Source organism: Candidatus Poribacteria bacterium (genome assembly GCA_021162805.1).
Lineage (GTDB): Bacteria > Poribacteria > WGA-4E > B28-G17 > B28-G17 > JAGGXZ01.
Genome location: JAGGXZ010000115.1, coordinates 1 through 53,806 on the forward strand (window position 1 = coordinate 1; position 53,806 = coordinate 53,806).

Consider the following 53,806-nt stretch of genomic DNA (forward strand, 5'->3'; position numbering starts at 1 on the left):
AAAACTCGTCTATGAGTTTCTCCTTTCGGGGAATTACAACTTTTATCCGGACCACATAGGCGATGCCGTCTTCAGCTATATGAGACAGGGGGGCAAATCACTTCGGCCTGCCGTGTTGCTCTTTTCATGCGGGGCCGTCGGGGGAGATGAGAGGAGGGCGGTTCCGGCGGCGGCCGCTGTGGAGGTTTTCCACACCTGGACGCTCGTCCACGATGATATCATCGACAGGGATAAAACCAGACGGGGCGGACCGACCGTTCATGAGGAGTTCAGGATAAGGGCGATAGAGGAGATGGGATACAGATCCTCCGAGGCAAAGCACTATGGCATGTCGGTCGCCATGCTGGCCGGGGATATGCAGCAGGGATGGGCGGTTTCAATCCTGGCCGACATGGCCTTAAAAGGAGATATAGATCCGAAGCTGGCTCTCTATCTGATAAGGGATTCCGAGATGAGGGTTCTCAGTATCCTGATAGACGGCGAGCTGAGGGATATACAGTATTCGAAGGTACCTATGGAACTCCTAAATGAAACCCTCATCCTGGACATGCTTTGGAAGAAGACGGGGATTCTATACGAATTTGCCGGAAAGGCCGGGGCGATGATAGGGTTGAACACCACCGATCCGAATCACGAATACGTCAAGGCCATATCCTCCTTCACGAGCAAATGTGGAACCGCATTCCAGCTTCAGGACGACATTCTGGGCGTGGTGGGCGACGAGAAGAAGCTGGGCAAACCGGTCGGCTCTGATATCCGTGAGGGCAAGAGAACCCTGGTGTTATATCACGCCTATCAGAACGCCAATCCATCCCAAAAGGAGTTCCTGATGTCGGTTCTGGGGAACCCGAGAGCCAAACTCTCCCAGATAAAGGAGGCGATAAAACTGCTCAGGGATCTGGGAGGGGTGAGCTATACGGCTCATATGGCAAGGTCATATATCATCGACGCGCTGACATATCTCGAATCCATTCCGCCATCGCCGTATAAAGATCTGCTTGAATCATGGGCGCTATATATGATAGAGAGGAAGTTCTGAAATGGTGCTTGAAAGGGTTAATTCGCCGGCAGATCTTAAGAATCTAACGATAGAGGAGCTCAGGATATTAGCCGAGGAGATAAGACAGTATATCCTCACCGTTATGTCCAGCACGCCCGGACATCTGGCCTCAAACCTCGGCACGGTGGAGCTGACCCTCGCCCTGCACAGGGTCTTCGACGCCCCGTCGGATAAGATCATATGGGATGTGGGACATCAGGCCTATGCCCATAAGATCATCACCGGCAGAAGGGACCTTTTCCCTACCATAAGGAAATACGGCGGGTTGAGCGGTTTCCTGAAGCGGAACGAGAGCGAATATGACGCTTTCGGAGCGGGACATGCCGGCACCTCCATACCGGCAGCCCTTGGGATGGCGGTCGGCAGGGATATAAGAGGTGAGACGTTCAGGGTCATAGCCGTGATAGGCGATGGGGCCATGAGCACCGGAATGGCGTTTGAAGGTCTGAACAACGCCGGCGGCATGAGGCGAAACCTCATCGTGATCCTTAACGACAACAAGATGTCCATCTCACCCAATGTCGGCGCCCTGGCCAAATACATAAACAGGATAGTCACCAATCGGGCATATACCCTTTTCAGGGAGAACACCGAGGAGATAATAAGGAGGATCTCCCCTGGAGCGGCGAGGCTTGCCAGAAGGCTCATATCGTTGATGGGCGAGGGGACCCTCTTTCAGGAGCTGGGGTTCCAGTATTTCGGGCCCGTCGACGGTCACGACATCGAGGAGATGATAGAGGTGTTCGAGGGGATCAAATACATGCATGGCCCCATCCTCGTGCACGTCGTGACGAAGAAGGGAAAGGGATATGAGTTCGCCGAGCGTAACCCCACCCGGTTTCACTCCGTCAGCGGAATCGATCTCGCCACCGGTCAACCCATAAAGCGGAAGGCCCCTCCATCCTACACCAGCATCTTCAGCCAGACGTTAATAGATCTGGCGCGTCAGGATGAGAGGATCATCGCCATAACGGCCGCCATGCCGAGCGGAACGGGGTTGGATAAGTTCATGAAGGCTTTCCCGGATAGATGCTTCGATCTGGGCATCGCAGAACAGTGTGCTGTGACCTTCGCCGCAGGATTGGCGGCTGAGGGGTTCAAACCGGTCGTCGCCATATACTCGACCTTTCTCCAGAGGGCATATGACCAGATAGAACACGACGTCTGTCTACAGAACCTGCCGGTGGTGTTCGCCATGGATAGGGGAGGTTTGGTCGGCGAGGACGGCCCCACCCATCACGGTGTCTTCGACTTCGCCTATCTCAGACATATACCGAACATCGTCGTCATGGCTCCCAGGGATGAGGATGAGTTGAGACATATGCTTAAGACGGCGCTGGAGTATGACGGCCCCATAGCCATGAGATATCCCCGCGGCGCGGGGGTGGGAGTTGAGCTCTCAGAGGAACTTAAAACAATACCGATAGGCAGGGCCGAGCTGATGAGGGAAGGAGGCGATCTCCTGATCCTGGCCATAGGTCGAACTGTCCATCCCGCCCTGAAAGCCGCCGAGAGACTTGAGACCGAGGGGGTAAAGGCTGCGGTGGTCAACTCCAGATTCGTCAAGCCCCTGGATGAGGAGATGATACTGGACATGTGTTCCCGAATCGGCAGGATCATCACCGTGGAGGATCACGTCCTGGCAGGGGGATTTGGCAGCGCCGTCTGCGAGCTCCTGATGGACAGAGGTATCGCCGTTAAGGTCAAACGGCTCGGCATCTCCGATAGGTTCATCGAACACGGAGATCTGAAAACATTACACAGGATATGCGGGATAGATGAGGAGGGGATATATAGGGCCGCCACGCAGATCATGGAATCAGGGTGAAACCGTGAAATTTAGGGAAGGATGGTTCGACTCCGGCGAGGATGTCTTTCTCTCCCGCGCCCCGGGAAGGCTGGACGTCATGGGCGGGATCGCCGACTATAGCGGCTCGAACGTCTTCGAGATGCCCCTGAGGAACGCCGTCACCGTCGGATGCCAGCGCAGGAAGGACGATAAGCTCCGGGTGCTGAGCCTGAACGCCGAGGAAGAGGGGTTCGATCCGAAGGTGGAGCTTTCCATCTACGACCTGTTCAAGTCCTACGATCAACTCCGCTCCCTATTCTCATTTAATCCCAAGAGAAGATGGGCCGGATATGTGCTGGGGGTCTTCCCCGTCCTGATACATGAGGGAATTGTGAGGCGGTTCCCGTGTGGGGCGAACATCCTGATAGACAGCACCGTCCCTATGGGAGCAGGGATAAGCTCGTCGGCGGCGCTGGAAGTCGCATCGATGAGCTCAATACTGGCGTGTTACGGCCTGAAACTCGATCCGATGAGGATAGCAAGCCTCTGTCAAATCGTGGAGAATCGGATCGTCGGGGCGCCGTGTGGGATCATGGATCAGATAACGTCGGTTATGGGACGTAGAAACAGACTCATATCCATCCTCTGCCGCCCCGGCGAGGTTCTGGAACAGGTCGAAATACCCGATTTCATCCGGTTCGTCGGGATAAACTCCCGCGTCAAAAGGAGCACGGCGGGCGAGGCCTATACGAAAACCAGAACGGCGACCTTCATGGGTTTCACGATCATACTGCATGAGCTCAAGCTGGAGGCGAAGTACCTTTGTGAGGTGTCGCCGGAGGAATTTAGGGGGGAGCTCGCCCAGGTCCTCCCGCTGAGAATGAAAGGGGAGGAGTTCCTCAGACGGTACGGAGACACGGTCGACACCGTCACGGAGGTCAACCCCTATGAGATATATCGCGTTCGGAGCTGCACGGAACATCCGATTTACGAAAACAGAAGGGTCGAGAGATTCATCAAGTTGATCAAATCCCTGAGCCGGTTCGACTCCCTTAAAGATGCGATCCCCACGCTCAGGAAAGCAGGTTCGCTCATGTATAGCTCGCATTGGAGCTATAAATACCGGGCAGGGCTGGGGTGCAGGGAGGTGGATATGATCGTCAGGTTCGCCCGCAAGCTGGGAGTTGAGATGGGGATCTTCGGGGCGAAGATAACCGGGGGAGGAGGTGGCGGGACAGTGGCGGTGATGTGCTCAAGCGATTCCGACTGGGCGCTGGAGGAGATATGCAGCCGATATCGCTCGGCCACGGGCCTTAAACCCGATCTGTTCATCGGATCATCCGATGGGGCGGCGTTATATGGGATCGAAGTGCATCGAACGGGGAGATAGAATGAAGGTCAGAAAATGCGTCATCCCTCTTGCCGGGCTCGGCACGAGGATGTATCCCCTCACAAGAGTAGTTCCCAAGGCTTTCCTTCCGGTGATAGACATGGATGGATTTGCCAAGCCCGCCCTCCATCTCATGTTGCTTGAGGCAGCGGAATCGGGGATCGAGGAGATCTGCCTGGTCGTTCGTCCCGGACAGGATGAGATGATAGCGAGATACCTGTTCGACCAACCGCCTCCTCAAATACGTTGTAGGGCAGATCTATTTCACATGGAGGATCAGAGGGAAAAGCTGGGGGATCTCGTCAGATTCGCCTTTCAGGACGAGCCACATGGTTTCGGCCATGCCGTATACTGCGCCAGGAAACTTGTGGGAGATAACCCGTTCGTCGTGAGCTTAGGTGACCATCTCTATCGCTCAGGCTCCAAGAAACGATGTATCGCCCAGGTTATGGAGGTCTTCGAGAGGTTTTCCCTCAACGTCACGGGATTGACGGTCGTCGAGGAGGATCAGGTTCGATCCGTGGGAATTATATCGGGTCAGTTTCTGCCGGGCGAAGATCGCATCCTGAAGCTCGAAAGGTTGGTGGAAAAGCCAGATCCATCCTATGCCAGAGAGAACCTTAAAATCGAAGGGATCAACGGGTATCTCGGCAATTTCGGGATAGACGTGTTGAGACCAAGCGTATTCGATGTGCTCGAGAGGATGATCGCCGAAACGCCCTCTGAACATGAGGTCCAACTGCGCGACGCGATGGATGAGCTTGTAGGATCGGAGGGCATGCTGGGATACATCGTCGAAGGCGAGAGGTTCGACATCGGCACCCCTTTGGAATACCTGAAAAGCCTGATTCGATGGCATCAAGGTGTTTCTTCTTGGCTCATATCATCGCTGGACCGCTACATTCAAGGGGAATTTGAGCGATAGAGCCCTATCTTCTCGAAGGGGATGGGCTTAAATCCGATCTTATATGCCGGTGAATCGGGGCGCAGGCGGAAATCCATCTTCTCGGCATCTACGAAGAGCGGGTTTTGATCGATGAGGTTTTCCTCAAATCGCACATATGGTTTCGCCTTCCCCTCGATCTCCAGCCATTTCCCTCTCCAGCAGACGTTACGGATGATCCTGTTCCCCTTGGGCGCGGCCGGCTCGTCCTCCAGGATGTTCACCAGCTCTGGATACCTCTCGCTCCAGGGCGGCTTCTTATACGGCACCCTGTTCAACCGTTCCACCATCGTCGTGTTCACGTGATAAGATGCCCATCCCATCGCACGAGCATCCACATGCACGGCAGGGTTACATTCCACAAAGATGTTGTTCTCCACGATGTTATCCCTTCCGCCGCCGATGAAAGCGGCGCGGGTCACGCGATAGAAGACGTTGCCGTAGATGATCGTGCCGCACAACATATCATCCAGATAAACGCCCATACATCCCCGATTCTGAAATCCGTTGATGTGATGGAAGAAGTTGTATCGGATGACGGTCCCCCGCCATGTCCAATCCCGTCCGCTGTAGATCGCCCCGGCGTCGTTGGATTCGAGGCAGACGTGGTGGATCTCGTTGAACTCGATCAGATGATCGTTTCCGCTGAAGGCGATCGCCTGGTGCGGCGCATCGTGGATGAGGTTATGTCTCGCCCGGTTGCCGACTCCGCTCAATGAGACGGCGGGGGTGTACATCCTCTTCCACAGGCCGTAATGATGGATGTGGTTGTTCTCGGCGAGATGCCCGGCGGGGATCAATCTCCTCCGATCGCCGCCGCTCAGGGCTATGCCGCCGTGGCCGATGTTGTAGATCTCACATCCCGTCACCTTATCCCCTTTCCCGCCGGAGATCCGCACCGCCCATCCATGGATATTACGGATGGTGCAGTCGATGATTCGATCCTCCTCGCCGTTTGCGATCGTGATGGCGTTGCCCCGCGCCACCTCCAGGGTAAATCCCTGAAGCGTCACATGTGAGACATCCCTCATCTCCACCAACGTGGAGACAGTGGAAACCGTCGGGCATCCGTTTTCGATATCGCCGGGCGGCCAGAAGTAGAGGATGCCGCTCTCCCGGTCGAGATACCACTCGCCGGGGCTGTCCAGCTCGGCGAGGATGTTATATGCGTAAAACCATTGGCCCTTGCGATATCCATAGCTATGATAGGGCGGAGCGACGGAGATAATCCGTCTCTCAGTATCTATCGACTCGATCCTATGTCGCTGATCGGACCAGTCCCAGAACCAGTATCCATGCAACCATGGGTCCTTCTCACCGACCCACCGTTTGGGCCGATCGCCCTCATAATAGAACTTTCCGATCTTGCTGCCCTTGATGCCGTGGATCTGATGTCCATCATGGGCGACCACGTCGGCGATATGCATGAATCCCTCGTTCGGATACCGCGCCAGCGTCATGGGTTTGTCGTTGAAGAAAAGCTCCAGACCACCGCCGCTTGGCCGGCCGTAATCGGTTATCCCGATGGAACGCAGATCGGCCTGCATGACCTTTCCCCTGGCCGATTCATCCAAGCGGCCCAGTATAGAGCGATCGGTGACCGGCTGCCAGTTCGACACCGGTTTGCCGCCGATCAGCCTGACCTCCTCACCCGGATAGGCTCTATAGAGGATAGGCGTGTCGGGCGTGCCGGAGTCCTCAGAGGTCAGCTTGAAGGGTTTATCCAAGTAATATCTTCCTCCGCGCACGAAGACCGTCACGCTGCCCTTCAGTTTCCCCTCGGCCTTCAGCCTTCGGATCTCATCGCGGGCCCGTTCCAGGGTGGCAAACGGCCCGTCGTTCTCCTCAGCGTTCGGCTCAGGAAGCCTTCCGGACCATCCATCATCGCCATCTATGGAGACGTAGAGAACGAGGCCTTTAGGCCCGTTCATCGCCGTGATTATCCCCATCGTTACGGCCATCACCAGCCATTCCATGCCTTCCCTCCTCATACTGTAAGACACCTCTGAAGCTCGAAGGGTTTATCTAACGGTTTCAATCTCCGTGATCTTCCCGATTTCATCTTCATGGATGAAGATAAGCTGACCGTGGATCTCCCTTCCTGCAATTTTGATCTTTTGGGGTGTCTCCGCGCTCACAAGGTAATCCCAATCGCCGTCGGGGTTCTCTCCCTATTCTCCAACGTATCCGATGGAACTTGCGATATTGTAACAGTAGCTCCTTATGTCGTCAAGATCTGGAAGACATAAAAGGTTGAAAGACCCCCTGTTTTATGTTATCGTAACCTCAAACATGATACGGTCGCATCCTCAGGAGGTTGAGATGGAATACAGATGTATGTTCGAGAGGGAGATTGAAATAGTCAAAACCGTTCGGCTGAGATATCTCCTCTTTCTACCCGATGAATACAGCAGGGATCCAAGGAGAAAATGGCCACTGATCCTTTTCCTACACGGAGCGGGGGAGAGGGGAGATGACCTGGATCTGCTTAAAAGACATGGAATACCGAAAATCACCGAAAGATGGAGGGATTTTCCGTTTATAGCCGTCTCGCCTCAATGTCCGAGGTATTCATGGTGGACGGCGGAGATAGAATCACTGAACGCCTTCCTGGATCACATCGTGGAGAGCTATTCCGTCGATGTCAGCAGGGTATATCTGACGGGATTGAGCATGGGGGGATTTGGAACCTGGCGGTTGGCCGCCTCATATCCCGAGAGGTTCGCAGCCATAGCTCCTATCTGCGGCGGTGGTGATCCCGAATGGGCGCCGCGGCTGAAGGATATACCGGTATGGGTCTTCCACGGGGCTAAGGATGAGATCGTTCCCTTAAGCGAGTCCGAGAAGATGGTTGAAGCACTGAAAGCCTGCGGCGGGAATGTTCGATTCACCGTCTATCCCGACGCAGGACATGACTCTTGGACGCAGACATATGAAAATCCGGAGCTCTACGAGTGGCTCCTGCAACACTCCAAAGGTGAAACCGATCAGTAAGCCCAAACGGGGCGTATGGGGCGCTCGATCTGGATCAGCCGCTTTAACATCTCATGCCGAAGCTCAGCCAGGATGTTGTCGTATCTGGCCTTTCCGGCCAGGCCTGATAGCTGATCCGGCGCCACCCGTCTGACCCACGCTCGATAGGCGTCCTCATAACATCCGGGCTCGTCCGAAATCTCCAAGTGATCGAATCCATATGATGGATGAGGTTCCCCGTGATCTCTGTTTGAGCAGGGTAGGAAGTGAAGCTTGCCTATATTGGCGGAGGTATAACCGTAGTTCTTGAGCAGCATAGGCAGCGTGATGGCCTCTCATCGAAGTTCACCCCTTCCTCCGAGATTTTGGGGTTTTGATCTCGCGATTTCCAGAAGAGCTCAATCGAGAAACAGCACAACCAGAGCGATAATTGCCATGATCAGGATCGCTCCCGCGGCCGAGAGGGTCCAGATGATGATCTTCCTCCTATGTTCGGGCGAGGTTTCCCTTCTCTCCCTCCTCCTGGGAGGAGGAACATCCCTATAGGTTGACTCTACCAACCTGATGAATTCGCCCATCATCTTATTCTGTTTCAGCCATCGGTAGAGGTTCGGATACTCGGTTTTGAGCAATATGGAGAATTCATGCCTCTGCGCGCTGAAATCGGTAAACTCCCCCCAGCGTGACTCCTCGACCATGTAGTATGGCTCCGGTCCGACTCTTAGCTCGTATCCGTGATCCATATAATGAACGATCTCGCCCACGCCTTCTCGGGATGCTATAACCATCTTTTCGACGGCCGCTGGCGCAGCTTTGGGGATATAGGTTTCCTCCGGTTCCGGCGATCTGGTGAATCTCGATATCTCCTCCAATCTCCCTGACTCCTCCATCGCTCTTTCAAGGGCGTACTCGGAGATCGCCATCTCGACCCTGCTCACCACCTCAAGCGCCTCGATCTCCCTGATATCCGGAACGGTGACCAGATAATCCCCCCGTTGAGACATGATCAACTTGCATCTTATCCTTTCCCCGGCAAGGGCAGCTTTCATCAGCCTTGCCGTCCACTCATCCCTGGTGGTATAGACGACCATCCAATTCCAGCCGATATCGGCTCTGGTATCTCTCCCCTCCATAGCTTAACAGCCTCATGTTCCCGATTTTTAACGGGAGAAATTCTACCACACATCCCTCCCTTTGTCAAAGTCAAAGGACAAGGAGGTTTTCAACGCTTTTCGCCAGCGCTGTAATTGTAGCGAGTAGCGAGTGGCGAGCAGCGAATAGGGGAGAATCACCATTCGCTACTCGCCATTCGCCGTTCCTCCTTGTGCCTGCCGGATTCAGGGGCATGCGTAGGGAAACGCCCTTACCATGCCTGATTATGCCAAATCATTGAAAAGCCCTTGGCAAGGGAAAAAAGAAACTGTTGGGCATGAAGTTGAACTTCACCAACCTCATAGCCTTCCCGCTCATAATCGGCATAGGCATAGACGACGGCGTTCATCTGATACATCGATATCGAATGGAAGGATGGCAGAGGATCGGGACGGTCTTTGCCAACACCGGCAAGGCGATCCTTCTCACATCTCTGACCACGATGATCGGATTCGGCTCCTTGATGTTTATGACTCACAGGGGCATGGCGAGCATGGGAACGGTTCTGGTCATCGGCATCGGCTCATGTCTCATAACGACGGTGTTGATCCTATCACCGGCCTTTAGGGTGACCAGATTCTCCGGATCTAAGAGCCCTCAATGACCGTCATCCCTTCGTCTCCGCCTTCACCATCCTGATCCCCGTTCTTACTCCGGCCCTTATAACGCAGACGGAGGGAATGGCCAGCAGCATACCCACGGGCCCGATGAGGTCGCTCCCGATGAAAACGGCCACGAGGATTAAAACCGGGTTCAGGTTGAGCGTTCTGCCCATCAATTTCGGAGATATGAAGTTCCCCTCTGTGAACTGGACGACGAAAAACCATCCGATGACCGCCACGAGGAAATACCATCTGTATCCCGGCGATGAGAGGCAGATCAGCACCCCCGGTATAGCCCCCAAGATCGCCCCGATATATGGGATCATGTTGGCTATGCCGGCTATTATCCCAACCAAAAGGGCGTAGTTCCTGAGATCGGTCGGACCCAGGAGCCCTATTATGAAAAGCCCGAAGCTTGTCAACAGCGCCACCAGCGAGGAAACGGCCAACTGTCCCCTGAGGAACTGCGAGAGGCTCTCATCGACATCCCTGAGAAAATCCTTGATCATCCCACTTCTGGGGCTTCTATCCACTACCCTGGCGGCGAAACCCTTCAACGCCTTGATCTCGCTCAGCATGTAGAACGTTATGACGGGAACGACGATAAACCCCAGGATGCTCAGCAATGCGCTTGCGACGTTGCTGAAAAGCTTGAAGGTGTAACCGCCGATCGAGCTTGCGATCTGTGGAACCCTCGATTTGAAGTCCGTCATCACGGCGTCCAGTATCTGCCTCATCGGGCTTTCATCCGCACCTCCACCCCGGCTCAGATAGGGAACGACCTTGCTGGTGTAAAAATCGTAGATCAGGTTGGTCAATCCTATCATCTGTTTGACGGCGGGGAAGGCTATGAAGAAAGCCATACCCAGAACGAATATCACCAAAGCCATCATCACCAGCGCTATCCCCACGGAGCGCGGTATATACCGTTCAAGCTTGACCACAAGCGGATCGAACATATACGCCAGTCCCAACCCGACCAGAAAGGGTGAGAGCGTCCTGCCAAGCTTGTATATCCCCCACACGGCAAGCAGGACGGTCATAATTACTATCAGCCTTCCGCCTATCCCGCTTGAACGGTAGGGCCATAGCAGATAGAGAACGCTCAGATAGAGGACAACGGGGTTAAATATGGCCTTAAGCGAAAAGCCATATGCGATCAGGGCCGAAACCACCACGCATATGGCTATCGCTAACGTCAATATATCCTTCGAATCCAGATCCCTCATCGATCGGCGAAAACCTCATCTATATCGAATTTCAAACCGGACAGCAGGGGGGAGGTGAGGGTTTCGCCTACGCCGAACCTCCCATGTTCGACGAACTTACCCCTCACGAGCCTCAGGACCTGAATCTCCCTCCTCTCAGGTGAAACGAACCATAGCTCTTTGACGCCGTATCTCTCATAAAGCCCTCTCTTGAGAACCCTGTCTATCTTCTCCGTGCCGGGCGAGAGGATCTCCACCACGAGATCGGGCGGTCCAGAGATGTATCTCTCGCCGATGATATGGGCTCTTTGGGATGAGATGAACAAGATATCCGGCTGGACGATGTTCTCCTCAGAGAGAACCACGTCACAGGGGGCGATGAACACCTCGCCTAATCCTTTCTCATTTACAAATGCGCTTAACCTGATAGCCATCTGCAGGGCTATCCTCTGATGATTTGGAGTGGGAGCAGGGACCATGAAAACCTCCCCGTCGATGATCTGATACACCTTGCCGTCATCCGGCAGCTTGAGATAATCCTCATAGGTGAACTTCAATCTCTCCTGCAAGATAACAGGCTGAATTCCACTCACTTTAAATCACCTCGCCTCCTATCTCCTTCGGACATCTCCGACGCTTAGATGAGAACCTCATCTATATCGAATTTCAAACCGGACAGCAGGGGGGAGGTGAGGGTTTCGCCTACGCCGAACCTCCCATGTTCGACGAATTTACCCCTCACGAGTCTCAAGACCTGAATCTCCCTCCTCTCAGGTGAAACAAACCATAGCTCTTTGACGCCGTATCGCTCATAGAGTCCTCTCTTGAGAACCCTATCTATCTTCTCCGTGCCGGGCGAGAGGATCTCCACCACGAGATCGGGCGGGCCGGAGATGTATCTCTCGCCGATGATATGGGCTCTTTGGGATGAGACGAACAGGATATCCGGCTGGACGACGTTCTCCTCCGAAAGCACCACATCGCAGGGGGCAAATATCACCTCTCCGAGTTCTCTGAGGCGTATAAAGTTTGAGAGCACAGACCATATCCTTCCGCATATCACCTGATGTTTGGGGGTGGGAGCAGGGGCCATGAAAACCTCCCCGTCGATGATCTGATACACCTTGCCGTCATCCGGCAGCTTGAGATAATCCTCATAGGTGAACTTCAATCTCTCTTGTGAAACCGCAGCTTGAACGTCGATCACCTCATATCACCTCACACCTCTTCCTCCTGGATATCCTCGACGCTTATACGGAGCTCCTCGAGCTGCTGTGGCGTCACTTTCGACGGAGCGCCCGTCACTAGACATATCCCACGTTGAGTCTTTGGGAACGGGATGACGTCGCGTAGGGATTCCCCTCCGGCCATCATCATCACCAATCTGTCAAACCCCAGGGCGATTCCCGCGTGAGGTGGGGCGCCGTATTTGAGGGCCTCGAGGAAAAAGCCGAATCGCACCTCGATGTCCTCCTCGCCAAGCTGGAGGATCTCGAAGATCTTGCGCTGCAGATTCATATCGTGAATCCTCACGCTGCCGCTTGCGACCTCAGTGCCGTTGACGACGAGGTCATAAGACTGAGATCTGACCCTGCCTGGATCCTCACCCAGCAGATCCAGATCCTCGTAGTTCGGCGCCGTGAAGGGATGATGTTCCGAATCCCATCTGTTCTCCTCCTCGTTCCACTGAAAGAGCGGGAAGTCGGTCACCCAGAGGAAGCTAAACTGGCCTTCATCTATCAGCCCCAACTGATTCCCCAGCCTCAGCCTCAGATTGCCGAGGGCATCGGCGACGATCTTGGGCCTGTCGGCCACGAAGAAAAGCATATCTCCGGCCTGTCCCCTCATCCGCTCCACGAGAGCGCTGAGGCAGCCCTCGGGGAAGAACTTCCTGATCGGCGAGTCTATCCCGTCCGGCGTCACCCTCATCCATGCTAGCCCTTTGGCCTTGTAGATCTTTACGAACTTAGTAAGCTCATCTATCTGGCTTCTGGAGAGCCCCGCACAGCCCGGGGCAACCAATCCCTTCACCTGTCCGCCACCCTTCAGAACCTCGGTGAAGACCCTGAATTCGCTTTCACTCACGATGTCCGAGACGTCCACCAGCTCCATGCCGAATCGGGTGTCGGGCTTGTCCGACCCGTATCGGCTCATAACCTCCTGATAGGTGTATCTCGGGAAGGGGATCTCCAGATCGATCCCGGCCGCCTCCTTGAACATCCTTTTAACCAATCCCTCGGTGACGGCGAACACGTCATCCTGATCGGCGAAGGAGAGCTCGATGTCTATCTGCGTGAACTCAGGCTGTCTGTCGGCGCGGAGGTCCTCGTCACGATAACATTTGACTATCTGGAAGTATTTGTCTATTCCGGCGATCATGAGCATCTGTTTGAAAAGCTGAGGCGACTGGGGCATGGCGTAGAACTTGCCCGGATGAAGACGACTGGGGATCAGGAAATCACGGGCGCCCTCGGGAGTGCTTTTGGTCAGGACGGGCGTCTCCACCTCCAGGAACCCCTGCTCGTCCATGTACTTCCGGACTGAGAGCGCGGCCTTGTGTCGGATGAGGAGGTTGCGGAACATCCTTGGCCTTCGCAGGTCCAGATATCGATATTTGAGCTTTATCTCCTCGGCCACGTTCAGGTTGTCCTCTATCATGAAGGGCGGGGTTTCAGAGGTATTCAATATCTGCAGCTCATATCCCGCCACCTCGACCTCGCCGGTGGGGATGTTGGGGTTGATCGTGTCCTCGGGCCGTCTGCGCAGCTTTCCCGTGACGCATATGACGTATTCGTTCCTGAGCCTGTGGGCGAGCTGATGTGCCTCAGGATCTATATCCTGACTGAAGACGACCTGTATCAGGCCGGTTCTATCTCGGAGATCTATGAATATCAGTCCGCCGTGATCCCTCCTCCGCTGCACCCATCCCATGAGGACGACCTCACTTCCGACGTCCTTCATCCTTAACTCGCCGCAGTAATGGGTTCTCTTTCTCTTCAACATATCGACCTCCAAAGCAGAGAGTTAAATTAACTCGTAGGATTTGTAGATTTTGACGCCCTATCCCCTCGCGAACTCCTCCACCCTTGGATGAACTACATGCTACACCGCCCCTCTAAAACCCTCGCCACCTGGTCGAAGGGGACATCGGTTTGCTCACCCGTCTCCATATTTCTAAGGGCCACCTTTCCTTCCTTCATCTCCTCGCCGCCGACTATGGCGACGAACCTCGCCTTAAGCTTATCGGCCGTTTTCATCTGCGCCCTGAGGCTTCGGCCCCGAAACTCCATCTCGACCGAGAGCCCTTCGCTTCTGAGTTTATCCGTCAGCCTCAGCGCATCCCCGAAAGCTTCATCTATGACGGCCACGAAACAGTCGATTCCCTCGGCGATTGGGAACCTAAACCCCTGGGCGTCGAGCGAGGCGATAATCCTATCCAGTCCGGCGGCGAATCCCAATGCGGGTGTGGGCTTGCCGCCCATCTGCTCCACCAGATAGTCATATCTACCACCGCCTACGACGGCGTTTTGCGCCCCCAACCCTTCGGCGGTGATCTCAAAGACCGTCCTGGTGTAGTAATCCAGCCCTCGCACGATCCTAGGATTCACACTGTACGGGACATCAAGCTCCTCGAGATACCTTTTAAGCCCATCGAAATGCGATCTGCATTCATCGCAGAGATAATCCAGAATGACAGGCGCCTCCTTTGTAGCGATCCTGCACCTTTCCTCCTTACAATCCAATATCCTCAGCGGATTTCGATCAAGCCGATCCGCGCATTTCCCACATAGCCTATCGATATGTCTTCTCCCGAACTCCCTGAGATGCTCGACATATCTCGGCCTACATCTGTTACAGCCGATGCTATTGATATCGAGGGAGAGCCCCTTAAGGCCGACCTCCTTCATGAGCTGGTATGCCAGCTGGGTCACCTCGGCATCGATTGCGGGGTTATCGGATCCGAACGCCTCGACACCTATCTGCCAGAACTCCCTATATCTGCCGGCCTGGGGCCTATCGTATCGAAACATCTGTCCGATGTATGCCAGCTTCAGCACGGGCAGGGAGCTGAGAAGACCGTTTTCCAGACATGCCCTCACTATCGCCGGCGTTCCCTCCGGCCGAAGCGTGATGCTCCTTCCACCCTTATCGGTGAAGGTGTACATCTCCTTTTCGACGATATCCGTCGTCTCGCCCGTCCCCTTTATGAAAAGCTCAGTGTGTTCGAAGGTCGGCGTGCGTATCTCCCTATAGCCGTATCTCCTGAAGATATCCCTGGCGACCTCCTCGACGTATCGCCATTTCGCCATCTCACCCGGAGTGATATCCCTTGTCCCTCTTACCGCCTTTACCCTCATTTCAGTCCCTTCTCCTTTTCACTGAAGACCTGAGCGCTGAAGATATAGATCTCCGTCATCGGATCCTTCCACGCATCCGGTGGAAGCCATGCCTTTTGACAGGTATTCGCCAGGAACTGTTCCCTGTCCCATTCATACTCCACCGCCACCTGTGGCAGAAGCAATCCCGAGTTGATTCCCCTCTTGATGTAAATCCCGTGAGTACCGACCTTGATCTCGTCGATGCCCCTTATCCGTCTGAGCGGCGTAAGGGCTGAGATCTCTATCTCGATCTCCTCCATCTCCTCTAATCTAACGGGGGGAAACCTAGGATCGTCCACAGCGGCGGCGACGGCGACCTCCTGGACGGTCTGATAGAGGGGCTTGATTGGGAAGACATATCCTATGCACCCCCTGAGCCTTCCGTCCTTGTGTAGCGTCACGAAGGCCCCGCGTCTCTCCCGAAGCTTGGGGTCCGTTATCTCATATTGAGGCATGGATTTGCCCGAGAGGTGGCTTTCTATCGAGGATCTTGCGATCCTAAGAAGCAGTATCTGCGACTCCTCGCTCAGAAGCTCCTCCACCTCGGGTGTAACCTTTTTTTGCAAATCCTCCAATGTCTTCACCCCCTTACCATATGGCGGCGGCCATATATCCGACCACCTGGCCTTTATCGCCGAAAGGCACGTCGCCCGAATTGGCATATTTAAGCACCTTCACCCTCTCTGCACCCAGGAGCTTGGCGGCTTCGAGCAGGACGTAAACCGGCCCGGCGCCGCACATCATCGTGTGTAGCTCCGGGACGCCTAGCCTCATATGCTCATCCATCCTGCGGCGCAGCTCCGCCGGATCAAACTTCGAAACCGCCTCGATCACGATCCTATCCGCTCTGACCGCCTCATCATATTCCGGGTAGTGTGAGAGATCCGTGCTCGCCACGATCAAAACGTTCCTGCCTTTGAGACACTCTCCCAAAGTGCTGGCGAGCGAATGACAGGCCGCCTCGGAATAGTCCTGCATGAGTATGGGAACGAGCTTGAACTCACCAAGGCTCTCCTGCAGAAACGGAAGTTGAACCTCGATACTATGTTCATATGCGTGTGCCTGCGGAAGGTGCTTTATCCCGTCGTTGAGGCTCATCAGCTCTGAGGCCAGTCCTTCGTCTATGGGGACGGCGCCGAGGGGGGTCTCGAAACTGCCCTTAGCCCACAGGGCGAACCCCCAAAACGGCATCCGATGGCTCGGCCCTATCACGACGACCGAGTCGTAGCTTTCGCCCTCCACCTGTTTGTAGGCATGTCCCGCCACATGTCCCGAATAGACGTAGCCGGCGTGTGGCGAGATGAGCCCGATTATCCGTCCATCGACATCGACCCTGGGGGCTTTGTCTATGAATTCCCTGACCATCCGACGCAGGGTCGATGGAGAATCGGGATAAAACGCGCCCGCCACGGCGGGCCTTCTGATATCAGACGAAAAAAGCATCTCTTCCCCCCTCCCCGGTTTTATAGAGTCACGTGAAAGTCAGCCCTATACCTTCTCAACCAAAACCTCAACAGGCAAAAGCTTCCTCAAGGATAGCCAGGTAAATCCTTACGAACGGAAGTTCTGCGACATAGAAAGCTGCTAACGATGCACCTACTGCTGCGCAATGCCAAGCCCCCTTGTTGTGCTTGGCATTGCGCTTAACGTTTCGAGCGTATCTGAAGCCCTGCGAAGTAAGATTTGGGCGAAGCGGAGCCAGATACGCTCTGTTAGGCGAAGTCGGTCGGCGGTATTATTATGTGCGATATGCTTCTCTACGATGACGGACATGATAAATGGTCACGATTTTCGTTTTGGTATCCACTTGGTAGATCACTCTGTAATTCCCAACTCGAATCCGATAATCTTGCTCTGAGCCTCGGAGTTTACGGTGTTGTGACGGAAATGGATTATCCACAAGGGATTCGACAGCCTTGATAATTCGAGGAACATGCTGTGGATCGATGTTCCGCAAGTCTCGTTCTGCCGAGCTCTTCCATCGAATCTCATAAGAGTCCATCTTCTTTCAACCGTTTCTTAAGTTCTTCGAAAGGTATTGTAGGCTCATCCCGGCGTTCAGCAATGATCGCAAGATCGTGGAGATCCTCTAAAAGTTCTTCATACTCCTCAACGGGAAGAATTACAGCTGTCTTTTGACCCTTCTCATCTACGATATATTGTTCTTGAAATTTTTTCATACCTATCCTCCTTAAGCTTCTAACAACCGATTTCGCTTAACGTTTTGCGTGTTTGCGAAGCCCCGCCTTGGCGGGATTTAAGTGAGCAAAGCGAACCACAAACACGCTGTTAGGCGATGCCGCCGATATTCCCTTTAACGAGTCTTCCTCAACTCCTTAAGCACAAGAAAGACTGATGTTCGTCTGAATCCCTTCTTCTCCCAGAAACTAACGCTTTGCTCAGTTATGGTAGCACTGACGGTTGGCGCATCACGGCGAGAGAGCTCTGCACAAACAGCTTCGACGAGCGCACTACCAATGCCACGGTTCTGGCAGTCTGGATGTACTGAAAGAAGATGAATAAGCGCCCGAGAGCCATCATAAACTGCTCTGATGAATCCGCAAGGTTGTTTTTCTACTTCGGCAACTAAGAAAACAGCAGCCTCGCAGTTTGCTACTCTTCTCATCGCACTCGGCCCATCAATAATGGGATATTTATATTGATCGTTTAATTTAAGGATTTCAACCAGACAATCTATATCAGATTCTTTGAATTTCCGTATTTGTATTTCCATAAAGCCCCCTTCTGGAGCATGTATCGGCGGTTTCGCCTAACTCTAAGTATATCTGATATAGCCGAAATGGACAAGTAGAACAGTATGGAGGCTCAATCGAGCCTAATAATCTCCCCCTTCACACCCTCCCTGGTGACCTCAAGGATGCCGTAGGATCTGAAGTGGGCGAAGATGGTGTCCGTGGGGCTTCCGGGATTAAAGAGGAGTATCCCCTTCCTCTCCTCACACATCGCCTGATGTGAGTGGCCGAAGATGATACATCTGACGCCGTCATCTTTAAATTGTTCCATCACCCTCTCCGGCAACGTGTGCGGATCGCCCCATCCATGTATGATCCCTATCCTGACGTGCTCGACGTTTAAAACCCTCCTGTTGGGCAGTTGTCTCCTGACGTCGGGGGAATCCATGTTGCCGTGGACGGCAACGAGCCTGTTTATCCTCTCGATTTCTCTAAGCGCCTCCATCGTCTCGAAATCCCCCGCGTGTATTATGAAGTCGAGCTTACGGAGCACATCCACCAGATCATCAGGCAGACTCTGTGCTCTCTTTGGGATGTGCGTGTCCGATATCACCCCTATCCTCATCTTCCCTCTCCTTTTTCTCCTGCTCGGTAGAAATCCTCACGAAGGTCATCTTCAACGTGAAGAGCACGTTCTCCAAAAACTTCTCCTCGTCCTCCGTGAGGTTTCCCTTTGTCTTTTCCTTAAGCATATCGAGTGTGTCTATGGTATGCCTCGCCAGGTTCAGGTCGATAACGGGCTTTTTGGTTTGGGTATCCTCCATCCCGCCCATGTAGGCGAAAGCGGCGTTGGCAAGGGTGGTCACAAATCCGATGAACGTGACCGGCGGTAGCTCAACCTTTTTCCTCTCATCCATAGCCACACCCCCTTATGTCAGTTCCTCGGGGAATCTCCCCGTTTTGTTGACGATCTTCACCTTTCGAATCGTCCTCTCATCCGAGTTCAATATGATAAACCTGAGCGTATCCGTATCGATCACCTCGCCGGGCCTCGGCACCCCATCGCGGAGCGAGATCAAATAGCCGGCCACCGTCTCATAGTTCCCCTCGGGTATCTGGAGGTTAAACCTCATGTTCAGCTCCTCGATCTCCATCCTGCCATCGCATATTATGCTCCGCTCGTCCATGGATATCAGGTGGCTTTGCCCTCCCCTTTCGCTCTGGATGTTGCCTATGATCTCCTCGATCAGATCCTCTATGGTGACGAGCCCCACCACGCCGCCGTATTCGTCCACCACAAAGGCCATCGGGTTTCTTCCCTCCTTCGGCGTATTGAGGAGCTTATGCTGAAACTCCCTCAGGAACGTATCAACCCGTTTGAGCTCCGGCACGAAGGTCAGATCCCTTCGGATAAACCTGTCGATCGTCCCCTCATCATCCCCGGAGTAGATCACATCCAGAACGTGGACGATCCCCACGATATCATCTATCCTCCTCCTGTAGATCGGATATCTGGAATAGGGATATCTGGCGGCCATATCGAGGAAATCGGATATCGACGTGCCCTTTCTCAGGGAGATCATCTCGACCAGGGGCACCATCACCTGGCCGACCGTCTTCCTGTGCAGATCCAATACGCTATGGATCATCTGCCTCTGTCTGGGCAGGATCACCCCCTCCTGTTCCCCCATGCTCGTAAGCAGTCTGAGCTCGCTCCTTCGGGCGTCGCTCTCCTCCTCCCCTTTGACGGCCGAGGCGAGCTTGGAGGAGAGACTCGTGAAGACCTTAACGACGGGATAGAAGGCCAGATGTGAGCCTCTTATCATCAGATAGGCCCTCATCATGATCGAGTTCGCCTTGGCCCTGAAGATGGATTTGGGGATGATCTCACCGAAGAGCAGGATCAGTGGGGTCATCACGGCGGTGGTGATCGAGCTTTGCCATGCTATATCGTGCGGCCTTATCGATTTGGCGGCGAGTACCGCCATCTGGGTGGCCGATATACCCATCAGATTCGTCCCTATGAGCGTCATCGTCAGGATCTCCTCGGGCATGCTGAAAAGGGAGAGAGCCCTAGCGGCTTTGACCTCTCCATCCTCCGCCAAGGCTCTTAATCTCATCCTATTCGCCGATACGAAGGCCGTCTCCGAACCGGCATAAAACGCCCTGAATCCCACGAGGATCAGAGCTATGATGCTAAAAGGTATCGCCTGCCACAAAACGGATTGCGGAGTCGATCCGCTCGTCGCCCATGAGCTCGAAGCCAAGAGAAGCAGAGGCACCAGGAGGGATATAATCCCCTTGGTTTTCCCCCCCTTACCGCCGAGCTTACTCAGGATTACGGTCTCGACCCTCATCCCTTCGATCTTCTCCACTTCGATCCGAAGATCCTCTATCTCTACGACCTCACCCGCCTTCGGTATCCTTCCCAGGAGGTTGATCACATATCCTCCCATGGTGTCGGCCGCTTCCTCATCCAGTTTGAGACTGAGCGTTCTGTTGATAAGCCTGACCGGTGTTCTCCCTGAGACCTCATATCTGTTTCCACCCAGATCCTTTATCATTTCCCTCTGAGGTCTATATTCGTCGTACTCATCGACGATGTCACCCACGATTTCCTCTATCACGTCCTCCAAGGTCACAAGGCCTGAGGTTCCGCCGTATTCGTCGACCAGTATGACCATGTGGGTTTTGAACCTGGAGAAGTCCCTCAGCAGTTCGCTGACCCTTCGGCTTTCAGGCACGAAGTGAGGTCTCCTTATGAGGGTATCGCTCTGGTCGACCAGCAGTTCCTCTCTGACGGTCATAAAGAACTCCGCCGTCATATCCATCACATCGAATCCACGCCATATGGGCAGGTCTTTGGCGTAGAATATTCCGCAGATATCGTCCAGGCTCTTCCTGTATATGGGAACTCTGGAGACGCCATGTTCTTTAGCTTTGTTCAATATATCGCCGATCCTCTCCGTGCTCTGGGCGCAGATCATATCGGTGCGAGGGATCATTATCTCATGCGCCTCGATATCCCTGAGCTCGAATATCAACTGGATGAGCTCCCTCTCCCTCTCCTCAAACTCCCCTTCCTCCGCACCCGCCGAAAGGAGCGCTTTGATCTCATCGGGCGTGACCGTATCGTTAAACTCCATTCCTTTGGGCATGATCAGATCTGTGATCAGCTTCAGGATCCAGTAGGCTGGGAAGAGAAAGATGGAGATCAGCCAGAGCGGCCTGGCGGTTTTAAGGGCGAATCTCTGGGGATGTTTAAGGGCATACACCTTGGGGGTGATCTCTCCGAAGGTTAGAAGCATCAGGAGGTTGAAGATCACGGCTGCTGTGACGCCCTTCGTGCTTCCCATGAGCCCTATGAAGAGCGATCCGGTGATGCTGGAGAAGGCTATGTTGACGAGGTTGTTGCCTATCAGAACGGTCACAAGCAGGCGACGGAGATCCTGATAAAAACGGACCACAGCCCTGCTGGCACCATCCGTCCTTTCCCTCAACCTCTGAACCTGAAGTTTGGTCAGGGAGAACATCGCCGTCTCAGAGCCGGAGAAGAAGGCGGATAGTCCCAGAAGCAGAGCTAATCCGATCAGGTGAGGTAAGAAAGAGCTTATGTCCATCATCCTTGGTCGTCAAGAAGGTTCTAAACGCATTGATATTTTAGCATACCTGAACATGAGGCGCAATAACTTTAAACTTCTGAGATCTGTTGACTTGAAGTTGTGATTATCGTATCATATAAGTGCACGTAAAGGATAGGGTTTCCACTAAAACCGGGGTGCTGTGGAGATGCTTATAAAATCGAAGAGGTTGGACAGGCTTCCGCCTTATATGTTCGGCAAGCTCAAGGAGATGACGCTCGAAAGGCGTCGAAAGGGGATAGACGTCATCGACCTAAGCATGGGCAACCCCGACAGACCCACCCCTCCCCACATCGTCGAAAAGCTCCGTGAGGTGGCGTTGGACCCGAAGGCGCATAGATATTCCGCCTCACGCGGGATATTCAACCTGCGTAAAGAGGTATCGAGGTTCTATGAGCGCCGTTTCAACGTGTCGCTTGACCCTGAGACCGAGGTGATATCGGTCATCGGCACCAAGGAGGGGATCTCACACCTGATGCTCGCCCTTCTCGATGAGGGTGACATCGCCCTCGTCCCCAATCCCTCCTTCCCGATCCACATCTACAGCGTCATAATAGCGGGCGGCAGCTTGATGAAGATCCCCCTCCGGGAGGAGAATCAGTTCGTGCCGGATCTAGCTGAGATAGCGAAGGAGATCGTCCCAAAGCCTAAAGTCCTGATCCTCAGCTTCCCCCACAATCCCACCGGGGCGGTGGTTGATCTGGGTTTCTTCGAGGAGGTGGTGGATTTCGCCCGCAGGAACGAGATCATAGTGGTTCACGATCTCGCCTATGCGGACATCGTCTTCGACGGATATGTGGCCCCCAGCATAATGCAGGTAAAAGGCGCTAAGGAGGTCGCGATCGAGTTCTTCTCGCTCTCCAAGTCCTATAACATGGCGGGATGGAGATGCGGCTTCGCGGTGGGAAATAGGGATATAATCGATGCGCTGGCGAAGATAAAGGGATACTACGACTACGGCATATTCACCCCGATCCAGGTCGCCGCTATAGTGGCGCTGCGCTCAGAGCCCGAGGTGGTCAGACAGACGGCCATGACCTATCAGAGAAGACGTGACGTGCTGGTGGATGGATTGAACAGGATAGGGTGGAAGGTGAACAGTCCGAAAGCGACGATGTTCGTCTGGGCGCCTATACCCGAACCGTACAGGGAGATGGGTTCACTGGGGTTCTCCACGATGCTGCTGGAGGAGGCGAACGTCTGCGTCTCCCCTGGGGCTGGCTTCGGGTCAAACGGAGAGGGATACGTCAGGATAGCCCTCGTTGAGAACGAACATCGGATCCGTCAGGCCATAAGACAGATTAAGAGGGTGCTCAGGTTGGATGAGGTCAACACGGGTAAGATATGACCAAACGCCCCTCATCTTTCATCCGATCCGCGGGAGTTTTCGGCTCCATCACCATGGTCAGCCGCCTCTTCGGGCTGACCAGAGATCTGGTCATAGCCTACTTCTTCGGGGCGGGTCTTCTGACGGATGCCTTCTTCGTCGCCTTCGGAATACCTAACCTGCTGCGACGTCTCTTCGGTGAGGGGGCCCTCAATGCCGCCACCGTCCCCGTAATCTCCGGATACATCGAGAGGGGCGAGCGGAAAGAGGGATGGAGGCTGGTAACGGATCTATTCAATCTCCTTCTCCTTTTGCTCCTTGCCCTGAGCCTGATCGGCATAGCCCTTGCCCCGTATCTGATCAGGCTTATGGCCTGGGGGTTTTCGCGAAATCCCGGTCAGATCTCCATCGCCGCCCACCTTCTAAGGGTGATGTTTCCCTATGCCATCTTCATATGTCTTGCAGCGCTGGAGATGGGCGCATTAAACTCCTTCAACCATTTCGCCACCCCGGCCGCCGCCCCGATCATGTTGAACATATGTATGATCTCGTTCACCCTTCTCCCTTCGCTCCTCCTCGATATCCCCGAACGTGAGAGGATAAATTGGCTGGCATATGGAGTTTTGGTCGGGGGAATGCTGCAGATGGGAATACAGATCCCGCCGATGCGTCGTCGAGGGTGGAGATACGGTTTGAGCTTTAGGCTCACCCCCGACGTCAGACAGGTTCTGCGGCTGATGGCCCCGGCCGCCGTCGGGCAGACGGTGGTTCAGATAAACCTGATGATCGACAGATTGCTCGCCACTTTTCTACCAAAGGGGAGCCTCACATATCTGTACTACGCCAACAGGCTCGTACAACTCCCGCTCGGCGTGTTCGGCATAGCCATATCGACGGCGGTCCTGCCATATCTATCGAGGCAGACCGCTAGAGGGGATCTGGAGGGGATGAAGGGGACGCTGATGAGGGCGTTGAGGCTGGCGTATTTCATCTCCTTTCCGGCGATGGTGGGGATGATCGTGCTGAGGGAATCCATCATAGCCCTGTTATTCGAGCACGGCCTCTTCAACAGGGCGGATACGGCGGGGACAGCCTGGGCCTTGCTCTTTTACTCGTTGGGCCTCTTCTCCTATAGCGGCGCCAAAATAGTCTCTCAGGCCTTCTATTCGCTCAAGGACACCAAAACGCCGGTCATCGTGGGGGCGGTCGCCATGATCTGTAACGCCGCCCTCAACCTGATCCTGATGCGAACCTTCCTTAAACACGGAGGGCTGGCGCTCGCCACGGCGATCTCATCCACGATCAACATGGCGCTGCTGATGTGGATCCTGAGGAGGAGGATCGGCAGGTTGGGCTCCGTCGATCTGATCCGATCGGCTCTCAGGATCACCGCCGCCGGATCGACGATGGGATTGATCTGCTGGACGGTGATGAGGTATTTGGAGCGGACAGGCCCGGTCCTCATAGTGACCGTGAGCGTGCCGGTGGGGATAGCGGTCTACCTTGTGCTATGCTATCTGTTGAGATCAGGCGAGCTGGAGGAGGTGTTGAAGGCGATATGATGGTGGTTTTGAAGAACTCCATCTCCCTCTTTTCAGCCTACACGCTTGCGAGGCTCCTCTCCTTCGCCCTGACCATCCTCCTGCCCAGGTTTTATCCCGACGAGCTCTTCGGCGCATATCTGTTCTCGATCTCTTTTGCCAACATGATGGTGGTCTTCACCGAGCTGGGCATGCAGGCGCCGCTGATAAGGGAGATGAGCGTCAACCGCTCGCGAGCGGGCGAACTGGCCTCCAACGCCCTCGCGATACGGGTCATACTCTGCCTGATCACCTTCGGCGGGATAGCGATATACGTCCATCTGATGGGATACCCCCCCAGAACGATACAGATCGCCTATATCCTGGGCGCCTCGGAGCTCATCAACTCCCTCTCCCAGCTCTTTCGATGCGTTTTCAGGGCCTATGAGAGGATGATCTACGAGTCGATCACGGTCGCAATGGACAGGGTCATCGTGCTTGTGGTCGGGCTCCTGATCGTCGCGAGGGGATATGATATAGAGGCGTTCTGCTGGGTTGTAACCGGATCGAGCCTGTTCATTCTGATCGTCACGGTTATCATAACCGAGACGCTGTTCGTCAGGGTGAAGCTCGGCTTTTCGGCGAAGGTCTGGAGGCGGATAATGGAGTGGTCTCTGCCGTTTGCGCTGGCGAACATATTCAGTATGGTCTATTTTAAGCTCGGGATACTTATGCTCTCAAAGCTCTCAGGCGATGAGGCGGTCTCGTGGTATGGCGTGGGATATACGATCGTCATGGCCCTTTTGGTCCTGCCGGGCGCCTTTTCAGGGGCGATCTTCCCCGAGATATCGAAGATGTTCGCTGCCAAAGATCCCTCCAAGCTCAAACTTGCATACCAGACTTCCCTCAAGCTGATGCTGGCCGCCGGATTGCCGACAGCTATAACCCTCTCCTTTTCGACCAGGGAGTTCGTTCTGTTGTTTTACGATCCACACCGATTCCCGCCCGGCACGATCGACGCCTCGCTCAGGGTGTTGGCATGGTCGGGTTTCCTCTCCTTCCTCAATTTCATCATGATCGCCTTTTACAGGGCGGCCGACAGACGCAAGGCCTTCACCTTTCTGACGGGCGGGACCACCGCCATCAACTTCATCCTCAACGCCGTCATGATTCCCCGATTCAATCACGTCGGTGCCGCCATGGCGATGGCCCTCTCAGAGCTTTTCTTCCTGCTGGTAAGTTTCATCTACATGGGCCGATCGCTTAATCTCAGGGTCAACTGGGGTTCCTTCGCGAGACCCATCCTCTGCAGTCTCATCCTGACCGGTTTTCTCTATCTCGGAGGGGGATGGAACAGGGTTCTGCTGAGCTTGATCGGAGGTTCAGGATATCTGGCACTTCTGGTTCTGACCAGGGGTGTGACGGCGGATGATCTTAGGAGCTTGCAGACATGAGGGTGCTTGTGCTATCCCATCCCTGTGCCATGAAGCCTTACAGACGGAAATTCGAGATACTCGCCGATAGATATCCCCTTGACATCCGCCTGATCGTTCCCCGGAGGTGGGTGGAGAACTTTAGGGAGCTGAGGGTTGAGGAGGATGACTCGAAGGGCTCGAACCTTAAACTCCATCCCAGACCCATCCTCTTTCCCGGGTACACAAGTCGGTTTCTCTACACGCAGGGCCTGATACCTCTCTTCAGGGATTTCCGGCCGGATATCGTACATCTGGAGGAGGAGCCGTGGTCGATGAGCGCCCTTCAGACGGCTGTGCTCAGGAGGATGTACTGCCCCAAGAGCAAATTCATCTTCCGAACATCTCTTTCTATATGGGTGGAGAGGCATTTCTCGAAACTCCCCCATGCCATAGAGAGGCTGGTCTTCAGGGAGGCCGACGCGGCCTTCGCATTGAACGAGGGGGCGGTTGGGATACTGAGGCGTAAGGGATATGCCGGTCCGACCTTTATATTCCCGAATGGGGTGGACACGGAGATATTCAGGCCGATGGACGTGTCCGATCTGAAGAGGTCTCTGGGGCTCAGCTCCGATTTCGTGATCGGATATGTGGGGAGGCTGCTTTGGATGAAAGGGGTGCACGTCCTCATCGAGGCAGCCTCCAAGCTTGACTTCGACTTCCAGATGATGATCCTCGGCAGGGGGGAGTACAGGGATGAGCTCGTGTCCCTCGCTGAGAAGCTTGGGATCTCGGCGAAAGTCCTCTGGGTGGATGCCGTCCCGCCGAATGAGGTTCCCAGATACATGAACTGCCTGGATGTCCTGGTCCTTCCATCGCTTACAGCGCCGGACTGGGTGGAGTTCTTCGGTAGGGTCCTGGCGGAGGCGATGGCGTGCGGGGTGGCCGTGGTGGGATCGAATTCGGGGGATATACCGAACGTTGTGGGAGAGGCGGGGTTGATCTTCGAGGAGGGAAACGCCGATGATCTGGCGCGGAAGCTAAAGGAGCTGCATGACTCCCCATCGCTGGTCCAGAAGCTGCGGCGAAGGGGGCTTTCGAGGGCGTTGAACCTCTATTCATGGGATAAAATCGCCGAGGAGACGTACAAAGCATATCGGTTGATATCAACCGGCGGGAGATGGTAAACTCTAATGCGTAGGGCGTAATGCGTGAGACGTAAAGCGTTCTATCCGGGAGCTTAACGTCTATGTTTTCCCGTCGTTTCACGCAGTCGATTCGGAGGTGAGGCGGTTTGAGGTCAAAGATCGAGGGAGACCTTGAGGGGAAGCTCAAATTCCTTCCCGATTCCCCTGGCGTTTACATAATGCGCGATCTGAAGGGAGATGTCATCTATGTCGGCAAGGCGTCGTCGCTTAGAAACAGGGTCAAATCGTATTTCCAGCCCTCCTCCCTCTCACGTCCTCCGACAAGGCCGATCGAGAGATTTATACACAACGTGGCCGACCTCGAATATATCGCCACGCGCAACGAAGTTGAGGCGTTGATGCTGGAGGCGAACCTCATAAAGAGGTATCAGCCCCGGTATAACGTCAGACTGCGGGATGATAAGAGATATCCCTTCATCGGGATAACCCTCTCCGATCCCTTCCCCGGCATCTACGTGACGAGGGAGACGGGCGAGGAGGGCGTCAGATATTTCGGTCCCTTCATAAACACCGCCGTCGCCAGACAGATCGTCAAGGAGCTGACGAGGATTTTCCCCATAAGAACCTGTGACAGGATATTGAAGCTCAGCGGGAACAGGATGAGGCCGTGTTTGAACTATCACATAGGCCGCTGCTCGGCGCCATGCGCCGGTAAGATATCCCCCGAGGAGTATCGGGATCTCGTCAAATCGGCCTGCACCCTGCTCTCCGGCGGAAAGGGAAGGTTGATCGAGGAGCTTCAGGCCGAGATGAGAAGAGCGGCGGAGGAGCTGAAGTTCGAACGAGCGGCCAAATTGAGGGATAGGATAGAGGCCGTGAGAGAAATGGTCGATCATCAGAGCGTCATATCCCCTTCGGCCGACGATGAAGATGTGGTGGGAATCGCATCGCAGGGCGACGAGGCATGCGTGCAGGTTCTAATGGTTCGGGACGGCAAATTGATCGAGAGGGAGCATTTCTTCCTCTGGGGCGCCGAGGGGGCGAGCCACGGTGAGATGATAGCCGCCTTCCTGAAACAGTTCTACTCCGAGGGCTCCTACGTGCCGGGCCATATCGTGCTGCAGGAAAGGCCGGACGATGAGGCCATAGCCGATTGGCTCTCCGAGCTGCGCGGGGGCAGGGTCTTCATCCACGTGCCGGTCCAGGGCAGAAGGGCCAAGCTGATCGAGATCGCGCGGAAAAACGCAGAGCTGCTGCTGAGTGAGAGGCGCAAGAACATGGCCGCATCGGCCACCGAGAACCCAGCCCTGATCAGGCTCAAGGAGATACTCGATCTTCCGAGGACACCGGCCAGAATAGACGGATTCGATATCTCCAACATCGGCCCGGATCACGCCGTCGGCTCGATGGTGGTCTTCGAAAACGGAGAGCCTTCCAAGAGCTGGTATCGGAGGTTCAAGATCAAAATGGTGGAGGGACAGGACGATTTCGCCATGATATACGAGGTGACGATGAGACATTACCACAGGGTCATGGATGGCGAGGAGCCGATCCCCGATCTGATCCTCATCGACGGCGGGAAAGGCCAGCTCAACGCCGCATGTCAGGCGCTAAAGAAACTGGGGCTCGATCTCCCCGTCATATCGCTGGCCAAGGAGTTCGAACACATATTCCTGCCTCATAGCGTCGATCCGATAGTCCTGGATCGAAGCGATCCGGCGCTCAGGCTGTTACAGAGGATCAGGGATGAGGCACATCGTTTCGCCCTGTCCTATCACCGCAAACTTCGCTCAAGACCTCTCAGCTTCTCCATGCTCGATAGGATCCCCGGCGTCGGCCCCAAGAGGAAGAGAAGGCTTATCAGACATTTCGGATCGCTGGAGCGGATCAGAGAGGCATCCGTCGATGAGATCGCCTCGCTTGAGGGGATGAACAGAACCATAGCGGAGAGGATCAAGGAATTCCTCGGAAAACTTGAGGTGAGGGAGAGTTGAAGCTCGAGGAGGTTCTCGACAGGATCGAAAAACCGCTGAGACTGGAGATGAAATCGGGCTTCAGGGACAGGGCAGCCGTTGGAGGGATCGAGAGATACGTGAGCGAATGGGTGGAAAAGGCGCTGAAGCTGGATCTGGAGGATCAGACGCGGGGCATGCTTGAAGGGCTGCGCAGCTCGGTCGAGGGATACTCCGGGCTCGACGCAAACCGGCGCAAAGCCCATATCAACAGGGCGATCGAGCTGATAGGGAGGATCAGAGAGAGGGAGACGTCGAAGATCCAGCCTCTGCTCTTCGATTGGCAGGCGGCCTCCAGGGATAAGGCTGAAAGCGACGAAGATCGGGTCGAGCTCTCGTTTCCGCCCGCCGATGAGGACCCTTCCGTTCTGGAACACCTCCTGAGACCGCCTCTCGCTGTCAAGGGTATAGGCCCGAAACGATCGGGGCTGCTAACGGCACAGCTCGGTATAACCTCCATCCTCGATATGCTCGAGTACTTCCCCGCCGGTTATCTCGATAGGAGCAGGATCAAACGGATCTACGACGTCGGACGTTCCGGAGAACCTGAAACCGTCCAGGGAAAGGTCGTCAGCGTGACGCAGTTCACCTCCAGAAAAAGCGGTCAGAGGATAGTCAAGGTGGTCATCTTCGATGAGACGGGGCTTGCCTCGCTCGTGGGTTTCGGCAGGTTCGGCGAGTTCCTCGAGAGGGCTCTTAAGGTCGGCGACCATCTCGTCGTCAGCGGCAGGTTTAAGCGGGCGTTCAACGAGATACAGACGTCAGACTTCGAGTTCGAGATGCTCTCAGATGAGGAGGCCGAGCTGATCCACACCGGAAGAATCGTACCCAAGTATCGGTTGGCCGGGCCGATCACGCAGAGGAACATGCGATATATGATGAGGTTGGTTCTCGACCAATTCCTGAATCTCGTTCCGGAGCATCTTCCGATGGAGATGAGGCGAAGGCTGAGACTGATGGACAGGCGATCGGCGATCCGGAACATACATTTCCCCGAATCCCACGGGCATCTGCGACAGGCCAGACGAAGGCTCATATTCGACGAGCTGTTCCTCATACAGCTTGGGCTGGCGCTGAGAAAACGCCGTGTGGAGTCGACGGGCGGGATAAGCTTCAACGTGAACGGGCCGTTGCTTACGCGTTTCCTCGAAAGCCTGCCCTTTAAGCTGACCTCCGCTCAGAGGAGGGTGATAGAGGAGATCAGATCGGACATGTCGAAGCCCCATCCGATGAACAGGCTGATACAAGGGGATGTGGGTTCGGGCAAGACGGTCGTGGCGGCCGCGGCGCTGGTCATAGCGGTCGAAAACGGATATCAGGGGGCCATGATGGCTCCCACCGAGATCCTCGCCACACAGCATTTCAACACCCTCGATCGTCTCCTCCGCCCCCTCGACGTGAAGGTCGCCATGCTCAGGGGTGAGATGAGAGGCTCTGAAAGGAGAGCTGCCCTTGAGGCCATACGATCGGGCGAGGCACAGGTGGTCGTCGGAACGCACGCCCTTATACAGGAGGGTGTGGAGTTCAACCGGCTGGGGCTGGTGATCACCGATGAACAGCACAGGTTCGGCGTGCTGCAGAGGGCCGCTCTGAAGGGAAAGGGTCTCTCCTCGCCGGACGTGCTGGTCATGACGGCGACGCCGATCCCCCGGACGCTCGCGCTGACCGTCTACGGCGACCTGGATCTCTCGCTTATCGATGAGCTCCCGCCGGGCAGGAGGAAGGTTAAGACCTTCTGGGTGTCCGAGGATAAGAGGGAGGAGATGTATGAGTTTATCAGGCGCGAGGTGCTCGCCGGAAGACAGGCATACGTGATCTATCCGCTGGTGGAGGAATCGGAGAAGCTGGAGGACATTAAGGCCGCCACGGAGATGGCGGAGAAGCTGCAAAATGAGGTCTTCCCCGATCTCAGGGTCGGGCTGTTACACGGAAGGCTCCGACCTCAGGAGAAGGATGAGGTGATGAGGGCGTTTAAGGCCGGTGAGATAGATATACTGGTCTCGACGACCGTGGTGGAGGTCGGAGTGGACGTTCCAAACGCGTCGGTCATGGTGATAGAGCATGCCGAGCGGTTCGGATTGGCTCAGCTACATCAGCTCCGGGGCAGGGTCGGCCGCAGCGCACATCAGTCATACTGCTTCCTCATCGCCAACCCCAAAAGCGAGGAGGCCCGCAGGAGGGTGGAGGTGATGGTGAGCTCCAACGACGGGTTTGAGATAGCCGAGGCGGATATGGAGATAAGAGGACCTGGTGAGCTCATGGGCACAAGACAGTCCGGCATGCCGGACCTCAAACTCGCAAACCTGCTGAGAGACGCGGACCTGCTGGCGCTCGCACGTAAGGAGGCACAGAGGCTCGCTGAGGCCGATCCGGAGTTGAAAAAGGCGGAGCACAGGATGTTGGGGGAGATAATAAGAAGGGTCTGGCGTGAAAACCTGGAGATGATGGCGATAGGGTAACCCTCAGATCGAAATTTTCTGTAACATCTCCCCCTAAAACCGTGTCTGCAGTACCATTTAAAAAGCAAAAGGCTTATATCGGCAAAGGAGCTATTCAAATCATCCGCCGGATTTTGGCAATGACGACATTGAGGATCATGGCTCCTCACCGCTTTGCCTCAGAATCCTTTCGTAATCCCTCTCTGATATCCACACCCCTTCTCTGATCATCTTATCGAGAAACGGTTTGACTTCCCCGATCAATCCCTCCTCCTTTGCCAATATCAATAAGGAACCGCTTCGAAGGAGAACTATTTGGGTATCCGTGAGGAAATAAGCGGCTACGTCATGCGCCTTTTTATCGTCGATTAGCAGATAAGCTGCCTCCAGTTCCTTCGCCAAGATTATCGTCTCGGCGTCAGCTTCACTCAATCCGAAGGTTTGAAACCTTGGGAGCTCCTCTAAGTTCCTTATACTCTTGACGAGAAGCCATCCTGATACTTTCCCCCTTTCTACCTCCCTTGCTCCAGCTCTTCCTTTACCCCTGACCACCACTTCCTTGAAAACCCCTTCAGATATCACTGCTGTCTCAAAGAGAGCTCGAACAAGTTCGAAACATCCAGCTTTGCTTAGGGCAATAATAGAACTGCTATCAACAACGATCATCTAATTCCCCTTCTATAGGAGGATCGGAGTTCCCGGTACTCCTCTTCTATCTCACCATCGCCATACTCTGAAAGGGGAATATGATGTTGAGACATCAACTCTATAAAATCCTGCGGGGAAGTTCCCAGAAGTTTAGCCCCCAGAGAGACTGATATCTTTCTCTGCTTCACCATCTCCAGAACAATCCATCTTTTAAGCGACGCCTCAAGCTCGCCGATATCCCATAGATCGAGGATTTCCTCCGGAAGTTCTATCTTGAGACCTCTAGACATAGTCGTCTTCACCTCTTATCCTCGGATATTCCGATTCTTTCCAGCTCCGACATTAAAGTAGCATCTCATCACCTGGAAGTCAAGCTTGACATGCCCTTATCGGTGGGACAAGATATCCCGATGTTGAGATCCAAAGCGGCCAAGCTTGAAGCGAAACTTTTTGTTAAAAATCGCCCGAATTGTTGTCTAAGCAAGAGTCAGAAAACCTTTTGACCTAACCCCCTGTCCCCCTTCCCCGCGGGGAAGGAGGAATCCTTCTTGAACGAAGAGAACGCTTCGGCAAGGGATAGAGTAAACTCCCCTCTCCGTGTCGGAGAGGGGAAGGAGGAGAGGTCAGTCAGAAAAGTAGGGGCTAGGCATTCTTCTTTGAATGCCTAGCCCCTACTACCGGGATGGTTATCTTAAGGGCGCAAGGCCTTGCGCCCCCTACAACGACGGAAATTGTCATCCTAACTGTGAACCATCTCCCTGTTACCGATAAATTTCTTATGCACCCAAGCACAACCCAGCCCTCCAATAAACTGACCACCACCTGGAGGAGGAATTAAGAGGGCATCTTTATGGGCGCCCTCAAATTTAAGGTATCGATATGATCCCGACATTCCCACTGATCCTTACCCTCGTTCCCAGCGATTTACAAAGCGATCCGTATTTGTTCAATGCTTCCTTCGCCTTATCTCCGGAGAGGATCACCGGCTGGCATCTTCTTTTCGGGTTATCCACCAGAATTGGTATAAGCTTTATCCGCTTGGCTTTGTCCTTGGAGAAGGTTATCACAGGCAGGACGGTTGTGGCGTGTAATTTATCGTAGAGGCCGAAGATGAAATCGGCTAGGCTATAGATGACGGGTTTCCCGTTCACCAGCTCTGCCCCGTATAACCTATGTGACTGCTGACCGATTACGATGTCGGCCCCAAGATCTAACATCATCTTCGCCCAGAACCTCTGCTTTTCAGATACACCCTTCGATCGGCCGCCGATTCCCCAATGTACCATAACCACAACCAGATCGGCAGCTTTTTTCGCCTTGGGTATCTCTCGCTCAAGTATCTCCGGAGCGAGGGGACATGGTCCGGGGGTTTCAAGATCCGCATATTTCGAGGTGAATTGATCGCCCCTGAGATAGGCTAGAAAAGCGACTCTGATCCCCTTCACGCTCACGGTCACCGGCTTGCGCGCCTCCTCCAGATTTTTCCCCACGCCAACCGTCTTAACCGTATACCAATCCAGAGCGTCAAGGGTCTCCTTTATCCCCTCCTCCCCATAATCGGTTATATGAGGGGTTGCGAGCGAGACAAGTTTCACTCCTCTCCTTGCCAGACCTCTCGCCACGGATATCGGTGCGCGGAACGGAATTCGGACATCCGGATCGGGCTCGCTGCTAGAAGTGATCGGCGAGTTGAGAAACCCGACGGTTAAATCGGAGCTTTGCAATACCTCACGAACCCCATCAAACGGGAACTCTGCCCCTTTCTCCTCCAAGAGCGGTTCCATCTCCTTGGTAAAGGTCATCTCCCCCAAAAAGGCGAGATTTATCTCAGCATCAGCTTGGACTACCCCGAAGAGGGAGGGCAACATCAGTAGAAAAGCGACCGCCAACATCCTCGGAAAACCTCCGGTCAATTCACCCTTGGTGGTCTCGATCTCCGCGACTTGTTATTTCGGAAAATGCCGATGTCTTGGACTTCCGACGACGATCATCCCGAACCTCTCCATATCCCATCTTGATCCGACAAGCGGAACTAACTCGCAAAACCCGCGCGAATTAAACCAGTTGAAGATCCATATCGCTCTTATGAGCTTCTTCATCTTCCTTTTCTGAGGCGTTTCTTTGCCCACATCGTCACCTCCTGCCGAACGATCACCACGGCAGCACAATTTTATCAAAAACCCGATTTGCTGTCAAGCGACGCTATAGACTAAGAGCTTTCCTGATCGCCACGAGCATCTCCTCCAGCGAAAACGGCTTTTCAATATGGGGGACTCCGACCGATTCGAGAAATTCCTCCGTCTCACGGCTGAGGGTATCACCGGTGATGAATATAATTCTACGAGACATGGCGGGATTTACCCCGGAGAGATATTCATAGAAACTTTGCCCGTTCATCCCAGGCATTTTGATATCGCTTATGATGAGGTCGTATCCGCGGGTTCTGAGCTTCTCCAATGCCACCTGACCGTTGCTTGCCGTATCCACCTTGTGCCCGTCCGCCGAGAGCATATCCACCAGCATGTCCTGAATGGAAAGCTCATCGTCCACGACGAGTATCCTGAGGGAGGGTAAGGAAGCTGTATCAGCGCTTTCTTCCTCTGTCTCAAACTCCATAACAGGCTCCACTACGGGTAGCTCTACGGTCAAAACAGCGCCACCTCCAGATAGGTTAGAGGCGTAAATGTTCCCGTTATGCTCCTTTATGATGCCGTAGCATATACTCAGGCCCAATCCCGTTCCCTCGCCTACATCCTTGGTCGTGAAGAATGGATCGAATATCTTATTGATTATCTCCTCAGGTATCCCCTTGCCGTTATCCGTGAAGCTTATCCTGATAAGAGGTGGATCGGCCATAACCGGCTCAGTTTTTATCGATATCCTGCCCCTTTCCCTTCCGGCTTCCATGATCGCCTGCTGGGCATTTGTGATTATATTTATGAACACCTGTTGGAGTTGGTGGGGATCGGCCATCGTCATGGGCAAGTTCGGAGCCAGATCGAGGGAGAGATGGATGTTATTGACCCTGAGTTCATACTCCTTCAGTTCTATCGTCTTCTCGATCACGGAGTTGATGGAGATATAAGACCTCCGAGGTGGATGTTTACGGGCGAACTGAAGCAGATTCTGTACGATCCTAGCCGCCCTCTGTGCTTCCTCATATATCACCTCCAGCCCTTTTCTCACCAAGGGGTCCAGGTCTTCCTTTTTCCCCAACAGTATCTGAGCGTATCCTACGATCCCCGTCAGAGGGTTGTTTATCTCATGCGCCACGCCGGCCACGAGTTTGCCGATCGCCGATAGCTTCTCCGTCTGTATCAATTTCTCCTGCATCTCCCTAAGTTCCTCAAGGGATTTCCTCAGTTCTCCTTCAAGTCTCTCCTTCTCCTTTCGTATCCTAAACTGTTCTATGACCTTGTTTATGTTCACCGGAAGAGCATGAAGGTAATCACCCGCCTTGACTATGTAATCGAACGCTCCTGCCCTGAGGGCTTTCATCGCTGTTTCAGACTCATTCTCGCCTGTCACGAATATGACGGGCAGATCGGCCTGTGAGAGGATCAAGCTCAAGGCATCCAATCCCGATATATCGGGGAGGTTATAATCCAGGAGAACGATATCGTATGATGAGAGCTTTTTCCCCTCACAATCCTTCCAGGAGAAAGCGACATCCACATCAAACCCTTCCGACTCCTCCGCGAGGAAGTCCGCTATAAGCAAGGCTTGATCCTCATCATCCTCTATGAGCAGTACCTTCACCTGTTTCATTTCTCATCACCGTCCACGTGTGGGCGCTGATGTATGTATATCCAGTAGTTGGTCGCCTCAATGACGGTTTTCATGAACTCGATGGGATCGGCAGGTTTAAGGGTATAGCTATTGGCGCCGTTTCTGGCCGCTTCCAGCTTCTCCTTTTCATCGTTCAGTCCCGTCATCATAACCACAGGTATATCCTTGTATCGGTCGTCCGATTTGATCTTCTTGAGCACCTCCTGGCCGTTTACGCCGGGCATATCGATATCCAGGTAGATCAGACCCGGACGAGGGGCGTTCTCATATCCATCCCGTTTGTAGATGAAGTCGAGGGCCTCCTCGCCGCTTGACACTTCATATACGTTATTTTGAACTCCCGCCTCCTCGATGGCGTCTCTTATCATGAGCCTGCAATCCTCGTCGTCATCGACGAGAAGTATGGTTATCGGTTCACCTCTTCCTTCCATTTCCCATACCTCCCGCGTTTTTAGGCAGGGAGATGAAGAAGGTGCTTCCCCTGCCGTATTTCGACTCGACCCATATATCTCCGCCATATACCTCGATGATTCTTTTAACGGCCGCCAGGCCCACGCCCTTCCCCTCTACTTTGGAGATCTGAGGGCTTTGAACTCTCCTGAATACATGGAAGATCCTTTCCTTATCCTCATCCCTGATCCCTATACCGTTATCCTTGACGTAGAACAGATAATCCTCATCCCTTTCCTGGAACCCTATTTCGATCCGCGGCGGTTCATCCTCTTTGGAGTATTTAAGGGCGTTATCGATGAGGTTCTGGAAAAGCTGCTTGAACCTGCTCCTCTCGCAGTATATCGTAGGTAGTTTATCCTTGATCAGGACGGTACCACCCTTGGCCTCTATATCGTAGGAGAGCTCATCGATCACCTGCTCTACCACCTCGTTGAGATCGACCATGCTGAAGGGCTGCCGTCTTGTTTTGATCCTTGAAAGCTCCAGCAGTTCCGCTATGAGCTCCTGTTCCTTCTCCACATTCCTCATGATCCTGGAAAGCCTATCCTTGCCCTTCTCGTCAAGGGAATCGGAGTATCTTCTCATCAGCATGGATACCATGCCAGCTATATTTCTCAGAGGGGCGTTGAGATCATGTGATACCGCTCTGAGGAAGTCGTCCTTCTCATCCATCTCCCTTCTCAACCTATCGTTCACCTTTTCAAGCTGAGCGATGGTCGATTGAAGCTGATCTACCATATAATTGAGAGATTCAGCCAGAGATGAGATCTCATGACTTCCCTTAACCTTAACCCGTTTCTTTAAATTGCCCATGGCTATCCAATAGGCGGTATCCGCCATCCTGCGTAATGGATTCGCCAGATAGCGCGACAGCAGTGAGAGGCTCAGGATCGACCCGAAGGCTGTTATGACGAGAAAGATCGCTATCGAGCTGAAAAGCGTCTTTTTAACCCTGGCATAGGCATTGGCGAAGGTTACGCCCAGCCTCACACCTCCTATCTTCTCCAGTCGCGTCTCGCCGGGCAGTTCCCCTTTCTCGGTGAAACCATAAAGGGCCTTCTGGACATAAAGGTCGGGATCTTGAGCTTTTGAGGCGACCACAGGCGTAAAAATATCGATGAATTTCATCCCTTTCTTATCCCACAAGACCTGCTCCTTTGCGCTCAGATCACCGGGAGCAGTTTCCATCGGCGGAAGAGGATATGAATCCCATCCTCCTCTGTATCTCTGGATCAAAACCCTGCCTCTGGCGTCTGAGACGAGAACATAGACCACATCTGGATTCCCCATCACCTGTATCACTTCAGACCTCAGGCTCTCCTTATCCCCCAGAAGCACTCCGTATTTAACGTTACGGGCGGCAGATATGGCGGTGTTAAAGGCGTACTTCCCCAGTTCGCCCTCCATCACCTTAAGCGATCGACTGTAGATAAGATACACTCCTGGAATAGCTATTACGGCGACGCTGAAAAGGTATATCGCCGTCAGTCTGGATCTAACGCTTCTCAGTATGTTCATTCTCCCCCACCTTCCGATTTCGGGAAGATCTCCGCATTCTCGATAATACTTTTCGGCAGATCTATGCCCAGAAGTTTAGCTATTTTTACGTTAAGGGCCACTCGACAGGAAATGGGCTGAATGAAACCAAGCTTCGAAGGGGAACATCCCTGAAGGATCTTCCTGGCAAGCCATCCCGCCTGTATCCCCATTCCCCGATAATCGGGAAGGACAGCGGCAAATGCACCTGATTTTACCATCGACCTGGAGAAAGCGAAGATAGGCACTCCTCTGGCCGTCGCCTCGGCGGCCACATACCTGAATGTATCCTCCCAGAGGAGGACAGGATCGGGGAGAAGCCACAAAGCATCTATTTTCCCCCAGAGCTCGCTCAGGCTCGATGCTACATCCCTCCTCGTTTCAACTGGACGCTCGACCAGCGCCAGATGAAGCTTATCGGCAGCATCCTTCGCCTCATCGATCAGATATCCGGTTTTATCGGGATTGTATATCACACCGATCCTCCTCAGGGTTGGGAGCATCTCTTTAAATTTCGCCAATGTCAATTGTGCCGGCAGCCTTGCCGACACCCCCGTCATATGTCCCTTATGTTGAAGCCCGAACCTATCGGGATTGATCACCATACAATATACGCTCGGTATCCCCCGAATCTTAGAGGCCGTTATGGCGGCCAACGTTCCGACGGCAAATATGAGGTCATATCCCCGCACCTGGATTATCTCCTTTATGTACCTCCCGTTCTTCAATTCCCCGCTCATATCGTATTCGCAGATCTCCCCGTCGACGACGCTTTTAAATCCTTCGATCGCTCGGTTGAAAGGGATGATATCCCTACTTTTGATCACAGCTATCCTCGGTTTACGCTCAGGTTGGGCGATCTGAGCGGCGAGCAGGATCAAGGTAAATATAGTTATCCATCGCAATCTGCTCATGCCTGGCGATCCCTCCGTGTCCGATCAGAGGGACTTGACAAGCTTAATGGCTTCATTATCGTATATCGGTTGAACTCCGCCGGAAGTTTAAGGGTCGGGAGGGGCGAACCGAGCCTTTAGGGAGTCCAGATATCTTATCTCCGTCTTTTTATTATGTCTCACAGCCGCTTCATATGAGGATCGTATGTCCTTCAGATAGATCCAGACCCATGTGCCGCCCAAGATGAGGAGATTAAGATCATCTCCCTCCAAAGCGGCTTTGATCGATAGGGATAAAGCGATTAAGTTGCCGGTCATGTATCCGAGGCCTTTGATTCTCTCCCCGCTATAGATAAGTCCCAAACCCGGCATCATAGCGGAAAGGATCTGGGCCAGTCTGGGAGATCTTCGAGGGAGTGAAAGCGCGTGCAGGGATTCGTCCGCCAGCGTGGAACTTTCCCTCGATATCGGATGATCCGGATAAAGCCCGGAGACCTTACGAAATTTTATCGTGGCTTCGCCCCAATCCATCTCGTTCAGCGAACACCACCCGCTTAGATAAAGCGACTGAGCCGCTATGTCACGATAGAGCGGATGGGAGGCGAGACGACGTGTGATGAACTTCGCCAAGTCGTATCTATCATCCCAGAAAAGGGCCTTCGCCCAAGCCAACTCCGCCTCTCTCCGAAGCCGCTCATCCAATGTTCCCTCGGCCACGGATCGGAAAATCCTCTCCGCCTCATCATACCTGCCTGTCCTCAGATAACACAGCCCTATCCTATATTCCAGATAAGGCCGTCTAGGATCGTTTGGATTGTAGTGTAGATAACGCTTATACTCGATCAGAGCGGTCTGAAAATCCCCCTCGTTGAAGATGCGGTTCGGCAACTCCACGGTGATTTGTGGATGCTGAATCGCCGATGGGTTGAGGGGAGGAATTAAGAGAAATAAGGTTAATATAAGTTCGACCATCCTCTACGCTCCGATTTTAACCATGTCATTTGTTGTCATTTGTAGTCATTAGAATGACGGCGAAGCCGAATGACCCAATGACCACAAATGACCTCTACCCGTCGGAGTGTTGAAACGTTCTAACGTGTGAAGCTCCGTGTTGATCCAGAGAAAAACTTTCTGACCACATCCTCCGCAGGCCCATCTTTGGGTGAAAATCCCCGTTCAGCCCAATCCCAAAAATAGGCTCCCATGCCCAGCGGATACACCTCTTCGAAGAAAGCCTCGTAGCATCTAGCCTGTAGATCGGGATTGTCCGATTTACGCAGATACCAGTTTCCCGGATATTTTGCGGCGTAATCCCATCTTCCCCATCCGCCCTCTGTGAAGAGCAGGGGTTTTCCTATCTTATCCCGCCAGGACTTTATCGCCTCGACGTAGTTCAGCATCACACTCGATATGATCGCCGGCACCTTGTATCGGTGCCATGCCCTTTTCAGCGTCTCAAGTGATGGGTTCTTCTCATCGCTGAGGGGAAAGTAGAAATTCAATCCAACCCAATCTAGGGTATCGAGCCAATCAGGATACTCATTAAAGGTATCCTTAGCCACCTCCTTCAACACGCCCGGATCAAATTCCAGTTTGTAATCTCCGGCTAGGATCATACGTTTCATAACGTTGTCCTCGAGATTGAAGAGGGTCAGAAGCGAGATAAGCCTCCTTTTCTGATGATGCACCACCACCCACCAGTCGAAAGCACATGTTATCGGGATATCAGATCGCTTTCGCAGATCGGATATAAGTCTCCTCCAATCTCTGGATCGACTGTACGTGCCACTCAGTTCATCCGCAATACAGATGGCGTCGAAGGGGAAAGTGTTGATGTAATAGATCAATATCTTAGTATAATTTCGGAACCATATCCGCCAATCCCTTTCGTTCCGCATATGAACCCTTCCGGGCCACATCGGATCATTCGCCTTCCCGTCAGGACTCACCACCCGCATCCCCGTTCGTTCAGGATGAATATGCGGCTTGAAGAGAACCTTCAAACCGACCTTGTGAGCGGTCTTAACGAAATGGGCGATATCCTCATCTCTGGGAAAGTGATGCCATAGATCAGGTCTGAAGATGGTTTTCAGAACGGGATGTCGATATCGTCGGCCCATTGGGAGATATATTTGGGGATTATCCCATCTACTTTGCCAGAGAGCCACGTCAAGGCTGACCCAATTGCAGCCAAGGGAGGCTATCCTCCTGAGATCCCGTTCCACCTTAGCCGGATCATAATCTGAAAAGGCGACGAAATAGGCCATACCTTTGTGCTTCTCCGTCGATTCGGCCTGGATCGGGGCGATGAGCATGAGAATCAGCGGGAGAATCGACTTGAATGAGGCTTTTCTCATGTATCACTCCGTCCGTTTGGGTGGCTGAGCGTTGAAGGCGACATATCTTTCTCCAACCGGCTTAACGCTAGCGGGTTTCAATTTGCCCTTAAGGTAGTTAGAGTAAGATTCAAATGCTTCAACAGCCCTGACTGGATCAGGATAGGCGATGGCGAACAGATATACCTCGGTTTTATTGCTGCCTATCTTATATTTGGCAGCGATCCCCTCCGTTTCCCCGCCGAGTTTAAGCACGTTCTCATCGGAGACGTAATGGATATTGTTAAGGGCCAGCTGCTGTCTGAAATACTGCTCGCTACCCTTGATTCTCCCCTCCTCCGGCAGCGATTTGAGGATCCAGGGTAGATTCCCCATCTCAGGTATTCTCCTCTCCATCACCCTTGCGAATCTCTGCATTGCCTCCTTGATCTCGGTCGCTATCTCGAAGGCCTGGATCTTGATAAAGAACCTGTCTTTCCAGAAATCCAGCGTCTCATCCGTGAGAATGGCCTCATTTCCGAATCTAGCGAAGGGGGCATTAGGGTATCTAAGTTGGCTGTAGATACCAAAGGCGTTTTGGGATGTGCCCATGTCGTAGACGTCTATGGTGATCAGCGAGTCGGTGGCGAGCTTGGGTTGGATGTATTCGGCCGTGACGACCTCAACGAAGCCATAAGTGTGGTAAAGCTCCGCCCCACCGTCGATATACTTAAATAGATCCCTCCCGACGTATCTCTTGATCTTGCCCTCATATATCTTCCACCAAGGAACATCCCCGTCCTTCGGTATGATATCCATGGCGCTGACAGTGGGCTTATTCGCCTCCTTCGATCCAGAAGGTGAGATTTGAGCCGATCTAAAAGCGCTGATCACAAATGAAATCTCATTCCTAGCCGGTGAGATGAACCTACAATCCCAGACACCGACGAGAAACCTGCCGCTTTGGGCTAAAACGGTGTATTTCCCCTCAACCTCTCCTTCAGATCCCTTTTGACATCCCTGCAGGATAGCGAGTGATACGAGTATAGCGAGGGTCACTATAAACTTACGTTTCATGCCCTATTACCTCCTCCATCCGTCTGAAGAGCTCCAGGGTTTCCCCTGCGGCTTCTTCATCCAACTTCTCTATGGCGAATCCGGCATGGACTATGACGTAATCGTTCTCCCTTACGTCTTCCAGCAGTTGGAGGCTTACCTCGCGTCTGACGCCTCCGAGCTCGACTATACCGAGATCGCCGTGTATCTCAACAACTCTCATCGGAACAGCCATACACATCCTGACACTCTCCTCTCTCAGAATCCTCAGGAGAATATTTTAACACAGGCCGGGCAAGCTTGCAAAGGTGAAGGAAGTGATAAAACAGTGAGGTAATCAGCCAATAACGTCTTGATCTGTCCTCTCCCTGATGTTATAATTGTCGAGCCACAAGCCGAACGGAGAGAGGAGAGAGAAGATGCACAGGATCGCTGTCATCCCTGGCGACGGCATAGGTCCTGAGGTTACAAGAGAGGCCATGAAGGTCGTCAGAGCTGTCGCCGAGAGGATCGGGTTCGATTATGAGACCGTGGAGTACGATTTCGGTGGGGAGAGATACCTCAGAACCGGTGAGGCGATGCCCGATTCCGCTCTGGACGAGCTCAGGGAGATGGACGCCATCTTTCTGGGAGCGGTGGGTCATCCCGAGGTGAAGCCCGGAATACTGGAACACGGGATAATACTGAAGCTCAGATTCGGACTTGATCTCTACATCAACCTGCGCCCCATCAAGCTTTATCCTGGGGTCTGGACTCCGATCAAGGACAAGGGGCCGGAGGACATCGATTTTGTGGTGGTGAGGGAGAACACCGAGGGGCTGTACATCGGCTCGGGCGGTTTCTTCAAGAAGGGAACCCCCGACGAGGTGGCGATCCAGGAGATGGTCGCAACCAGGAAAGGTGTGGAGAGATGCGTGAGATACGCCTACGAGCTGGCCCGTAAGCGAAATAAAAAGAAGAGGCTGACGCTGTGCGATAAGGCCAACGTCCTCATCTACGCCCATGACCTTTGGAGGAGGGTCTTCGACGAGGTGGGCCAGGAATATCCGGATATCGAGAGGGACTGTGCCTTTGTGGACGCCACCACGATGTGGATGGTCAAAAACCCCGAGTGGTTCGACGTCATCGTCACCTGTAACATGTTCGGCGACATCATAACCGATCTGGGGGCGATGATCCAGGGCGGCATGGGGATAGCGGCCTCAGGGAACATACATCCCGGCAAGGTCTCCATGTTCGAGCCCATACATGGCTCAGCTCCCAAATATGCGGGCAAGAACGTCATAAATCCGCTGGCGGCCATCTGTGCGGCGGGGATGATGCTGGATTACATAGGCGAGGAGAAGGGTGCGAAATTGATCGACGCCGCTGTCGCCGAGCTGCTGGGAAGCGGCAAGATCAAAGATCTATCCGCCGGCAAGATGGGATATACCACCTCCCAGGTCGGTGATATGGTGGTGGAATACGTCAAAAAGCTCCCTATCTGATGGGGTGAGTCATGATGGACGCTAAACCCGGGAGGGAAAGGGTGCCCTCTCGGGTCAAGCTGATCCTTGAGGAGTATAGGCTTCAGACGGAGCTTTTCGTCAGGTATTTCTCCGGACTTAACACGGACTACATCGTCTTGGACGTGGCCTGCGGCGACGGATATCACATGGAGCTATTGCGAAATTTGGGGTTTCGCCGGATCTACGGCGTGGACACCGATGAGGAGATGTTGGAGATCGCCGCCGAGAAGGGGCTTAACGTCAGATATGGCACCCCCTATGAGCTGGATATCCAGGGGGCTTTCGATGTGATCATCATGTGCGATCTGATAGGATACCTGGAGGATCCGGAGCTGGCGTTGAACAAGATCAACACGGCGCTGAAGGAATCGGGGATTCTCTACCTCTCCGTCCCCGTCTACGAGTCCCTCGCCGAAAAATTATCCAGACGCCGTAGGGAAACGCGTCCCGGATCGATGTCCAGCCAGCAGGTCATATACCTCCTCGAAAAAAGCGGTTTCGAGCTGGAGCATAAACTCCACACCGCAAACAGGCTTCCGCTTTCATCGGGGAGGGTACAAAATATCACCTTCGGCGGCAGATTCGGCAATTGGTTTATCGTCATCGCCAGAAAGGTAAAACCTCCACAAATCACCCTCGAAGAGGTGGCAAAAGATGAGGATGTCGAAGCTGTTCGGCAGAACGCTGAGGGAAATACCGTCGGAGGCGGTGATACCGAGCCATCAGCTCCTCCTGAAGGCCGGGATGATCAGGAGACTGGCGGCGGGACTGTACACAGCCATGCCGCTGGCTCAGAGGGCGATCAGGAAGATCGAGTCGATAATCCGTGAGGAGATGGACGGTGTAGGCGGGCAGGAGATAGATATGCCGCTGGTCCACCCGGCGGAGCTTTGGAAGGAGACGGGAAGATGGCAACAACTGGCGGGCAAAGAGCTGCTTACGTTTAAGGACAGGAACGAACGGGAGTTCGTCCTGGCTATGACACATGAGGAGTCGCTCACGGATCTGGTCCGCAACGAGGTGAACTCCTACAAACAGCTCCCCGCTATACTATATCAGATCAAACTGAAGTTTCGAGATGAGCCTCGCCCTAGAGGCGGGTTGATAAGGGTGCGGGAGTTCACGATGAAGGACGCCTACAGCCTGCACACCTCCTATGAGGATCTGGATAGATGTTACGATGAGATCTACCAGGCCTATCTGAGGATATTCAAGCGATGTGGTTTGGATGTGGTCGTCGTTCAATCCGATCCCGGGATGATAGGCGGCAAGGTGGCACACGAGTTTATGCTGGTGACGCCCTCCGGGGAGGACAGGCTGATACTCTGCTCCAACTGCGACTACACAGCGAATGCCGACATAGCGGTTATGCGCAAAATACAGGTGGATAACGGACCGCCGAAACCCATCGAGAGGGTCGCTACGCCGGGGAGGAAAACCATCGAAGCGGTGGCTCAGTTTCTGAACGTTCCCAAGACCCAAACGCTTAAGGCCGTTTTCTACTCGAACGGCCGGGAGGTCTTCTTCGTCGGCATAAGGGGAGATCTGGAGGTGAACGAGACCAAGCTCAAAAACGCCCTTAAGGAGCCGGATCTCTGGATAGCCAGCGAGGAGGAGCTCAAAAGTTACGGGATTGTCCCCGGATATGCCTCGCCGGTGGGAGTAGAAGGCATGAAGGTTATCCTGGATGACTCGGTCGCTCAGACCACCAACCTCGTCGCCGGGGCGAACGAGGAGGGATATCACCTCAAGAACGTCAACTATCCGAGGGATTTCAAGGCCGATATCGTCACGGATATAGCGCTCGCCCGAGAAGGTGACGCATGCGTCAAATGTGGGTCCCCGCTTAAGGAGGTGAACGGCATAGAGGTCGGCAATATCTTCAAGCTCGGGACCAAATACAGCGAGGCCATGAAGGCAACCTTCCTCGATCAGGACGGCAAACGCAAATACATCATAATGGGATGCTATGGGATCGGGGTTGGGAGGCTGCTGGCCTCCATCGTCGAGGCCTGGCACGACGAGAACGGGATTATCTTCCCCATCACTGTGGCGCCGTATCAGTTCCATCTGTTGTTCATAGGAAAGGATGAGGAGGTGATCTCCCAGGCGGAGAGAATTTACGAGGAGATGAGCTCAAAGGGGTATGAGGTGCTCTACGATGACAGAGATGAAAGCCCCGGGGTGAAGTTCAAGGACGCCGATCTTCTAGGGATGCCGATAAGGATAGCGGTCAGCCGAAGGACGCTCAAAGAGGGGGCGATCGAGGTCAAGCTGAGGGCCGAGAGGAAGGCCGAGCTGGTGAAATTGGATCGGTTCGATCCGGACATCTACATAGAGAGGGCTAAGAAGATCATGGAGGAGGGGTATGGACGAAAGAATACCGGTTCTTCTTGACACGGACATCGGGTCGGACATAGACGACGCTGTCTGTCTGGCCTATCTTTTGAAGCAGCCCAGATGTGAGCTTCTGGGCGTGACGACGGTCACCGGCGAGCCGGAGAGGAGGGCGATGCTTGCCAGCGCCATATGTAAGGCCGCCGGCCGGGATGACGTGCCGATACGGAGCGGCTCGGCCGATCCGATCCTGGTGGAGCAGAGGCAAAAGGGGGCGCCGCAGGCCGAGGTGTTGCCCAGATGGCGGCATAGGGAGGATTTCGAGCCGCATGCTGCCGTCGAATTCCTGCGCCAAACCATCCGCAGCCGTCCAGGCGAGATAACCCTCCTGGCGATCGGCCCCCTAACCAACATCGGCCTACTCTTCGCCCTTGATCCTGAGATACCGGGGATGCTCCGTTCGCTCGTCCTGATGAACGGGGCATTTACGGGAAGGCTCCCGTCGCTGGCGCCCCTGGAGTGGAATGCGATAGGAGACCCCCACGCCACAGCCATCGTCTACAGGCGCGCTCCGGCCGGAAGGCACATATCGATCGGGCTCGATGTCACCACCAGATGCGTAATGCCGGCGGAGGAGTGTCGGAGAAGATTTAAGGGCGGGCCGCTCGACGTGGTTGCGGATATGGCCGAGGTCTGGTTCAAAAGGGCAAATAGGATAACCTTTCATGATCCACTAGCGGCCGCTATTATATTCGAGCCCGATATCTGCAGATATCAGGAGGGGAAGGTGGAGGTGGAGATCGAAAGCAAAAGGCTCGCCGGATTGACCATGTGGAACCCGAACGCCTCCGAAAAACCGCACAAAATCGCCGTAGATGTCGATCCGGAGAGGTTCTTCGAGCATTACTTCTCCGTCGTCCTCGGTTAGGGTGAGGACGAGGCATTCAAATTTTGGGAAGAGGTCATTTGTAGTCACTTGTAGTCATTTATAGTCATTTTAAATGACGGCGAAGCCAAATGACCCGATGACTGCAAATGACCGAGCTAAGGCGGACGTTATCTTTGAAGGAGGATAGGGTGTAAATGGAGATATCCGTTATCGAAAGGGCAGAGAGGGAGATAGAGGATCTGATAAACAGGGAGGAAACGTCGCCGGATGTGAGAAGCCTGGCCGGGATAATGAGAGAACTGTTGAAGGAGAGGAGATGGCCCATCTCATATGAAATGGTTCTTCGCGAAATAGAAGTTCGATTTGAGGCTACAGACGAGCGGTTTAGAGCTGTGTTACAGGAGATAAGTGCCCTGAGACAGGAGATGAATGCCAGGTTTGAGGCGATGGACAGAAGGTTCGAAGCGCTCCAGAGGGAAATGAACGCCAGATTTGAGGCTGTAGACGAGCGGTTTAGAGCTGTGTTACAGGAGATAAGTGCCCTGAGACAGGGGATGAACGCCAGGTTTGAGGCTACAGATGAGCGGTTCAGGGCTGTATTACAGGAGATAAATGCCCTGAGACAGGAGATGAATGCCAGATTTGAGGCTACAGATGAGCGGTTCAGGGCTGTGTTGCAGGAGATAAGTGCCCTGAGACAGGGGATGAACGCCAGGTTTGAGTCTTTGGAGAGCCGGTTTAGGATGATGCTGTGGTGGATCCCTATCTGGTTCACCGCCGTTAACTGGCTGACGGTATTGCTCCTGAAATTGCTTAAACTGATATGATCGTTTCCCTGAAAAAGCCCCACCGTTTGACATGTCCGGCCCTTCCACATATGTCGTCCATAGCGGAGGTAAAAGCCAAGGATGGGTTTGAGCTCGTTCGGGATAATCCTGATATATGCTATGCTGTCATCTGCGCCGGCTGATTCGCCGATACCCCTGGGGATTCCAGTGGGGATGTTCAACGTCTACGCCTCCTCAGGCGGGAACCTCGGCCGTAGCGAGCCCGATCTGCTTGAGGTATTCTCGGGCACCCCGGATCTACCCTATGAATGCATCAACATCGTCCAGCATTACTGGCCTTCCCAGGAATCCCTCCCGAAGGTCGACGGGGATCGATACCTTGAGTGGTGGAAGAGGTACATCCAGGAGGCTTATGATCTGACCAATCAGAACGGCAGGGTGAGGCTCAGGGTATTGGTCGGCCCGCTCTATGCTCCCTTCCTTCAAAGGGGTGAAGGGTGGCTCGCTAACTTCATAGAGAAGCTGTGCGTTTTTGAGAAAGGAAGCCCGCTTGAGGGAAGCATAGCCGGATGGTATGTCGTTGAGGAGCCGATGGGAACGTCCCACAACTACGATCCCGATCTGGTCAACCGCATGATAGGGATCATAAGGGACTCGGAGAACAAGGCCGGCTCACCACATCATCAGATCTACATCACCGTGGCCGTCGAGGGGAAATATTACACCCCTCAGAGGCTTGTGGAGTTCTGCAAAAATGTCGACGTCATAATGCTGAGCTCGACCACATACCTCTGGTTCAAACCCACACCCCAACCGGTATACTCCCCCAACTGGTGGGCGATACACTGGTCGACGATGCAGATCAGAAACGCCCTTCGACCGTACTTTCAATCCGAGGGAAGGGAGCTGCCGAAGATACACGTCATCCTCCAGGCATATGACACCATGGGTTACGGGCAGCCGACACATTGGGAGATGCGCCAACAGATCAACTATGCCTTGAGCTACGGTAGGGCTTTTACGGGGAGATCGCTTGTGGCCAATGATCCGCCCGCGGATGGGATATGGTTCTTCTGGTGGCCCGGGATAGCTAAAAAGCCGGAGGACGACTGGACGTACGGCAGAAGGATAGCCGAGGCGATCGAGTCGACCGTCGCCTCGGTCAGATCTCCGTCCCTACCCTCTCGGACAAGGCTCCTCCTGGATGAGAACACCCCCTTTAACCCGACCGATTCACCCATACCCTATCAGATCGCCCGAAGGGGAAACGTCAGGGTGGAGGTCCTGGACGCCAGCCGATCTCCCGTAGCAAGCTTCGAGATGGGGCTGCAGGTGGAGGGGGTGCTCTCGCCGTTCGGAGGGCCGATCTGGAATCCGGGATCGAGCCTGAGGCAGGGAAATTACATCTTCAGGCTCTATCTTGATGACGTGATAGCGGATGAGAGAACGGTTCCCGTGAGATGGAGGCCGGAAGTGACTCTCCTGAGCCATAAAACGGGGACTTGGTCAAAGGATCGGAAGCTCATCGTCAGGATCACCCCGCCTCCGCTCAAGGAGGGGCTGATGGGATACGCCTATCTGCTGGATGGCTCATCCTATACCGTCCCGCCGACTGAGGTTAATCTGTCCAAAACGGCCCAAATCCTGAACGAGAACCTCGAAGACGGCATCTGGTATCTGCATATCAGATATGCCGATAACTCGGGGAACTGGTCGGATACGTCCCATCTCGGGCCGATCATGATCGATTCGACCCCGCCACGGGTTGAGGAGATCCAAAGCTCGATCAAGCCCGGTGTATGGAGCAGGAACGGAAAGCTCACGATCAAATTGAAGCCGGAGGACGAGACGAGCGGCGTGAGGGGAATAATCTGGGCCCTGGATCATCAACCCTCTGTGGCGGCGGTCGGGGGGAAAATGATCTCAGGTGAAGAGATATCGGTCGATCTGACCGACGGAAGGTGGTTTCTGCATCTGATCGCTCAGGACGAGGCGGGAAACCGAAGCAAAATCACAAACCTTGGCCCGTTCCTCATAGATACCTCCCCTCCGCCCGCGCCGAGAATCTCATCCGCCTCTCATGAGCCGGGGAGGTGGTCGAACAGAAGTTTTCTCTCCGCCTCGATCGATCCGGGGGAGGATCCCGGCGGTGGGATCGAGGGTATCTCCCTCCTGATAGACGACTCCCCGAAGGGGTTACCGGACGATAAGGTCGATCTCCACCCGGAGGAGGGTATCCTCAAAAATCTGGATGACGGGATCTGGTATCTGCATCTCAAATCGATCGACAGGGCTGGAAATATCTCGCCCACCCTGGATTACGGCCCGATCATGATCGACACGTCTCCGCCCACATCTCCGGTCATCTCATCGAGCACCCACAGGGAGCGCGAATGGTCGAGCTCAGGCGATGTCGTCCTAAACTATAAGGCCCAGGATGAGGAGAGCGGAGTTCAGACGTATCTCTATCTGATCATCCCTGAAGGCGGGAGGTTGGATTGGAATAAGGCGATGGAGACGAGATCGGAGGAGATGCGGTTGAAGCTGAAGGGTGGGAGATGGACCATCTACCTTAGGGCTCTGGATAAGGCGGGAAACAAAGGTGAGCCGAGCTCATATGAGGTCTGGATCGACACCACACCTCCGCCCGCGCCCCTCATCTTGTCGCCGACCTATCAAGAGGGCAGGTGGACGGGACGAAAGGATCTGCTGATATCGTGGAGCGATGAGGACATATCGGGTATATCCTCATATCTCTATCTTCTGGATTCAAAACCGGATTCCGAGCCGACAAAGCCTCTGGACGGTTCCGTCAACTTTATGAGATTTGAATCCCTGCCGGATGGCATCCATTATCTCCACCTGAAGGCGGTAAACGGCGCCGGACTCACATCTCCGACGGTTCACTACGAGATACGCATAGACTCCTCCGTCCCACCTCCTCCGACCGTTCGGGCGGATGTGAACGGCGATCTGATCTCCTTCAGGTGGAGCGTCGATCCCCCGCCGAGCGGAATCGCCGGATATAGTTTCCTCCTCGACGCCATCCCTCAGAGCATTCCCGATGAGAGGGTCAAGACGACCGAGTCATATCATCAGTTCCGGGGTATCGGCGACGGGGTCTGGTTCTTTCACGTCAGGGCCGTCAGCGGGTCCGGGATTTGGAGTGAGACGGCGCATAGCTCCGTCCTCGTGGACAGGACGCCTCCCCGGATAACCATCACCCCATCAGAGGCGGGATCGTGGCATAGCGATCGCATAGCCTCCGTCTCCGGCGGGATTGAGGATGCACTTTCGGGTGTCGATCCGGATAGCTTCGAGTTCAGGCTCAGCGGCGGGGAATGGGTCAGGTTCAAAAACGATTCCGCCCAAAAAGGGATTTGGAGAGATGAGGACGAGATCCCTCCCCTGCTTGATGAGGGCGTCACGTCTATCCAAGTGAGGGTCAGGGATAGGGCTGGCAACGTCGGCACGTCCGACCCCGTGAGCTTCATGGTCGATCTCACCTCTCCCACGCTTTCACTGAGCAGCCCTACGCATCCGGATCAGAGCAAGTGGTACTCCTCCCCTCTCGTCCGGTTTCTCATAGGCGCTAGCGATAACCTCTCCGGGGTGGCAGCCTACAGTTTCGTCCTCGACAGATCCTCTGAGACCATGCCTCCCAGAATCGACATGATGAGGGCGGATCGGAATCAACTCTCCTTTGATCTGCCGTCAGACGGAACCTGGTTTCTGCATCTGGCCGCCAGGGATGAGGCTGGAAACTGGAGCAAGCCGGCACATTACAGGATCAACGTCGACTCCGCTCCGCCCCAGTGCAGGATAAGGGTTCTGAGGCCGAGTGTAAACTTTGCAAGCGGCGAGATCGACTTCCGCCCCGTCAAGGGCGATTCGCCTGAGCTCTATTTCGGACCCGCGAGGATCGAGCTTTCGCTCTCCGAGAGGCTTTCCGAAGGTCCAAAGCTCTTCCTCAGGAAAGGATCCGAGATGAGAGAGCTCGAACTTTCCCAGTCCGATTCCGACGGGCTGATCTTCACATCGGCGATCTTCGTGGATATGAGCATGGATGAGGGTGAGTGGGAATTGGTGGTTCAGGGGAGGGATAAGGCGTCGAATCCGATCGGGAGGATCGATGGGGGAAGGCTTAGGATCTCACCGCACATCGACGGCCGACAGGGCGGGACGATCTTCTCGAAGGATCTCAGATCGGCCCTCGTCATACCGGGGGGCTCTTTCGAGGGTAGGGCGCGATTTGAGCTCACGCCCGCCCCCATCGGATATCGCCTGGGAGTCCTCGATCCCATCCAGCTTGAAAGGCCGTTGAGGCTGATCTTACCGCTGGGGGAGAGGATCAAAAGGAATCCGGCCGTGTTCTTCTACGACGGCCTTCACGCCCATCAGATCGGCGGGAAGGTTGTGGGGAACAGTATCATCGTCGTCCCTGTGGACGGTCCTGGGGTGTTCTTCGTATCCCAGGCTCAGGGGGGACCTTTCCGCGCCTGGGCCGCTCCGAACCCGTTTACCTCATCGACATCCTTCTACGTCATCGGAGGGAACGGTAGCCCGATCATACGGATATTCACGATCAAAGGGCGTCTGATCAGGACCCTGAAGGGAGAAGTGCTCAGATGGGACGGGAAGGATGAGGAGGGGGAGCCGGTCGAAAGCGGGCTCTACATCTTTCAGGTTCTGGATGGCGGGGAGATCGCAACGGGAACGGTGGTCTTCGTGAGATGAAGGTTCTGTGGGTGATCCTGATTCCTCTCATCATGGTTTCCTTCGCCGAGGCAGCGTTCGAGGATATAACGCTTTCGCCAAAGGCTCTGGCCATGGGCGAGACATCCTCCCCGTCCGCCGACAGCCTAAACTTCATGTGGAATCCATCTCTCATATCGAATGCCAGAGGTATGGAGGTGATGGCCTCTTATCTGGCACTTTATCCGGGGATCGAGCTGGGGTTGTATCCGGGCGAGAGGGAGAGGCTCGGCCATCATCTGATCGCTTGTGGTTTTCCCCTGGGAAGGGGTGGAGGGGTGGGATTGGGATGGCTTTCATTCAGATCGGCCCTCTATGTCGAAAACACGCTGAACCTCGCCTATGCGGAGAGGTTCATCAGGATATTAAGGCTTGGCTGCGCCGTCAGGTTTCTCAACAGATCCCTACGCCGGAACGAATATGCCGAGTCCAACGTCGATCTCCTCACGTCAGGGTTTTCGAGAAACGCCCTGACGTTCGACGTCGGGTTCCTGATCGATTTGAAATCCCTGAAATTGGGGGCATCGATAACCGGAGTCTATCCCGCCGACATCGGATTCATATCGAGCGAGATCCTCCCCTCGACGACCAGGATCGGGATAGGGCGTTTCACAAAGAGTTATACGCTGCTGGGCGAGATGAGGTTCAGGGACGGTAAGAGGAAATTCGGGGTCGGGTTTGAGAGGAGATTACTTCGCGATGATTTCGCCCTTCGAATCGGCGTATCCGATGAGATGGCCGGGCTGGGATGGGGATACAGGTTCAGGTTTGCAGGTTATGTCATTGGATTCGACTATGCCTTCATATATCCGATATCTCAACTGAAGGGGACATACGGATCACATCTGTTCTCGATCGAACTCGCGATACAGTAGGGCGGGGGTTCATCCCCCGCCGCTTCACGGCGGCATATAAAATGCCGCCCTGCGATGTTAGGGGTGCAAGGCACTGCGCCCAAATCTTGACATACCCCCATCTCAGTGATAGAATGAGATGTAGAACCCATCGCCCCTAAGAAGGAAAAAATGCGCTACGATATAGCATCAAAGGTCACAGTGGAGATTGCAAGATACTCCATCGTGCAACTGCTATTCGGGATAAAGCCCGATCACGTCTCTCTGATAGAGAGGCTGCCACAGGAGAGCGTGAGCC

At 54.2% G+C, this 53,806-nt stretch carries 46 protein-coding genes; 18 read left to right on the forward strand and 28 right to left on the reverse strand.

Annotated features, from left to right (window positions below; translation table 11 throughout):
* The 4 genes from J7M22_08875 to J7M22_08890 form a co-directional block, all read left to right on the forward strand.
* The coding region (locus J7M22_08875; GenBank protein ID MCD6506722.1) for a polyprenyl synthetase family protein at nt 1-1,039 on the forward strand (1,039 nt) is incomplete at its 5' end.
* A gap of 1 nt (nt 1,040) precedes the next feature.
* Nucleotides 1,041-2,888, forward strand: coding sequence for a 1-deoxy-D-xylulose-5-phosphate synthase (locus J7M22_08880; GenBank protein MCD6506723.1), 1,848 nt, complete (start codon nt 1,041-1,043; stop codon nt 2,886-2,888).
* Nucleotides 2,889-2,892: 4 nt separating this feature from the next.
* Complete coding sequence (locus J7M22_08885; GenBank protein MCD6506724.1) at nt 2,893-4,239, forward strand: GHMP kinase; 1,347 nt, start codon at nt 2,893-2,895, stop codon at nt 4,237-4,239.
* 1 nt (nt 4,240) lies between these two features.
* Nucleotides 4,241-5,164, forward strand: coding sequence for a UTP--glucose-1-phosphate uridylyltransferase (locus J7M22_08890; protein MCD6506725.1), 924 nt, complete (start codon nt 4,241-4,243; stop codon nt 5,162-5,164).
* Here the strand turns inward: J7M22_08890 and J7M22_08895 are convergent.
* Nucleotides 5,143-7,158: a right-handed parallel beta-helix repeat-containing protein gene (locus J7M22_08895; GenBank protein ID MCD6506726.1), complete on the reverse strand. Its 2,016-nt coding sequence runs from the start codon at nt 7,156-7,158 to the stop codon at nt 5,143-5,145. The two genes, J7M22_08890 and J7M22_08895, sit on opposite strands and share 22 nt — an antisense overlap.
* A 361-nt stretch (nt 7,159-7,519) precedes the next feature.
* Here J7M22_08895 and J7M22_08900 point away from each other — a divergent pair, with 361 nt between their 5' ends.
* A complete protein-coding gene (locus J7M22_08900; protein ID MCD6506727.1) occupies nt 7,520-8,176 on the forward strand; it encodes a prolyl oligopeptidase family serine peptidase in 657 nt (218 codons plus the stop codon).
* Here the strand turns inward: J7M22_08900 and J7M22_08905 are convergent.
* Nucleotides 8,170-8,472 (reverse strand): hypothetical protein, encoded by a 303-nt coding sequence (locus tag J7M22_08905; GenBank protein ID MCD6506728.1) that lies wholly within the window; start codon nt 8,470-8,472, stop codon nt 8,170-8,172. The two genes, J7M22_08900 and J7M22_08905, sit on opposite strands and share 7 nt — an antisense overlap.
* An 81-nt stretch (nt 8,473-8,553) precedes the next feature.
* Nucleotides 8,554-9,288, reverse strand: coding sequence for a hypothetical protein (locus tag J7M22_08910; GenBank protein ID MCD6506729.1), 735 nt, complete (start codon nt 9,286-9,288; stop codon nt 8,554-8,556).
* Nucleotides 9,289-9,578: 290 nt separating this feature from the next.
* Here J7M22_08910 and J7M22_08915 point away from each other — a divergent pair, with 290 nt between their 5' ends.
* Nucleotides 9,579-9,911, forward strand: a complete 333-nt coding sequence (locus J7M22_08915; protein MCD6506730.1) for an MMPL family transporter — start codon at nt 9,579-9,581, stop codon at nt 9,909-9,911.
* Nucleotides 9,912-9,914: 3 nt separating this feature from the next.
* On the opposite strand, the gene J7M22_08920 is transcribed toward J7M22_08915, so the two are convergent.
* The 13 genes from J7M22_08920 to J7M22_08980 form a co-directional block, all read right to left on the reverse strand.
* The gene (locus tag J7M22_08920) at nt 9,915-11,138 is read right to left on the reverse strand and encodes an AI-2E family transporter (GenBank protein ID MCD6506731.1); all 1,224 of its coding nucleotides are present in this window, start codon (nt 11,136-11,138) and stop codon (nt 9,915-9,917) included.
* Entirely contained in the window at nt 11,135-11,701 is a 567-nt protein-coding gene (locus tag J7M22_08925) for a Uma2 family endonuclease (protein ID MCD6506732.1), read from the reverse strand. Before J7M22_08925 ends, J7M22_08920 begins: the two co-directional genes overlap by 4 nt.
* A 53-nt stretch (nt 11,702-11,754) precedes the next feature.
* Nucleotides 11,755-12,324, reverse strand: a complete 570-nt coding sequence (locus tag J7M22_08930) for a Uma2 family endonuclease (GenBank protein ID MCD6506733.1) — start codon at nt 12,322-12,324, stop codon at nt 11,755-11,757.
* Between the two features lie 11 nt (nt 12,325-12,335).
* Entirely contained in the window at nt 12,336-14,120 is a 1,785-nt protein-coding gene (gene aspS, locus J7M22_08935; protein MCD6506734.1) for an aspartate--tRNA ligase, read from the reverse strand.
* A gap of 92 nt (nt 14,121-14,212) precedes the next feature.
* Nucleotides 14,213-15,475: a histidine--tRNA ligase gene (locus tag J7M22_08940; GenBank protein MCD6506735.1), complete on the reverse strand. Its 1,263-nt coding sequence runs from the start codon at nt 15,473-15,475 to the stop codon at nt 14,213-14,215.
* Nucleotides 15,472-16,158: a TIGR00296 family protein gene (locus J7M22_08945; protein MCD6506736.1), complete on the reverse strand. Its 687-nt coding sequence runs from the start codon at nt 16,156-16,158 to the stop codon at nt 15,472-15,474. Before J7M22_08945 ends, J7M22_08940 begins: the two co-directional genes overlap by 4 nt.
* Nucleotides 16,085-16,939 (reverse strand): AmmeMemoRadiSam system protein B, encoded by an 855-nt coding sequence (gene amrB / locus J7M22_08950; protein ID MCD6506737.1) that lies wholly within the window; start codon nt 16,937-16,939, stop codon nt 16,085-16,087. Before amrB ends, J7M22_08945 begins: the two co-directional genes overlap by 74 nt.
* A gap of 295 nt (nt 16,940-17,234) precedes the next feature.
* The gene (locus J7M22_08955; GenBank protein ID MCD6506738.1) at nt 17,235-17,498 is read right to left on the reverse strand and encodes a type II toxin-antitoxin system RelE/ParE family toxin; all 264 of its coding nucleotides are present in this window, start codon (nt 17,496-17,498) and stop codon (nt 17,235-17,237) included.
* Nucleotides 17,485-17,676: a hypothetical protein gene (locus J7M22_08960; GenBank protein ID MCD6506739.1), complete on the reverse strand. Its 192-nt coding sequence runs from the start codon at nt 17,674-17,676 to the stop codon at nt 17,485-17,487. The genes J7M22_08955 and J7M22_08960 overlap by 14 nt, the downstream gene beginning before the upstream one ends.
* A 134-nt stretch (nt 17,677-17,810) precedes the next feature.
* Entirely contained in the window at nt 17,811-18,230 is a 420-nt protein-coding gene (locus J7M22_08965) for a GNAT family N-acetyltransferase (GenBank protein ID MCD6506740.1), read from the reverse strand.
* 92 nt (nt 18,231-18,322) lie between these two features.
* The gene (locus tag J7M22_08970; GenBank protein MCD6506741.1) at nt 18,323-18,814 is read right to left on the reverse strand and encodes a metallophosphoesterase family protein; all 492 of its coding nucleotides are present in this window, start codon (nt 18,812-18,814) and stop codon (nt 18,323-18,325) included.
* Nucleotides 18,756-19,106 (reverse strand): DUF1844 domain-containing protein, encoded by a 351-nt coding sequence (locus tag J7M22_08975; GenBank protein MCD6506742.1) that lies wholly within the window; start codon nt 19,104-19,106, stop codon nt 18,756-18,758. The genes J7M22_08970 and J7M22_08975 overlap by 59 nt, the downstream gene beginning before the upstream one ends.
* 12 nt (nt 19,107-19,118) lie before the next feature.
* Nucleotides 19,119-21,812, reverse strand: coding sequence for an HlyC/CorC family transporter (locus tag J7M22_08980; protein ID MCD6506743.1), 2,694 nt, complete (start codon nt 21,810-21,812; stop codon nt 19,119-19,121).
* Nucleotides 21,813-21,978: 166 nt separating this feature from the next.
* Between J7M22_08980 and J7M22_08985 the strand changes: the two genes are divergently transcribed.
* From J7M22_08985 to recG, 6 genes are all read left to right on the forward strand, one after another.
* Nucleotides 21,979-23,178: an aminotransferase class I/II-fold pyridoxal phosphate-dependent enzyme gene (locus tag J7M22_08985; GenBank protein MCD6506744.1), complete on the forward strand. Its 1,200-nt coding sequence runs from the start codon at nt 21,979-21,981 to the stop codon at nt 23,176-23,178.
* Nucleotides 23,175-24,719, forward strand: coding sequence for a murein biosynthesis integral membrane protein MurJ (murJ, locus tag J7M22_08990; protein ID MCD6506745.1), 1,545 nt, complete (start codon nt 23,175-23,177; stop codon nt 24,717-24,719). Before J7M22_08985 ends, murJ begins: the two co-directional genes overlap by 4 nt.
* Nucleotides 24,716-26,131 (forward strand): flippase, encoded by a 1,416-nt coding sequence (locus J7M22_08995; protein MCD6506746.1) that lies wholly within the window; start codon nt 24,716-24,718, stop codon nt 26,129-26,131. Before murJ ends, J7M22_08995 begins: the two co-directional genes overlap by 4 nt.
* Complete coding sequence (locus J7M22_09000; protein MCD6506747.1) at nt 26,128-27,276, forward strand: glycosyltransferase; 1,149 nt, start codon at nt 26,128-26,130, stop codon at nt 27,274-27,276. The genes J7M22_08995 and J7M22_09000 overlap by 4 nt, the downstream gene beginning before the upstream one ends.
* A 107-nt stretch (nt 27,277-27,383) precedes the next feature.
* The gene (gene uvrC / locus J7M22_09005; GenBank protein ID MCD6506748.1) at nt 27,384-29,231 is read left to right on the forward strand and encodes an excinuclease ABC subunit UvrC; all 1,848 of its coding nucleotides are present in this window, start codon (nt 27,384-27,386) and stop codon (nt 29,229-29,231) included.
* A complete protein-coding gene (recG, locus tag J7M22_09010) occupies nt 29,228-31,708 on the forward strand; it encodes an ATP-dependent DNA helicase RecG (GenBank protein ID MCD6506749.1) in 2,481 nt (826 codons plus the stop codon). Before uvrC ends, recG begins: the two co-directional genes overlap by 4 nt.
* Before the next feature lie 135 nt (nt 31,709-31,843).
* Here the strand turns inward: recG and J7M22_09015 are convergent, their stop codons facing one another.
* The 12 genes from J7M22_09015 to J7M22_09070 all read right to left on the reverse strand — a co-directional run bounded on the left by J7M22_09015 (nt 31,844) and on the right by J7M22_09070 (nt 42,618).
* Nucleotides 31,844-32,353 carry a DUF3368 domain-containing protein gene (locus J7M22_09015; protein ID MCD6506750.1) on the reverse strand — a complete coding sequence of 170 codons (510 nt, stop codon included), beginning with the start codon at nt 32,351-32,353 and terminating at the stop codon, nt 31,844-31,846.
* A complete protein-coding gene (locus tag J7M22_09020) occupies nt 32,350-32,625 on the reverse strand; it encodes a UPF0175 family protein (protein MCD6506751.1) in 276 nt (91 codons plus the stop codon). Before J7M22_09020 ends, J7M22_09015 begins: the two co-directional genes overlap by 4 nt.
* Before the next feature lie 576 nt (nt 32,626-33,201).
* On the reverse strand, nt 33,202-34,227 hold the full coding sequence (locus tag J7M22_09025; protein MCD6506752.1) for a CapA family protein: 1,026 nt from the start codon (nt 34,225-34,227) through the stop codon (nt 33,202-33,204).
* A 54-nt stretch (nt 34,228-34,281) separates the two neighbouring features.
* Nucleotides 34,282-34,464, reverse strand: coding sequence for a hypothetical protein (locus J7M22_09030; protein MCD6506753.1), 183 nt, complete (start codon nt 34,462-34,464; stop codon nt 34,282-34,284).
* A gap of 73 nt (nt 34,465-34,537) precedes the next feature.
* On the reverse strand, nt 34,538-36,103 hold the full coding sequence (locus tag J7M22_09035; GenBank protein MCD6506754.1) for a response regulator: 1,566 nt from the start codon (nt 36,101-36,103) through the stop codon (nt 34,538-34,540).
* Entirely contained in the window at nt 36,100-36,555 is a 456-nt protein-coding gene (locus J7M22_09040) for a response regulator (GenBank protein MCD6506755.1), read from the reverse strand. Before J7M22_09040 ends, J7M22_09035 begins: the two co-directional genes overlap by 4 nt.
* Entirely contained in the window at nt 36,539-38,095 is a 1,557-nt protein-coding gene (locus J7M22_09045; protein ID MCD6506756.1) for a HAMP domain-containing protein, read from the reverse strand. The genes J7M22_09040 and J7M22_09045 overlap by 17 nt, the downstream gene beginning before the upstream one ends.
* Complete coding sequence (locus J7M22_09050; GenBank protein ID MCD6506757.1) at nt 38,092-39,027, reverse strand: ABC transporter substrate-binding protein; 936 nt, start codon at nt 39,025-39,027, stop codon at nt 38,092-38,094. The genes J7M22_09045 and J7M22_09050 overlap by 4 nt, the downstream gene beginning before the upstream one ends.
* 87 nt (nt 39,028-39,114) lie before the next feature.
* On the reverse strand, nt 39,115-39,978 hold the full coding sequence (locus tag J7M22_09055; GenBank protein MCD6506758.1) for a tetratricopeptide repeat protein: 864 nt from the start codon (nt 39,976-39,978) through the stop codon (nt 39,115-39,117).
* Nucleotides 39,979-40,097: 119 nt separating this feature from the next.
* Complete coding sequence (locus J7M22_09060; protein MCD6506759.1) at nt 40,098-41,363, reverse strand: hypothetical protein; 1,266 nt, start codon at nt 41,361-41,363, stop codon at nt 40,098-40,100.
* A gap of 3 nt (nt 41,364-41,366) precedes the next feature.
* Complete coding sequence (locus J7M22_09065) at nt 41,367-42,398, reverse strand: hypothetical protein (GenBank protein MCD6506760.1); 1,032 nt, start codon at nt 42,396-42,398, stop codon at nt 41,367-41,369.
* Nucleotides 42,388-42,618 (reverse strand): HypC/HybG/HupF family hydrogenase formation chaperone, encoded by a 231-nt coding sequence (locus J7M22_09070; protein MCD6506761.1) that lies wholly within the window; start codon nt 42,616-42,618, stop codon nt 42,388-42,390. The genes J7M22_09065 and J7M22_09070 overlap by 11 nt, the downstream gene beginning before the upstream one ends.
* 178 nt (nt 42,619-42,796) lie before the next feature.
* On the opposite strand from J7M22_09070, the gene J7M22_09075 reads away from it, so the two are divergent.
* From J7M22_09075 to J7M22_09100, 6 genes are all read left to right on the forward strand, one after another.
* Nucleotides 42,797-43,864 (forward strand): 3-isopropylmalate dehydrogenase, encoded by a 1,068-nt coding sequence (locus tag J7M22_09075; GenBank protein MCD6506762.1) that lies wholly within the window; start codon nt 42,797-42,799, stop codon nt 43,862-43,864.
* 675 nt (nt 43,865-44,539) lie between these two features.
* A complete protein-coding gene (locus J7M22_09080) occupies nt 44,540-46,282 on the forward strand; it encodes a proline--tRNA ligase (GenBank protein ID MCD6506763.1) in 1,743 nt (580 codons plus the stop codon).
* Nucleotides 46,254-47,150 (forward strand): nucleoside hydrolase, encoded by an 897-nt coding sequence (locus tag J7M22_09085; protein MCD6506764.1) that lies wholly within the window; start codon nt 46,254-46,256, stop codon nt 47,148-47,150. Before J7M22_09080 ends, J7M22_09085 begins: the two co-directional genes overlap by 29 nt.
* Before the next feature lie 155 nt (nt 47,151-47,305).
* Nucleotides 47,306-47,938, forward strand: coding sequence for a hypothetical protein (locus J7M22_09090; protein ID MCD6506765.1), 633 nt, complete (start codon nt 47,306-47,308; stop codon nt 47,936-47,938).
* An 81-nt stretch (nt 47,939-48,019) separates the two neighbouring features.
* On the forward strand, nt 48,020-52,636 hold the full coding sequence (locus tag J7M22_09095; GenBank protein MCD6506766.1) for a T9SS type A sorting domain-containing protein: 4,617 nt from the start codon (nt 48,020-48,022) through the stop codon (nt 52,634-52,636).
* Nucleotides 52,633-53,529: a hypothetical protein gene (locus tag J7M22_09100; protein MCD6506767.1), complete on the forward strand. Its 897-nt coding sequence runs from the start codon at nt 52,633-52,635 to the stop codon at nt 53,527-53,529. The genes J7M22_09095 and J7M22_09100 overlap by 4 nt, the downstream gene beginning before the upstream one ends.
* The last annotated feature ends 277 nt before the right edge of the window (nt 53,530-53,806 follow it).

Coding starts and splice junctions, on each gene's coding strand:
- J7M22_08880 (MCD6506723.1), top strand. CDS start 1,041: ATGGTGCTTGAAAGGGTTAATTCGCCGGCAGATCTTAAGAATCTAACG.
- J7M22_08890 (MCD6506725.1), top strand. CDS start 4,241: ATGAAGGTCAGAAAATGCGTCATCCCTCTTGCCGGGCTCGGCACGAGG.
- J7M22_08895 (MCD6506726.1), bottom strand. CDS start 7,158: ATGGAATGGCTGGTGATGGCCGTAACGATGGGGATAATCACGGCGATG.
- J7M22_08900 (MCD6506727.1), top strand. CDS start 7,520: ATGTTCGAGAGGGAGATTGAAATAGTCAAAACCGTTCGGCTGAGATAT.
- J7M22_08905 (MCD6506728.1), bottom strand. CDS start 8,472: ATGCTGCTCAAGAACTACGGTTATACCTCCGCCAATATAGGCAAGCTT.
- J7M22_08910 (MCD6506729.1), bottom strand. CDS start 9,288: ATGGAGGGGAGAGATACCAGAGCCGATATCGGCTGGAATTGGATGGTC.
- J7M22_08920 (MCD6506731.1), bottom strand. CDS start 11,138: ATGAGGGATCTGGATTCGAAGGATATATTGACGTTAGCGATAGCCATA.
- aspS (MCD6506734.1), bottom strand. CDS start 14,120: ATGTTGAAGAGAAAGAGAACCCATTACTGCGGCGAGTTAAGGATGAAG.
- J7M22_08940 (MCD6506735.1), bottom strand. CDS start 15,475: ATGAGGGTAAAGGCGGTAAGAGGGACAAGGGATATCACTCCGGGTGAG.
- J7M22_08945 (MCD6506736.1), bottom strand. CDS start 16,158: ATGCCAATTCGGGCGACGTGCCTTTCGGCGATAAAGGCCAGGTGGTCG.
- amrB (MCD6506737.1), bottom strand. CDS start 16,939: ATGCTTTTTTCGTCTGATATCAGAAGGCCCGCCGTGGCGGGCGCGTTT.
- J7M22_08955 (MCD6506738.1), bottom strand. CDS start 17,498: ATGGACTCTTATGAGATTCGATGGAAGAGCTCGGCAGAACGAGACTTG.
- J7M22_08960 (MCD6506739.1), bottom strand. CDS start 17,676: ATGAAAAAATTTCAAGAACAATATATCGTAGATGAGAAGGGTCAAAAG.
- J7M22_08965 (MCD6506740.1), bottom strand. CDS start 18,230: ATGGAAATACAAATACGGAAATTCAAAGAATCTGATATAGATTGTCTG.
- J7M22_08970 (MCD6506741.1), bottom strand. CDS start 18,814: ATGAGGATAGGGGTGATATCGGACACGCACATCCCAAAGAGAGCACAG.
- J7M22_08975 (MCD6506742.1), bottom strand. CDS start 19,106: ATGGATGAGAGGAAAAAGGTTGAGCTACCGCCGGTCACGTTCATCGGA.
- J7M22_08980 (MCD6506743.1), bottom strand. CDS start 21,812: ATGATGGACATAAGCTCTTTCTTACCTCACCTGATCGGATTAGCTCTG.
- J7M22_08985 (MCD6506744.1), top strand. CDS start 21,979: ATGCTTATAAAATCGAAGAGGTTGGACAGGCTTCCGCCTTATATGTTC.
- murJ (MCD6506745.1), top strand. CDS start 23,175: ATGACCAAACGCCCCTCATCTTTCATCCGATCCGCGGGAGTTTTCGGC.
- J7M22_08995 (MCD6506746.1), top strand. CDS start 24,716: ATGATGGTGGTTTTGAAGAACTCCATCTCCCTCTTTTCAGCCTACACG.
- J7M22_09000 (MCD6506747.1), top strand. CDS start 26,128: ATGAGGGTGCTTGTGCTATCCCATCCCTGTGCCATGAAGCCTTACAGA.
- J7M22_09015 (MCD6506750.1), bottom strand. CDS start 32,353: ATGATCGTTGTTGATAGCAGTTCTATTATTGCCCTAAGCAAAGCTGGA.
- J7M22_09020 (MCD6506751.1), bottom strand. CDS start 32,625: ATGTCTAGAGGTCTCAAGATAGAACTTCCGGAGGAAATCCTCGATCTA.
- J7M22_09025 (MCD6506752.1), bottom strand. CDS start 34,227: ATGTTGGCGGTCGCTTTTCTACTGATGTTGCCCTCCCTCTTCGGGGTA.
- J7M22_09035 (MCD6506754.1), bottom strand. CDS start 36,103: ATGAAACAGGTGAAGGTACTGCTCATAGAGGATGATGAGGATCAAGCC.
- J7M22_09040 (MCD6506755.1), bottom strand. CDS start 36,555: ATGGAAGGAAGAGGTGAACCGATAACCATACTTCTCGTCGATGACGAC.
- J7M22_09045 (MCD6506756.1), bottom strand. CDS start 38,095: ATGAACATACTGAGAAGCGTTAGATCCAGACTGACGGCGATATACCTT.
- J7M22_09050 (MCD6506757.1), bottom strand. CDS start 39,027: ATGAGCAGATTGCGATGGATAACTATATTTACCTTGATCCTGCTCGCC.
- J7M22_09055 (MCD6506758.1), bottom strand. CDS start 39,978: ATGGTCGAACTTATATTAACCTTATTTCTCTTAATTCCTCCCCTCAAC.
- J7M22_09060 (MCD6506759.1), bottom strand. CDS start 41,363: ATGAGAAAAGCCTCATTCAAGTCGATTCTCCCGCTGATTCTCATGCTC.
- J7M22_09065 (MCD6506760.1), bottom strand. CDS start 42,398: ATGAAACGTAAGTTTATAGTGACCCTCGCTATACTCGTATCACTCGCT.
- J7M22_09070 (MCD6506761.1), bottom strand. CDS start 42,618: ATGTGTATGGCTGTTCCGATGAGAGTTGTTGAGATACACGGCGATCTC.
- J7M22_09075 (MCD6506762.1), top strand. CDS start 42,797: ATGCACAGGATCGCTGTCATCCCTGGCGACGGCATAGGTCCTGAGGTT.
- J7M22_09080 (MCD6506763.1), top strand. CDS start 44,540: ATGAGGATGTCGAAGCTGTTCGGCAGAACGCTGAGGGAAATACCGTCG.
- J7M22_09085 (MCD6506764.1), top strand. CDS start 46,254: ATGGACGAAAGAATACCGGTTCTTCTTGACACGGACATCGGGTCGGAC.
- J7M22_09090 (MCD6506765.1), top strand. CDS start 47,306: ATGGAGATATCCGTTATCGAAAGGGCAGAGAGGGAGATAGAGGATCTG.
- J7M22_09095 (MCD6506766.1), top strand. CDS start 48,020: ATGGGTTTGAGCTCGTTCGGGATAATCCTGATATATGCTATGCTGTCA.
- J7M22_09100 (MCD6506767.1), top strand. CDS start 52,633: ATGAAGGTTCTGTGGGTGATCCTGATTCCTCTCATCATGGTTTCCTTC.